Origin of the sequence: Peribacillus sp. YIM B13482 (assembly GCF_042787975.1) — a bacterium.
In the GTDB taxonomy this organism is placed as follows: Bacteria; Bacillota; Bacilli; order Bacillales; family DSM-1321; genus Peribacillus; species Peribacillus simplex_A.
This window is the reverse complement of record NZ_JBHZPF010000044.1, coordinates 1-45,877: the sequence shown is the minus strand read 5'-3', so window position 1 is coordinate 45,877 and position 45,877 is coordinate 1. Positions and strand designations below refer to the sequence as shown.

The following is a 45,877-nucleotide window of genomic DNA, read 5'->3' as shown; positions in this document are numbered from 1 at the left end:
ACTTTATTTTTGGGTAAAGAGCAGGTTTTCGTGCTAGATGGTGGCGGCGAGAATCGCCGCCATAGAAGTTTCTTATGTATCAGGGATCACTATTTTCCAACTGAATTTTAACATTCAATTATAGGCAGTTCCACAGAAATTTAAGAATTTTCCAAACAATGAAAAAGCCTGCCGGTGTTAAAATAGTTGACCGCTTATAAATATCAATGATATAAAAAGGGAAATGAAGAAGTAGGGCCCTTATTCCTTTTTAACTTGTTCAATGCTATTACCCAAACTAGAGAGTGTTCTCTAAAGGTAGTTATATTACATGCGGTTGACGAAGGTGGATAAAGGATGAAAATGTTTAGGTTAATCGAAGATGATCCTTCTACGTATAAAAAGGGGACAAAATTTTTTTTAATATCACATTCAGAATTCATAGGTGTGAAAAGTTATGTATTACTAGCTGAAGATTTGAAAGGAAAGATCGAAGTAACGGAAGAAGAATTGAAGAGTAAATTCGTTTCCATACATTGATCTTTCGTTTAACTGAAAAAACGAGGGAATTTCATTTCTGAAATCCCCTCGTTTTTCTTATTTTAAATCTTCAATCGAATCAATATCGACGTAATCCGGTACAACCAGTCCATTCTTTGTTCCTTTTAAGTTTGGTCCAAGGTCAACCATATCATCTTTATACTTATTATAGTATTCAAGATGTGTACCAGGAAGCCATGCAGCCACCATTGCGTCCGCACTTCCGTTTGCAACGCCGGCAAACATTGGTCCCACTTCAACTTGACTTAATGTTACATCATAACCATTCTGTTCCAGAACCTTGCCAATTACATTTGTACTGGCAATTTCAGTGTCCCATGCAACATAAACCAGTTTGATTTTTTCACCATTTCCTGATTTAGCACCTTTAGTCCACTTGGACACTTTGTCCGGATTTTCGCTTATCCATTTTTCTGCCGCTTCTGAAGGAGACATCCCTTCAGTGACTTTGACCATTACATCTTCCATATCATCAGTTTTCCAGAAGAATTGATCAATAATTTTATAAGCGCCGGGCGCATCCTGTTCGAGGCCTTTTCTGGCAATCGAATTAATATTTTCAGCCCCGCCAAAGGATTTTTTCGGATCTTTGAGATATTTCAAGTCATATTTCGAGAACATCCAATGCGGTGACCATCCAGTAACGATGATCGGTTCTTTTTTATCAATTGCTTTTTTCAATTCAGCAACCATTGCCGCCGAAGATCCTTCAACCAACTTCCAATCATCCAACTTATAATCACCTATAGCCGTTTTAGTCAACTTCATCAATCCTGCTCCAGGTTCAATTCCGATGATTTCATAATTGGTTTTGGCAGCAAAACTGTTTTTATCCCCGTTCACAGCTTTTTCTTTTGTAAAAGTACCGAACAGTGCAGTCCCTACAACAAGTAAAGCTAATATTGTAAAAATGATTTTCCTGCTAACGATATGCTCGTAAGCTGGCTTACGAAGGTTTTGCGTGATACGATCTAGAATGATTGCAATGATTACGATGGATAATCCTGCTTCAAATCCTTGTCCTACATTAATTTGGCTGACAGCCCGGTAGACATCTGCCCCAAGCCCGGGTGCTCCAACCAATGAAGCTGTAACAACCATGGATAATGCAAGCATGATGCTTTGGTTAACTCCTGCCATAATCGTTGGAGTAGCCAATGGTATTTGTACCTTGAATAACTTTTGGCTGCTTGTTGAACCAAAAGCATCCGATGCTTCAATTAAATCATTAGGCACTTCCTGAATCCCAAGATTGGTCATACGGATTGTCGGTGCGATTGCGAAAATGAATGACGCAATGATCCCCGGCACTACCCCTATTCCAAAGAATAATATTGAAGGAATCAAATAAACGAACGCAGGCATCGTTTGCATGAAATCCAAAATTGGGGTTACGATCTTACGCACCGTTTTATTTTGGGCACACCATATTCCGATCGGTATCCCGATCAGTATGGTTAGGAATCCTGACAATATAACGATAGCAAGTGTTTGGATGCTTGATTCCCAATAACCAAGATTATCAATCAAAAGTAAGCTAATGAAAGTAAATATTCCCAATGGCCATCTGCTTGTATAGGTAACCAGAAGGGTAAGGACTATAATTAACACGATGGAAGGTCCAGCACTCATTACATCGACCAGGATATTCAGTAGACCCTCAATCACATTCGTAATAAGTGTAAATAATCCAGCAAATACAATAGTTATCCAATCCACTAAAGAATCGACCCAAGCTCCTAGTGGTATTTTTGTCATATTCATTGAATTATTCACTCTCCATTTCATTCAAGGAATCTTTATTTCCTGCTAAAGCACCAATCACGGCACCGCGAAGCAGAATTCCTTTAATTCTTTTCTGTTCATCAATCACTGAGATTGGCAAGCTTGAAGTTGCCATCACATCCATGAGGCTACCAAGTAATTCATCCTCTTTTACAGTTGGGATATCGGTTGACATCACTTCAGAAATCGATTGGTTATTGCTCATTGCCTGACGAGCCTGTTCTGCAGTCACTGCCCCCAATAATTTCTGCTTTCTATCCACAACAAAAATGCTGGAATACCCTTGTTTACGCATGATTTCCAATGCAACCCTCGGACCTCTGTCAACTGCGATCTTCTCTGGGCGTATCATTACATGAGAAGCTGTCAGTACTTTTGATAGATCAACATCTTCAACAAACTTCTCGACAAATTCATTAGCTGGATTCATCATGATTTGTTCAGGAGTTCCCAATTGAATCACACTTCCATCTTTCATAAGAGCAATTCTATCCCCTATTCTTAATGCTTCATCAAGATCATGGGTAATGAAAATGATCGTTTTTTTGTACTGATCTTGAATTTCAATCAACTCATCCTGCATATCCTTACGTATTAATGGATCAAGAGCACTGAAGGCTTCATCCATCAATAATATGTCCGTATCACTAGCAAGTGCCCGAGCTAACCCAACCCTTTGCTGCATACCACCGCTAAGCTGTGACGGCAGCTGATTTTCGTAGCCTTTCAATCCAACGGCCTCAAGTGCCTTCATCGCTTTTTCATGACGTTTTGTTGGATCCACTTTTTGAATTTCGAGCCCAAATTCAGCATTTTCCAATATCGTTTTATGCGGAAATAAAGCAAAGTTCTGAAAGACCATGCTTATTTTCTTTTGCCTGACTTCCCTTAGGCGTGCCGCGTTCATCTTCACGATATCTTCTCCCCCAATTAAGATTTCTCCCAATGTAGGATCGATCAAACGATTGAACATGCGGATTAAAGTGGATTTCCCACTTCCGGATAGACCCATGATGACAAAAATTTCGCCAGGATAAATCTCGAAATTCACATTATTAACTCCGACCGTTTGTCCCGTTTCTTTCAAGATTTCTTTTTTTGTTTTGCCTTGCATCAATAAATCTGTTGCTGCTTTTGGAGATTTGCCAAAAATTTTCGAAACATTTCTGACTTCTACATACGGCTTCATCAAGTCACCTCATTCTAATAGTTGCCCATATGATTCAGTTTTGCTGAATTTCCCCGTTTTATGCGAGTGATGATTATTAATACACAAGTACCTTGAAATAATCGAAATTTTAAAAAACGATTCTACCCACACACTTTTTTCTTCTGTTCTATACCATATTGAGGTAAAAAAAGCGGAATTGACACATATGTGAGTGGCACCTTCTTGCACAGGACCTAATGAACAAAGAAATTACTATTTTTATTGTTCCCAAGAAGCCATTCTTTACTTGGATTTTATATGTGTGATTAATTGAGCATTTCAAGTAGGAAAAGGAGGTGCAATCACAATTGAGGAAACAAGCAGGCACAGCATATACCAACTTTAATATAAAAGATTTCCACTTAGAGTTTTCTGTCCAGTCGTTGGACTAAAGATTACCCCTCTTAAGTACTTCATTTTCCTTAACCAGGTGGAATGATACTTGCAGTATGACACCATACGCATTGAAAATGATTATGGGATTCCCAATGTGTCTAATTTGAGCATTTCAAGTAGGGAAAAGAGGTGCAATACAACTGAGGAAACTAACAGGCACAGCATATATCAACTGAAATATATTGGTTTTTATTTTAGAGTTTTTTGGTCAGTTCCATCACACGGAATAAACCGTTCTCCCTAAAGTACTTCATTACCTTAACAAACAATGAATATAAATTCAAATGATGTGCGGCGGAATTGTTGAGTATATATGTTAAGAGCGTGCATCATATGAAAGTAGCACCATTCTTCTATAAACGTTGATTTATCAACGTTCATAGCAAAAACTCGGACGTCGAAAACAAATTTTCGGACACACGATTTATCATTTTTTTCAAATGTGAAAATATCTCATAATCGAATACTCTTCACTGACAAAACCAGTACAAAAAATATGGCTACTTTAGTTAGTGGATTGCCTTCTTTCAATTAACTCATTCATAGCTTCATCGGCTGTACAAGTTTTCCATTGCTGCAAAGGATATAAAATAATAAAAAATACAGACCGTGCATTTATAACTACACCCAGCGTGAACAATCGCTACACTTCTATTGCCTTGCTGTTCATTATCAAGATTTTATATTCAATCGTTTTTTTGTTATTTTAAAATACTTTTTATGACGTTGTGGCAGATAACAACCATATACCCCAAAATCAATATCCCTAACATCACTATATTTCTTGTTAAATAAAATTCTCATCTTCACTTATCAATTCATAATTTCTATATACTGTATAGATTTCTTTCTATAATTTTTTTTCCCATGCAGATATGTAAAAAAACCAATTGATTTACCAATCGGTTTTTTTGTTGAGAATTTAATAACTTATTTCAGCTACCCTCAGCGATTTGACTTTAGAAAATATAAATACTCTATTCCAGCCGCAGTTATCTTTGTGCCGGCCCGTCCTCTGCCTTTGATCACAAATCCTTCGCCCGCTAAAATATCCAAGCGGCGGCGGATCTGCTGCGTGGACAAGACAATGTCCGAATCTATGCTTTGACTTGATATAAGCTCTCTGCTCGCCGCTTTTCCTTTATCGTTACATTGCTTGATTACTTCCAAAATAAAAGTGCGCTCTTGCATTTCCAGCATACTTTCACACGCGGAGTATTTCGAAATCACACTTTCTCCCGCTTGTCCGTGCATGAACGGAAGGTCCCTTTTCATCAATACATTTCCCTCACAGACCGTCAGCATGTAATCAATAGTACTTTTCAGCTCTCTTATATTGCCGGGCCACTCATATTGCATGAAATATTCCAGTACGTCTTGCTCTACCTTTACCCACTTCCCACTCTTTGTGATGAGATGCTTAATCAAAAGTGGAATATCCGCTCTTCTCTCATTGAGTGGCGGAATGCGGAGATTAAGTACATTCAGCCGGTAAAATAAGTCTGTTCTGAACGAACCGTCCCGCATCTTTCCTTGAAGATCCTTATTCGTTGCTGTAATCAACCGAACATTAATGGGTATGATTCTTCTGCCGCCAATCCTTCGAATTTCTCCCTCCTGCAGAACTCGCAGCAGATGTGATTGAACTGTGAGACTTATGTCGCCAATTTCATCCAAGAAGATAGTCCCGTTATCCGCCAATTCAAACAAACCTTTCCTGCCTCCCCTTTGCGCTCCTGTAAATGTCCCTTCTTCATAGCCGAACAATTCACTTTCAAGCAAAGTTTCTGTTAATGCGCTGCAGTTCACAGCGAGAAACGGCCCGTTTTTTCGCATTGAATGCTCATGAATAGCATGCGCAAACAGTTCCTTTCCTGTTCCTGTATCACCCTGAATCAAAATCGGATGCCCCGACAAGGCAAGCTTCTTGGCGATCTGCTTACGTTCTTTCATTACTTCATGCTCGCCGATAATATCATGAAAGCTGTATTTCGTATAAAACCCCTTATTTCGCATTTCCCTTTGTGCCGTCTTTTCAATTTCAACGGCTTGATGTACACTCTTGAAGGTTGCGACAATTGTATTTTCTTTCTCCATTTGTAATCGAAAAATGACGACATCCATGCCATCTATATCGAAGAACTTGCTTGCATCCTTACCGTTCATGATGAAATCGGTAATATCCCGGCTATGCATTACTTCCTTCATATACTTTTTAACTACATCTTGTGGATCAACATGAAACAATGCCGCAAGCCTATTATTGAATACTGTAATCTGCCCTTCCTCGTTTACGACCAATATTCCATCATCGACAGTTCCCAGCACATTTTGGATGTGCTCGCTCATCCGCTTGGCATCCCGCTCTGCATATAACAGCCTACGTTGTAATTCAATGATATTCCTAATGTACCTTTCTGAAATCCTCGAGGATATATCCTTGTTCAAACCGCAGCGTTCTACAACTTCTAAAATTGTTGTCATGTCAAAAAGTCGCACACCTATATCGATTACTTCTTTTATGTATGAGGGACAAAGATTTGTTTCTCCTGGTGTAACTGCAATATGAACATCCTCATAAAACAAACTCCCCTTCCGAAAAGGGATGAATTGAACATGATCGACACCAAGCTGATATAAGGATTCAATAAGACTTATTGTTGCCTCATCAACATCATTCACCACCAAAACTGTTGAGCCTTCAGGTATTCTTAATAGTTTATCAATGTATTCATGATGAACCGTTCTCTTTCCCACAATTATTTTCTCGGCATTTATGCTAAAAATGTCGTTTGTTTTATCATAAGCAGCATCTGATGAATACAAGATTATTGTATCTTCCAGAGACTCCGGTAATCCCTCATCGGCAGAATGGCTTTTAATATGAACATAGTCTCCAAGCAATTGTTCCAGCTGTTCCTGCAAGGCTTGCTTTGTTTTTGCACTTCCCGCTATAAGCGTAAGTGAGGATTTTGACATAAAAGCACCTACCTGTCTTTAAATTGGTTCTATTATATCACCAAAAAGAACCAATAATGACCTTAAACTCTAATCTAATTCTAAAGTTTTCATAATAATCAATCTAGAAATATTGGCACAGATTTTGCATATATAAAGCATTGATGTGCCTATGGATTTGAAAAGGAGGGAAACAGCAGAATACGAGAAAAACAGATGATAGTCTATGAGGCCGGCATAATTTTGTAAGCGGTTTAGTTCCATGCTTTTATTTTAAATACAAAGGAGAGACATTTATGAGCCAAATTGAAGAGAAGGTTGTTTCGCTTGGAACACCAGGGAAAAAAGAGAGAAAAATCAATGTTTTTGTACTGCTGCTCTGCATTCTCGCAATAGCAACGCTATTCACTTACATTTTGCCGGCCGGGGAATTTGCACGAATTGAAGCGGATGGACGGACAACTGTAGACGCCAATTCTTTTAAATGGATAGAATCTGCACCAGTCGGATTGTTCGATATGATAAAAGCTATTCACACAGGAATGGTAGAAGCCGGAAATATTATCTTTTTCTTATTGATTATCGGAGGGTTTTTCGGTGTTTTAAGAGCAACAGGTACGGTTGATGTACTTATCGGGACAATGGCTCGGAAGTTGGCGAAGCGTGAAAAGCTATTGATTCCTGTCGTGATGCTGTTTTTCGCAGTAGGCGGCTCCTTAATGGGGATGGCAGAAGAAACACTGGCATATCTTCCTCTTATCATTCCCCTGGCGTTGGCTCTGGGATTCGATACAATTACAGGAACCGCCATTGTTATAGTAGGGGTAATGTCAGGGTTTACGACAGCCGTCATGAATCCATTCACAGTAGGACTCGCCCAAGGAATCGCAGAATTGCCGATGTTCTCAGGAATGGGATTCCGCCTTATTTTATTTGTTATTGTCTATCTGGTTTCCGTTCTTTATATCTATCGTTACGCAATGAAGGTAAAGAAAAATCCTTATATAGGAATCTACGGAAAATATACAAAAGAAGAATCGGAAAACTTGCTGCAATCAGGTGCGAAATTAACAGCGAGACACAAGTTCATCTTAGTAGCTTTTTTAATTAACTATATCGTCTTGGCGTTTGGAGTCATCAAGTTCCAATGGTACATGACAGAAATTGCTGCCTTATTCATTGTATTGACAATCGTAATTGGAATCACCGGAAAACTGTCTGCAGATCACATTGTCAACTCCTTTACTAATGGATCTGCAGCCTTGCTCGGCGGCGCTTTGATAATCGGCGTATCACGCGCCATTCTTGTTGTATTGAATGAGGGCCATATCGTCGACCCTATGCTACATCAAGTAGCTGAATCTATCCAGCATATCCCTGCCTTGTTAAGCGTTGCTGGCATGTACAGCTTCCAAACTCTTATCCATTTTATTCTAGCGTCCGGCACCGGTCATGCGATGCTGACAATGCCAATTATGGTGCCGCTCGCAGACTTATTGGATATTACACGCCAAACCGCAGTGTTGTCTTTCTCTTTCGCGGACGGAATCGGGAATATGATTTTCCCGACCGCTACCACCTTAATGGCAGGCTTAGCAATCGCAGGCATTTCTTGGACAAAGTGGGCGAAGTGGATTTTGCCGCTGGTGCTCATTCAATATCTCATCGGATTAGTAGCTGTTATCATAGCCCACTTCGTCGGGTATGGTCCATTCTGATAGCAGTATTTACAGGAGGAGAAACGAATTGCTTACTTTAATTAAAAATGGCGAGATATACTCACCCAATTACTTAGGACGGAAGGACATATTGATTACAAATGATAAAATCGCATTTATAGATGACAGAATCGAGATTCCTGACAACTTTGCCCCTATTCAAATCATTGATGCGGCTAATCTTTTCGTTGTTCCGGGTTTTATAGATTCACATGTTCATATTATTGGTGGAGGCGGCGAGGGAGGATTCAAAACCCGCACCCCCGAGCTGATGCTCACTGATATTACAACTTCAGGTATTACAACGCTGGTCGGCTTACTTGGTACGGACGGAACTACACGTAGAATGGAAAGCCTTCTTGCCAAGGCGCGGGCGCTTGAAGAAGAGGGTATTTCCTGCTTCATTCATACTGGCTCCTATCAAGTGCCAGTAAAAACATTGACGGGAAAAATCGAGGACGATATTATTTTAATCGATAAAATTATCGGTGTTGGAGAGATTGCAATCTCCGACCATAGATCATCAGAACCCACATTTGAGGAATTGACTAAAGTCGCCTCAGCGGCACGCAATGGCGGTATCCTGTCAGGAAAAGCTGGGATATTAGAAGTTCATGTAGGGGACGGAGATGGAAAGCTTTCATTGCTGCATGAAATTGTAGATAAAACCAACATACCAATTAGGCAGCTCCATCCGACACATATCAATCGAAATGGGGAATTATTCAGGGCGGGAATTGATTACGCGAAGAGAGGCGGATACGTAGACTTTACCACAAGTACCATTCCTTTGTTTTTGGAAGAAGGGGAAGTGAAGTGCAGCATAGGCTTGCGCCTGATGCTTGAAGAAGGGGTTCCAGTCGGGCACATAACCTTCTCTTCAGACGGACAAGCAAGCCTTCCCTTCTTTAACAGCCATGGGGAGTATGCAGGCCTACAAGTTGGAAAAGTATCCTCGCTATATCACGAAGTCCGTGATTCTGTTTTAAAGGAAGGCATCCCGTTGGAAACGGCACTGAAGGTCATCACCACCAATCCCGCACAAGTACTAAAGCTTTCGAGCAAGGGCAGCATCCAAACCGGGAAGGATGCTGATATTGTATTGTTGCAAAAGGATACATTGACAATTGATACTGTAATTGCAAGAGGACAAGTGATGGTAGAAAGGATGGCTCCGCTTATAAAAGGAACGTTTGAATGAGGGAGTGACTTTAATGCCAGGGAAAAGTCACCACTGTCACGGCGGAAGTTATCAACAAAGTGGACTTTTTAGGTAATCGGTAATGACATACAACTTGAGTTGTATGTCATGGAGCCTGTTCTTGCCTTCATCCCGCTTCAATCTACCAGCATTATGTACAGCTCTATCTATATTGAGTAAATACTATATTGAAGCTATTGCTGCAAATGAAGAGATCCGTGGAAAACTGCGTTGGTATCATCACGGCAATCAGTCTTCATATCGGCTATGAGACAGCTTTCCGTAGTCTCGCGAAGCTACCTTCGGCAAAAGAAAAGTCCGTGAGCTGTATGAAGCTAGGGTTCTCGAAAAAGAGGAACAGGATGTCATTATGAATTCTTATGAAATGACGCATCCCGAGATTTGCAGGTGCGCATCCATTGTCCAGAACATAAGATACAGCAAGTATTTGAAAGTACTTTAGGGTTTGTTAAGAAATATAAAATAGAGATTTCCTGTTAACTTGGAGATTATGCAGCTAATCAAACAATTATGAGTACATTCTTTTTTTTGCAACTTCACCCCTGGTGAAGTTGCTGTCTTTATACCCTAGCACTTAGTTTAATGATGACTATTAATATCCTCCTTCGTAAACTTAGAAAACATGAAAATCATAATTCAAACTAAATTTATATATTATTGTCAACTTCAATTTTCTTGACTAATTTGGTCTACTATTTGAATGATGTCCTGATCCTCGCTTATTACTCCTTTATCAAAAAACAACCTCGTGTTAAATCGGTAGGATATGTGCTCTGATGACAAGGCAGCGGAAATCGGCAACTGGAATGAAAATGGAATAAGGATTTCCTGCTCCTCCTCTATAAATTTTGTTGTCAGTATGGTTGTGGTATCAAAAATCCGTTGCACATTATTCACCTTGTCTAATTGCACTAAGTCACACTCCAACCGTTTTATTTTTTGCTCACAGATTCCTCCTATTATGGAGAATTCACCTGTTATCCGTTCTCCCAACCCATACTTTACCTTAGGCAATTTAAGATCGATTACAGCTTTTCCTATTCCTAATTGTGACAGATATCTTCTCAACAACAAGTTGTTTTCCCTCCTGGAATTTTACTACAACAATTAAAAATGATTAATGTTTGGTATCTAAGTTACTCATCCCCATCACCGAAAAAGCCACCAAAATCTTCAAACTGTTCTTCCACATCAAACATATCTTCTTCTATTCCAAGGGCATCAGTAGCCCCTTCTAGCACCCCATCCATATCTAAACCATCTATCATTTCGCTAAGCAGCATGCCACCCAATACTCCTGCGGCTAATCCTCCAACCATTCCCCCAACACCACTGAATTTATTTCCTGTAGGTGAATATTGATCATGATAAGAAAATGGACGCGTGAACAATTGAGGCTGTTCCACGACCTCTGCAATTTGTTGCTGTAAAAAATGGGTAAGCTCTTGATGTTCCTCTAACAGTCTATGATCAATAACAAATTCCCGTTTGGCTTCAATTTCTCGATTCCCATTTTGACAATCGATTTCCATAAACACCTGCTCTACAGCTTCATTTGAAGAAATCCGTATCTCCAATTCATTGATCTGGCCGGCAAATTGCGCTGTTGGAAAGAATGAAAATTCCTGTCCATAGGCATCCACTTTTCCTGAAGTAGGTTGTTCTCGAAAACCGAGCTTACTTAGTGAGTTGAAAATGGCTTCTAGTTCCTTTGGAGCCTTAAGGACCAATGCATCTACATCAATGTGATCCAATCCACCTTGAATATCTAGGTGAGTATCGAAAAAGTAAGAAATCGAACCTCTTGTTAAAGGAAGATCTTGCGGGATATTGTAAGTGAAGTCAAAATGTTTCTCTTCCTTTTCCTTAATTGTAAACGGACCGCTTAAAGGTACAGATGACACTTTTTTCGTGACAGTTTCCCCACGTTTTGTCCTCACTTTAATCATGAAGCCAACTGCTAACTGGTTAATTTGTTGTTGCACTTCTCCGCCATGTAAAATTACTTCCCCTTTTAGTGTCTCACCAGCATAATAAGAACGGTTTTCGTAGCGTAAATCAACAGTTGCTGCACCTTTCCCTAACTTAGCCATAAACTTCTTAAACATTCGGTTCATTTCTCCTTTAATTTCCATTAGTCTGTTATGATCATTTCACTTTCGCTTGAAACCCTATCAATTTATACGAATATATAGCTCTTAAAGTTTCATTTACATTCTAAGATTGCCCTCTTGAATATTATGTGTGCCTAATCTGCCCCTTTAAATTAAGAAAAAAACTATTAATCTTTATCTTTTTAACAATCTGATAACCAATAAAATATTATCCATGGAAGAATGACCCATTCAATTATATTAGTAATTGCATATTATGAGCTTACACCAATTAATGGGGATAAATGACGCTTTGCTATTTGGTAAATCGTTCTTTCTAAGAACTGGATCAATATTCACTATATAGAAGATAATAAGTAGTTTTTAATGTTTGTATACTCGGTTTGTATACAAGCCTATGTATTTCCCGTCGATAAAATCGTAAGTTTTTGATTTTCCAAGTAAACATGCATTCATACAGGAATAGATAATTTTTTATAATGAAGTCCCACTCTAGGGTGATTGCTGATTGTATAAAACTTTTTAATGAAAAGCTAAAAAACAAAACGGTGAGCGTAACTTGTAATAAAGCTGTCTTACCAAAGGAGGATTGATGGAGATTTACCCATTAAAGAGAGAAAAAATAGAATCAAATGAAATAGACAAAAGCCTTACTCCAATCCCTTTTACTTGTAAATCATGCGGGGAAACTTATGATGAATCTCTTATGAAGATAGAATTGAATGTGTGTCCGAAATGCCAATATCACCACCCGGTTACCGCTTATGACCGCATTTCAATGCTTACAGATAGTGGTTCTTTTTCGGAATTCAATAAATCTTTAATTTCCGTTGACCCGCTGAACTTCCCTGAATATAAAGATAAATTAATTTCTGATAAAAATAAGACTGCATTAAATGATGCGGTTATTACCGGGGAAGCTTCCATAGGTGGTTATCCGGTTGTGATTGGTGTCATGGATTCTCGTTTCCGTATGGGAAGTATGGGCTCAGCAGTCGGTGAAAAAATTACAAGAGCCATTGAGGAATCATTAAAAACACGAAAACCATTTATATTGTTTTCGGCAAGCGGCGGAGCTCGAATGCAAGAAGGAATTCTTAGTCTCATGCAGATGGCAAAAACGAGTGTTGCTTTAGAACAACTAAACTACGAAAAAATCCTTTTCGTATCCGTTTTAACGAATCCTACAACGGGTGGAGTTTCTGCTAGCTTCGCTTCATTAGGTGATATCAATATTGCCGAACCACAGGCTTTAATTGGCTTTGCAGGAAGACGCATAATTGAACAGACGATAAGAGAAGAACTTCCAGAAAATTTTCAAACCTCTGAATTTTTATTAGAACATGGGCAACTGGATATGGTTGTAAATAGAAGTGAATTAAAACAATCATTAACAACCATTTTAAAAATCCATCATCTCGATTTCAGGGAGTGTTTTAAACGATGAATTTGCAAGTATTAAAACAACTGGAAAATCAAATTGCTGAATTGAAAGAGGTGTCTACAAAGCATAATCTTGACCTTAACGAAGTAATAAATAATCTTGAGCAAAGAGTCAATGAAATCAAAATCCATCTTAACGAGAATATGGAAGTTTGGGATAAAATTCAACTATCAAGAATTCAACAACGCCCTACTACTTTAGATTTTATCCACCATATTTTTGAAGACTTTATTGAACTTCATGGTGACAGACTTTATGGGGAAGATCCTGCATTGGTTTCAGGAATAGCTACCTTCGAAGGAATGCCTATAACTGTTTTAGGAAATCAAAAAGGTAAAAATACTAAAGACAATATCTATCGTCGTTTTGGCATGTCGCAACCTGAAGGCTACAGGAAAGCCCTAAGAATTATGCAACAAGCCAATAAGTTCAATCGCCCCATCGTAACATTTATCAACACGGCAGGGGCCTTCCCAGGTCGTGAAGCCGAAGAACGCGGACAATCACAAGCTATCGCCCTCAATCTTCGTGAAATGGCAAGTTTTGGAGTGCCTATCATCTGTTTTGTAGTTGGTGAAGGCGGGAGTGGTGGTGCATTGGCTCTAGGTATAGGCAATCGAATCTACATGCTAGAAAACACATTTTATTCGGTTATTTCACCTGAAGGAGCAGCAGCATTGTTATGGAAGGATGCCTCACAAGCAAAACGAGCAGCTGAGGCATTGAAAATTACGGCTAAGGACTTGATGGAACTAGGGGTGATTGATGAGATCATCAAAGAACCTATAGGAGGAGCACATATTGACATCCCACTTCAATCGCACTTTATCAAAGAAACCTTACGAAAAGCATTACAAGAACTTGGTCAATTAGATAAAGGCAATCTACGCCAACAACGTTTTGATAAGTTCCGAAAAATCGGTGAGTTTATGGAAGAAAGGACATTTAAATAAGAAGATGAACAATTATTTCCCAACATGTTCATAGACCATTTGATATAGATTGTTAGACTCAACATTTTGTAATGTAAATTATAGTGCCCATGTCTTTCCTCCCCAATTACACCTGAATTATTTCTTATCTTTTTGTTACATTATTCATGGCCATGCCAAATAACCCTCCAAACCCTTTTGGCAGGGCTTATCTCTGTTTTACAAAACCGTTAATTAGGCTATATGGAAATCTCTTGCCTACTTAATAAAGCCTAAACTCAATGAACCTCCCCCAAATTTAATCGAACCACTTCACGTTTAAAATGTTTGTCCCTTTCCGCCAAAAAAAAAATCCCCTACAGGTAGATTATTAAATGTCCTTAATAATCTACCTGTAGGGGGATAAAAAAGGGATATCCCTTAAATGAAATTGATATTGTCCGTATTGATTCAATCATCTCCAACAGTTACCTCGGCTCAATCAACTGGCATCATTCAAATTTTGTTTATTTGGCGGTAAGGAACCTTGTCATTTCAAGGCTGCTAAATTTCTTAACAAAGAAAGTTGAAATTATTAAAGAAGTCTTATGTTTATTTTGCATTCCTGTGTTCATCAAAATCAATCTGGCACTCTTCTAGCGGAATTACTTTTGTTTTCTTAATTAACTTATACCCAAGCCACATTACCAGAAAAAATGGGATGCCAATATAGGTAGCAACCACACTTGCCCAATTAATGGTATCTCCAAGAAAGGCTTGATAGTTTTGCGCCATTAAAACGAATAAACAAAGGGCAAAGGAAAATATCGGTCCGAAAGGAAACCATTTTGATAGATAGGGAAGATCGTCCAGTGAATACCCTTGAGCAATGTATGCTTTTCTAAACCGGTAATGGCTCGCCGCTATACCTAGCCAGAATATAAATCCAGTGACCCCAACTGCATTCATCAGCCAAATATAGATAACTCCATCACCGAAAATGGAAGCAAAAAATGCAAGCATCCCAACAAGTGAGGTCACAATCAGTCCCCAAATGGGAACGCCGCGCTTGTTGAGCTTCCCAAAAATCCGCGGTGCCAGCCCTTCATTTGCCATTGAGTACAACATTCGGCTTGTCACGTAAAGACTTGAATTACCAGCAGATAATACAGCCGTTAAGATGATGGCATTCATCACCGAAGCAGCAAATGCCAGTCCCACTTTTTCAAACACCATCGTAAACGGGCTAACCATGATCGTGTGTCCCTGCAGGCTGCCATTCGTATAAGGAACGATCAGTCCAATAACAAGTATCGCTAGGATGTAAAAAAGGAAGATCCTCCAAAAGATGCTACGAACTGCACGAGGTACATTTTTTGCCGGGTCTTCACTTTCACCGGCTGCCACACCGACTATTTCTGTCCCTTGAAAAGAGAAACCAGCAGCAATGAAAATACCCAATGTTGCCAAAAAGCCACCGGCAAACGGAGCGTCACCAACTGTGAAGTTTTTAAAACCAATCGCCTCTCCGTTCATGATCCCGAATATCATCAATATTCCGACAACGATAAAAATGATGATGGTCGCCACTTTAATGAGCGAAAACCAATATTCCCCTTCTCCATATCCTTTAACTGATACGTAATTCAATAAGAATATCAAAACTAAAAACAAAGAACTCCATAAGAATGACGGGCTGTGAGGAAACCAAAACTTCATAACCATCGTTGCGGCAGATAGTTCCGCCGCAAGCGTCATCGCCCAGGTGAACCAATAGTTCCAACCAAGTGCAAACCCTAGTGCCGGATCGATGAAACGCGTAGCATAGGTACTGAAGGCTCCGCTGATTGGCATAAATGATGCAAGTTCTCCGAGACTTGTCATAATAAAATAAACCATGATACCGATAACGGTATAAGCTACCAAAGCCCCGCCAGGTCCTGCAGAGTGAATCGCCGGCCCGCTGCCGAGAAAAAGCCCTGTTCCAATAGCACCACCCAACGAAATCATCGTAAGGTGGCGCGCTTTTAGCTTTCTTTGTAAAGTATTTGACGGCTGGTTTTGCTCATTTTTATCAAACGGCTGCAATTGCCTATTTTCCAAATTGGGTTCCCCTCCAAAAATGCATATTTAATCTAGCAGTTACTTTTTGCAATTTTTACTTTTTCAAGGTCATTTTTTCTTATGCTAAGACCTTTTTTTGGAATTCAGGGATCTAAGTAGCATTTCCGCAACTATGTTAGGCTTAAAAACTCAAGTCAAAGGGCTTATATGCCTAACGTTTTTTAAAAGAATCACCGAATTTTTAAAGATTCGGTGATTTAGCATCATCATATTATGTTGTAGGTAAACTCCTATTAATAAATGAATTCCAATCGATTTGAAGTAACCAGCTTGCCGTTGCTTCAATATCTTTTGAAAAGATACGGTCTTGCGTAATGCTTGGAATGAGCTTTCTTGCTTCCGTATAAAACTCTTTTGTAAACGGAGCCATCTTTTCTATTCCACGGTATTCCACCGCTTGCAAGGCACAAATGAGCTCAATCGCCAAAACGCGGCGAACGTTTTGAATGATTTGATGTGCGTGTCGGGATCCAATCGTTCCCATGCTTACATGATCTTCCTGGTTCGCTGAAGATGGAATGGAATCCACACTTGCAGGATGTGCGAGTGTTTTATTCTCAGAGACGAGTGAAGCTGCACAATATTGCATGATCATCGCTCCAGACTGCAAGCCAGGTGACGGACTTAAGAATGGCGGTAAGTCATTCAGCTGAGGATTGACGAGTCGCTCAATGCGGCGCTCTGAAATATTCGCAAGCTCGGCAACAGCGATTTTCATGAAGTCCATCGCAAATGCTATCGGCTGGCCATGGAAGTTCCCCCCTGAAATAACCTTTTCCCCATCGTCAAAAATAAGCGGATTATCCGTCGCAGCATTCATTTCGATCTCCAATTTTTCTTTTACATAATCAAGAGTTTGCCATGAAGCACCATGCACTTGCGGAATGCAGCGAAGCGAATAAGCATCCTGTACCCGCAGTTCTCCTTGCTTGGTGATGAGCTGGCTGCCGTTGATCATGCGGCTAATCCTTTCCGCGACCTCTGTTTGCTGGCGGTAACCGCGTGCTAGATGAACATCCCGATCAAAGGCATCTTCAATACCGCGTAATCCTTCTAAAGTCAGTGAAGCAATCGCTTCAGTTTGATGGGCAAGCTGTTCGGCTTCAATGTAATTGACGAGCCCCATCCCCGTCATGGCCTGTGTTCCGTTAATTAATGCAAGACCTTCTTTTGCTTTAAGTGTCACCGGAAGAATGCCTTCTTTCGATAAAGCTACGATGGCCTCCATTCGCTCTCCTTTATAAAACACTTCCCCTTCTCCCATCAATACTAGCGCCAAATGGGAAAGGGGTGCCAAGTCCCCACTTGCCCCAAGAGAACCTTGCTGAGGGATGACCGGATGGATATGGGCATTCAAAAGATCGATCAGACGTTCAATGACAACAGGACGGACGCCTGAGAACCCTTTTAATAGTGCATTGGCACGGAGAAGGACCATAGCTCTCGAAACCACCTCAGGAAACGGTTCCCCGACTCCGCATGCATGGGAATGAATCAAATTCCACTGCAGCTGCTCTGCGTCCTCTGCATCAATCAATACATCGCTGAACTTCCCGAATCCTGTTGTAATACCGTAGACGACTTTCTTTTGTTTTACGATATTCTCAACCGCTTCCCGGCTTTTTTCCACTTTCTTAACACTCTCGGCTGAAGCAGAGACAAATGCTTCCCCATATAATACTTTTTTCGCTTCTTCAATCGTTAAAGTTTGGCCCGTTAACATAATCATTTCCTGCACCCCTATTCTTTTTTTAAACAAACAAAAGGAGGCCATATTGACAGACTTATCCAGTCTACAATACAGCCCCCTATTTCACTAAATAACTATAGGCTTTTAATTATTTAAATGTGGTTAATTCCCAAACCAACGGCTTCATGTTCAAATCCCCGAACCGGTGCTCCAATCGTTCCATACACGGCGACAGCAATCCATTCACCTTCGTCCCCGCTTTTAAACGGCCTGCCCCGAACGATTGCAAACCGAAGGCCCGCAGTCCTCAAAAGACCGCCAAGCTCGACTTGGCCCCGTGTCACGCCTTGGAGTGCTTCGATGATCGCATGATACAGCGCATGCATTTCCCGATACATATCGGGATTGACTAATCCAAGTCTTTTAGCTGATGTCTCAATGGCCGCAACTATTTTCTGCAGCTCCATTGAACCGACTTTACCTTTTCCATAAAGCCAATCCATCCGCTTTAGATCATTCGTCAATATGACTTCTTCCTCTTCGTCCGCAAACGCGTACATGATTGCATGGCGCCCGATTCTTTTGTCGAATTCCTTTGTCATGCAGGTACCTCTTTTTATAATTTTCTAAATAGACTAATAACTAAATATTATTGTAAGCGGATACAGTCTGTTCAGTCAACATATTTTTTCATTTGTTTTAACATTTCTTTTTGGGGCTAATGTTCATCATCCCTAATTACCTGCTCATCATATCGAAAATGCTAGCTTTGATAAGCGCTTCAGGCGGTGGTAGTACAGCATCAAACAGTTGGTTCCCCACTTGCCTTTAGAGGACACCAAGAGGATCTTGATGAAGTGAGTACTCCTTATCCTCCCTTCGGTCCGGTACCGTTGACAGGCGCCAATGTGTCGCACTTGGCCACATTTATAAAAACTAAAAATGTGAACGGTGTAAAACATAAGTCTTGTTACTAACGCACCCGTAGTTGAAGATGACACTTTATTTTTCTAAACATAGAACCATATGTTCTTCGTCATAATAGACACCATTTACTTTTAAAGCTTTTTCCTCAAAGCCAAAAACATTGAAACCTAAGTTTGCGTAAAGGTTTTTGGCTTTTTGATTACTTGTTACTACAGTCAAATTTATTTTCTCGACATCTTCTATTTCTTTCGCTTTATTTATAGCTTCTGTTAATAAGGTTTTTCCAACACCCAATCCACTTTTCTTCGAAGTTACATACATAGCAAAAATATTTGCCCTATGTTGCAATTTTTTGTGCTGTTCTTGAATTAAGGTAACTACCCCAATGAGTTCCTCGTATTCATCAAATGCCCCAAAGGTAAAATTCCCTTTGGTTTTTAAATTATTAGCAACCTGCTCTATTGGATTCTCCTTATTTATAGATTCCTCGTAGCTTGTTGCGAATGCTTCTGGATAGTTTTTTAATCCTTCTATTCTTAATGCCCAATAACTTTCAGCATCAGATGGAGTTAGTAGCCTGACTTTCATTATGTCCCCCCAAAATATTATTTAAGATTTAAGACTGTGTACCACATACAAAGTCAACTTGATGACCCTGATATCCCGACTGGCAAATTGACTTCCCTACGAAACATATTGCCTCTTATTCCTTCGTTTCCAATGCATCATAAATCGCAGTTACAACACTTCCATAGCTTCCTGTTTTGAAGAGGTCACCGAAAAACTGATTGGAATTGGCTACAGGGTTAACGAGCGGAGAATGCTTTTTATTTGTAAGTAGAACAATCCCTAAATCTAATTCAGGATCTATGATCGTGACCGTCCCAGTCCATCCAGTATGTCCGTAAGCACTGTCACTCGCATAAGAGCTGAACATCCACTCCATGCTAGCATCGCCATTTCGCCTCCACCCAAGTCCGTAAGTAGGATTCATTTCGGAAGGTGCGACGAATTCATCGATTGTTTCTTGATCAAACAACTTATGTTTACCGTAGCCCCCGCCATTCAGCATCACTTGCAGGAGGACAGCGAGATCGCTTGTGGTCGAGAACAGACCTGCATGACCCGAAACGCCTCCCATCGAATAAAAGGCTTTTTCATCATGAACTTCACCTTGAAGTGTGTATGTGCGAACGTTAGGAAAATCAATCACGCCATCCCGCGTGTTCCCAAGCAATTCAGTTGCAGCAACATCCTTTGGCTTAAAGCCTTTTTGAAGGGGGTTGAACTTTGTATTTTTCAAATTAAGCGGCTTGTACAATTCATTTTCAACATAGGTGTCAAGCTGCTGACCCGTGATTTTTTCAACAATGGCACCGAGCAGCATATAGTCGACATCACTGTATACATTCTGTGTTCCAGGTACATATGTCAGCGGTGTTTTAGATATGAACTCAATGGTCTTATCCCGTTCCTGTGAAAAAAGGTCTTTCGAAACCTTTGGATTATGGTATTGCGGATCTGGTCTAAAACCCGCTGTATGATGAAGCACATCAATAATCTTCAGGGTATCCTTTCCTTTGATCACATCCGCTTCCATGTCTTTGAATTCAGGAATGTATTGCTGAACTCTTGCATGGATATTCAACTTGCCTTCACTGACTAATTTCTGAATAGCAAAATTAGTTGCATACATTTTCGTGTTTGAAGCAAGGTCAAATAAAGTGTCCTTGTCCATTTTCTGAAACTTCTTAAGTGGCGTATATCCATTAAATTTCTGTTTGTACCCATAGCTTTCATTTTTAACGATCTTACCGTCCTTTATGACAATCAGGGCAGCACCAGGGAAACCGGCAGCCACTTCCATTTCAATCAGCCGATCCACCTTTTCCAGCTTTTCAGAAGAAAAGCCCGCTTCTTCTGGTTTTTTTGCTTTCGTTAACACAGGATACTGGCTGGCAGTTTCCTTACTCACAGGAACTTCCTGATTTGCATTTTCTTTAGCAAATGACACGGAAGGTGCAAGTAATGAGAGTGCCAGAATTGAACTTAGTGTGCAGCTTGTCCATATATTCATCCTTTTCCCCCTTTGTAATCGTACTTAGAAAACAAGAAACGAACAACTTTACCCTTTGACTAATGTCGAAAGAAATAAACTGGATTTAATAAGTTTAAGGAATACTTCGATTTAATGAGGGAGAATTCTTTACTTCCGTTCTATTACCAGGATTCACATTCCCACAAAACGGTAATTACTTTTCCTTTCCGTTCCGGTACAAGGGTTGCGATTGGATTATTTTATTCTTGAACGTCTTTATTTTGCAATTTTTTTATCACGTAGTCGTTAATGGTTAAGGATACTACTTACTAACAATTCCTAATTTTCAGTATATATTATTTCAAACATCATTTCAATTTGGTATCTGAATCTTTAAAATTATATTTCAATCATGAGCATAAGCCCAATGTAGGAGGTAAAGCAATTATTGACCAAAATTATCCACGTCATTTCTACATTCGGGTCTTTCCATCGATACACGGGCAAATGTCAGAGTTAAATACCTCAAGGTAGTACCAAAAATAAAGGGGATAGAAATAGGCTTTGCTTTTAACTTTCTTGCATAAGAAACGTGTAAGAACATCATACTATTTGAGAAATAAAGGGATTTCAAAGAATTCAGCTGCTGATATGAGGCAAGTATAGGGTGATGATAATGTGGAAAACGATTGTTTCCAACCTGCCAGAGTGGCAGGTTTTTATACAAGCTTTTATAGTTTTTTTTATTCCGTATTTATTCTCCAAATTGTTTAATCGGCTTCGCAACTCAAAGGATGAGTGATGATATGAAAGAGTGGATATCAAAGATCAGTAAAAAAGGAAAAGTTACTAATAATGACAAACAAAAAGAATGTACCTCCCAAGATTCAACTGATCATTTTACAGATAATTTTGTATCAAATCTAGAATTAGTTAAGCAAGAAATTGGCCATAATTGGGATGTGCATTTTCGAGAATTTAATATAGGGCGTACCGGTATTCGGTCAATTATCATTTTTGTTGATGGACTTTCAGATAAAGAACTCATTGATAAAAATATCATGCCATCATTAATGGTTGACTTTTCAGCAGAATACAAACAGGGCCTTCCTTACATCAAAGGAAGCATTTCAAAAGAATTTATAAAAAATGAAGTGGTAACTATCAGTGAAGTAGAAGTGGTCGGTTCCATTAAAGAGTTAGCATCAAAAGTATTAACAGGTTCTACCGCTCTTTTAATTGATGGATTGCCGGAACCGCTAATCCTCGGAACAACAAAACTTAAAACAAGGGCGATTGAAGAGCCGGTATCAGAGGCATTAGTCAGGGGTCCACGGGTCGGTTTCACTGAATCTTTGAGTGATAATACATCTTTTTTAAGGGGAAGTGGTGAAAACGAAAATTTATCGTTAGTAAAATTCCAAGTAGGAAAGCGTTCAAAAAAAGACTTGGTTGTCGCTTACATAAAAGATATTGTTGATCCCGAATTAGTTCAAGAAGTAGAAAATCGAATTAAGAGAATTAATATTGACAATGTGCCAGAATCAGGTTATGTAGAGCAACTCATCGAAGATAATTACCTAAGTCCTTTTCCGCAGATACAGAATACAGAACGTCCTGATCGCGTAATCGCTGCTTTGTTGGAAGGCCGGGTGGCCATCTTATTGGATGGGACGCCATTTGCTTTGATTGCTCCGGTTACCTTAAGCATGATGTTACAATCACCGGAAGACTATTATGAAAGATGGATTCCTGGCACATTCATACGTATGCTTCGTTATCTCGCAGCCTTTCTAGCCCTGTTTACACCGTCTATGTATATAGCTTTCATCTCATTTCATTCAGGATTAATTCCGACCAAACTGGCCATATCCATTATAGGAACGAGAGCAACCGTTCCTTTTCCGGCACTTATCGAAGCATTATTTATGGAAATATCCATCGAGATTTTGAGGGAAGCAGGCCTGCGCTTACCTAAGCCAATTGGTCCTGCAATGGGGATTGTCGGCGGATTAATCATTGGGGAAGCTGCTGTGCAGGCAGGGATCGTTAGCCCTGTTTTGGTGATTGTAGTCGCGTTAACTGCCATTTCATCATTTGCTATTCCGCAATATAGTACTGGGTTTACATTTCGGGTACTTCGTTTTCCAGCTATGTTGTGTGCTGCCACATTGGGATTATACGGAGTCATTCTCTTTTTTCTTTTCATGGCCAGCCATTTAGTGAAATTAAAAAGCTTTGGCGTGCCTTATTTGAGTCCAGCCGTTCCTTATCGCTTAAGTGAGTGGAAAGACTTGATGGTTCGCATGCCAATTATGATGATGAAACGCCGGCCAAAGATGATGCATACGAAAAATCCTATACGTAAAAGATAACATACGGTGGAAGGGTGATTAAAGAATGAATCTCAGTCCGAAAGACCAAATTACAACTCCTCAAGTAGCGGTCATAGTCATCAACTTTATACTTGGTACAGGATTACTCACCCTGCCCAGAGCAGCCACGGAGAAGGTACAGACACCAGATGCATGGATAAGCGTTATTTTAGGCGGGGTTATTGCCATAATCGCGGGGGTGATCATCGTCAAATTAAGCCAACAGTTTCCCGAAAAAACCTTTTATCAATACAGCAATGAAATTGTGGGAAAATGGTTAGGCAAATTACTCAGTTTAGCTTTAATATGTTATTTCCTTATTACTTGCGGGTTTCAGCTCCGTTCTATGGCGGAAGTAATAAAGTATTTGCTTCTTGAAGGCACCCCTACATGGGCAATTTCGATGATTTTCATGTGGGTAAGTCTCTATCTGATCATCGGCGGCCTTAACCCGATTGCCCGTCTTTTTGAAATTATATTACCTTTGACGGTTATCCTTTTTTTGGTCGTTGCCTTCATGAGCATTAAAATATTTGAGATTGATAATCTGCGTCCGGTATTAGGGGAAGGAGTCATCCCTGTACTAAAAGGAGTAAAAACGACGGCACTAGCTTTTACAGGACCTGAAATCATGTTACTGCTTATTCCGTTTATGAATCAGCCCAAAAAAGCAGTAAAAGCCATTCTTGTTGGAATTTTCATTCCATTGATTTTTTACGTGTTAACGGTCGTAATGGTTATCGGAGCATTATCTATTGAAGGAGTGGTCACAAGAACATGGCCGACACTTGATCTTATACGCAGTTTTGAGGTCTCAGGTTTGATCTTTGAACGGTTTGAATCTTTATTGCTCGTGGTATGGATCATGCAAATATTTGCCACATTCACCATTACATACTATGCAGCTTCTTTAGGGCTAGCTCAACTTTCAAAAAAGAACATTCACCCTTTTATGTTTGCCTTGCTTCCGGTTTTATACATCATTTCCATGATTCCAAAAAATATGAATGACATCTTTAAACTTGGAGATTTCGTCGGCAATTACGCATTGTATTTATTTGGTTTACTCCCGCTTCTCCTGCTTATTATTCAAAAAGTAAAGGGAGGAAAATATGAAACAACCACATAGCAAAATACGGCCCCTCTTCATTTCCCTCTCCGTTCTATTGTTCGTATCCCTTACAGGATGTTGGAGCAGTCATGAAATTGAAGAGCAAAGTTTAGGCATAGGTTTGGCATTTGATAAAGGCATGAAGTCCAAAATTGAGAAAGAGTTAAGCAAAAAAGGGGAGGGTTATACAAAAAAAGACCTGATTACCTCAACCTTTCAAATCATCACTCCACAAGTAGCAAGTTCCACCACAAAACAATCAGGACCCTCACAAAAATCTTATATTAATATTTCTCAAACTGGGGATTCCGTCCTTCAAATGATTCGTGAATTTTCATTAGAAAGGGAACAGGCATTAACCAGTCACCACATGAAAGTGATTGTTATCAGTGAAAGTCTTGCAAAATCGTATGATTTGGAACAATTACTCGATGAAAATCTTCGTGATAACGATTTTAGACCAAGCTGTGTTGTGCTCATTAGTAAAGGAAGAGCAAAGAGCACACTGGAAACAAAGACAGCAGGAGAAATTCCAGCGTTTCGGCTGGTTGGCATTTTAGATAATACCTTTCGAACATCGAGGATTTTGCCTCCTATGCCGCTTTTTAAATTAGAGAGCAAGCTTCATTCAGAATCCAGTTTTTTGCTGCAAAATGTAGACTCAGTTAATGGGGAAGTCAAATTTGCGGGAGCTTCCGTGATCGATGGAAAAACACATAAAATGAAGGGCTTTTTGAATGAGGAAGAACTAGAAGGCGTAACATGGATTACAGGAAAGGGTAAAGGCGGTGTTGTAAAGAGCTTTGATAAGAAGACTGGTCAGCTGATGGTGTATGAAGTAGAGACAATGAAAAGTACTATTAAACCTCGAGTTAAAGGAAACAACATATCTTTTGATGTAAACATTGAATCAGAGGGAAGGCTAGCCGAAAATTGGGTGGTTTCGGGAGACCCCTTTAAAAATGAATTTCTAAAAAAAGCGGAAATATCAGCGGAAAAAGAAGTGAAACGCTTGGTAAGGAATTCAATAGAAAAAATGCAAAAAGAATATCGAGTGGACGTCGCTGGCTTCGGAAATCGCTTGAGAATCGAGAACCCCAAATTATGGATGAAGGTCAAAAAGGATTGGGACCAAACATTTAGTGAAATCCCGATCAACTACAATGTAAAATTAACAATTAAAGATTATGGAACATCAGGAGGAACAAAAAAGTGAGCCCTCGGATAAACACATTGAATCTTATAGCCCTCATTAAATGAGAAAAATAAACAATTTAAAAACAAGAGGACAAATGCTTGCAAATCATCAGTATTTGTCCTTTTATTTTTTCCTATTTCGGATTCCTGATATCATTAAATTTACACCGTAAATTTAGATTATGGGGATCATTCCCCCCCTTTCTCAAACAAAAAAACCAGAACTTGACCGATTTTGGTCAAATTCTGGTTTTCACTAACTTGGTGGTGTTGGAAATAGGTGTTGTGTTAACAAGTTTTGCATCCAAATGTTCATATGATGCCTAAGCATCCGACCCCCATAGCAAAATGGCACTTTGAATTTCCTTCGGCTCAAAAATCCTAAACTTACTTTCAATCTATAAAAGTATAGTGAAAGTTATAATAGATATTAAAGTAACCGTTACTAATAAGAACAATAACATAATAGACATTGACCTCTTAAGCATACTTTAGAGAATAAAATATGCTTAATATAATCATCATTATTAAAAAAATTTGTTGTGTATATTTCATAAATAATCCTTATCTTGATACTACAGTAAAGACTTATACCCAAGTAACTAAAAAGTGTTCCACCTTTACCTTCATTATGTGCATCCATTCTCTAACCGAGTCCCCCCATAGGCCCACTTACAACACCTGTAAATACACCCGGTCCAAATCCAAGCATTCCCAATGCAGTTATTGCTCCACCTGCAGCTATATTACGCTGTGCTAAACACTGGCTGCAGTATGAGAATTGTTATACCGGTTTTTATCTCCCCACCAGTATCTTTGAATTTTTCATTTTTTTTTGTTTTTAACTGATCCTCATTAATAACAATTTGATTATGTCTTACTTGTTAATTGTACTTGTAATTTTTTAATATTGTATTCTTCCATATATTTTGAGGAATATCTTCATTGATACCTATTGTACCTTAAGAATTGGGTTTGTCTTCATCTCTATAGCTTAACTCCGCACCCAATTTACTTACATACCATTCCGAAGTAATTTCTACATCAGAAACTTGTATAAGTAATACATTCATCAAATTAGCCTCTTTTTATTTGATAAATAAAATATTCTCCATTTATATATATCTCTGCCCTTTGAAACTCTGTTATTCACTCAACTACTGCCCCGATAGGAATAAAGAAAAAACTGCCTTAAAGACAGGCTCCGATCTTAACCTGTTAGTTTAAGTGCAATCCCTGGAATTTAATACAACAAAAAGGTTCTAGTAAATCCACCTTCTAAAATGAATAATCTGACATGTAATTCAATCTGTTTCATCGCTCACTAGAAATTTTATAGTTTTTGCACCATCTCTCGGTTTTCCTAAATCCTTTGACTAAACCAACAAGGATAGCAAATGGCAACTTTGTAAAACCTATGTGAATATTTGTAAAAAATTGTCTAATTATAATATTTAATTACATAGTGAAAGTATAATGAAACTGTAAAAGTGGATGCATCCAATAACTATGTCGGGGGGGGCGGGGTAAAAATATTAAAACAACCTTTAATTGATTAAAAATTGAAAGGAGTTTTAACAATAATGAAGCTAAAAAAATTATTTTTATTAGGGTTACTAGCGTCTGTCTTAGTACCGGTACAGCAAGCAGGAGCAACCGCTTCTAGTCCGATTGCTGTCCAAGAAGGCAAGTCCTTTGAACAGATTCACGCAGAATTGCTCGACCATAGTGAAGATGCACCACTCATGATCCTGGCTCACCGGGGCCAATGGCGTGAATATCCCGAAAACTCGCTTGCAGCAATCAATGAGGCTATTGAAGATGGCGCCGAAATTGTAGAAATAGATGTCCAGCTAACGGCTGATGGTGTACCTGTATTAATGCACGATACGACCGTTGATCGTACTACCAATGGCAAGGGAAAGGTTTCTGACCTCACACTGGCTCAAATTAAGAATCTTCGCCTTAAGGAAGGTCTCGGAGGTAAGACGGCAGCGCTCACCAAGCACAAAATTCCAACGCTTAAAGAGGTCATGCTTGCAGTAAAGGACCGTGCAATCGTAAACCTGGATAAGGGCTGGGAGATCCGGGATAAAATGTACGAGGTTCTCGTTAAAACCGACACAGTAGATCACGGTCTGTTTAAAGGCAGCCCAAATGTTGAAGAAGCAGCCGAATTCATGGCAAAAGATCCAGAAATCCTATATATGCACATTATCCTTGATGACAGCGCCAACACTGTAGGAACGTTCCCGGGCCGTCAGCCGGTCGGTTATGAAATTGTCTTTGATGATCTTGCAGATCCGCAGATTCAGCCAGAGAAGGTGAAACAAATCAAGAAAAATAGCAGGGTCTTAGTGAATGTAATGTGGTATGGCCTTGCTGCAAAATACACAGATGAGGCTTCACTAAGAGATGTAAATCTTGGATGGAAGGCAGTAACAAAGCTTGGATTTAATATGATGCAGACTGACAATATTGGAGCTATTGATTACTGGCGTAATGGAGGCAACATGCGAAACTGGAAGTACGATACCGGAAACCGTACAGTTCGGGTTCAAGCTGAGGACCCTCTTGGCGGTGGACAAGGTACCGGATATTTTGATCAGGACGCCAACCGCTGTAATACAGCCGATCAAGATTCAATTGATGTTTGCGAAATCGATGGAGCTATTGCAGTAAGCCATAACATGGATGGCGAGTGGGCGAAATACAAAGTGAATATTAAGAAGTCAGGAACATATAAAATCTCCGGCAGAGTTTCTGCAGCATCTACCCCGGCTGGCACCATCAACTTGGATTGGGCTGGCGAAACAAGCGGGGAGATCGAGCTGAAAAATACAACTCACAAACGTGCATTCAAACTTCAGAATTTGGAGTACCGCTACCTAAAAAAAGGTACTCACGTATTTACAGTAAAGGTCACAAGGCCAGGTTCCTACAACCTTGATTATATTCAGTTTGATTTGCAGGATTAATTGTAGCCTGTAACACCATTAAGTCCAAGCTTTTTGATAATTTTTAAATACTAGAAGGCAAAATTCGTTCGGTTTTTGGAGTTAGGTGTAGCTTTAATAGAAGGGCATGTTTTGAAAAAGGATTGATCAAAACATGCCCTTCTACTATTTAATTGGATTAGTCATCTAAAAAAGGATTAGTCATTTTTGTGTTCTTTAATCAACTAACGCTCCTGATATCTATAAGACTTATTGTTGAGTTGACAAGTGAAGGAGGGAGTATAGGATGGAGAAGATCATTAGAAAAGATAGAAAAACGCCCCAAAAAAGGCGTTCAGTTTAATCATTTTTATTTATTTTACCGTCGTTCCCCTTGTCAATACCAGTAGCGTTATTAACTATTTGTGGAAACAAGTTTAACCCTTGATCCAAGGCATTCATTGAATCGGCTTTTTGGCCAAGATTTTTTGATTTTTCTTGTTTTTTCATTTTTGTCGCCTCCTAAAATTAGGATTCGTAGTAAATCAAAAAATATTCCAAAGTAATTTTCAAATGATTATGTTGCACAGTTCGAATAAACTATGGAACTTGAACTATTCTGCCCCCATAGTTTGAATAAAGAAAATGCTGCCTTAAAGATAGCTCCGTTCCTAAGCTAACGTAATAGGATAGCTTTTTTTTATAAATAAGCTTGCTAGTTTACATTAGTATGGAGTTAAGAAATGTTTAATTTATTTGCTGCTTATCTTTACTATAGACAATGATTTTATATTCATCATCTTTAATGGTTTTTTTAACCTCTTCCGATTCTAAAAAGTGGAGTTAGTATGTTTCATGGACACAATAAGCCTTGATATAGATGGGAAGGCAGTCGATCCATTCCTGAAGTTGACTTTTGATTAATTTTCGTATTTTTTTGTTTGTCTTTTTTATGGTATCTTGGTTATGATAACAGAGTAATAACAGGAGGGCTGTGGACATGCTGAAAGAAAAGAAGAAAATCGAGGTTATCCAAAAAGTATTAGACAATTGGAGGGGTTTCTTTTTACCTTACCAAATGGCATTACATGAATTAGAAAGTGATTTCAAGGTTATTGACTTAGAGTGGAAAACACAACATGGCTATTCTCCTATTGAACATATGAAAGCACGCATGAAAAAATTAAGCTCTTTGGTGGAGAAAATACAAAGAAAAGAAATTCCTTTAACACAAGAAGCGGTGAGGAATGAAATAAGAGATATTTTGGGTGTTAGAATTGTCACAAGTTTTATTGATGACGTATATTTGTTGAAGGAGCATATCGAGCAACGTGAAGACATTCGAATGATACGCGTAAAGGATTATATTCGGGACCCGAAAATGAGCGGATATAAAAGTTTGCACCTGATTGTAGAAACCCAAGTCATCCTATCCAACGAAATAATATGGGTTCCTGTAGAAATACAAATTCGTACTTCCGCTATGGATTTTTGGGCATCCACCGAGCATAAACTAAACTATAAATATCAAGGCGAGACTATACCTGAGGATGCTCAAAAGCAGCTAATTGAGCTTGCCAAAGCTTCTTCTTTAATGGATAAAGAAATGTCAAAACTAAGAACAAAATTACTAGCCAATTAAGCAAACAATCGTGACACCTTTCTCATTTACAACCTTAAGTCAATCTGACAAATAAAAACACTTAGTCTTAGAATCTAAGGGTTTCATCCTTGTTCCGCAAAACGATCCAGTGAATGAATGTAAAGAACATCCCCTTTCCGGATCATTCGTTTTAACAATTGATATTATTTCCCCACTTGTATCCATACTTTAACGGACGTTAAAAGTAGGTGATTTTATAAAAAAATGTCCCGTTCGGAAAAGTGTACTTAATACTTGCTTTTGTTTGCCAATCCACCATGACCATCGGGCTCTATTTTTTCACCGTTTGATGTACTGCGAAGGCTTTTTCTATCACGCGCCCTCATCCATCAACAAAACAAGCGTAATGAACACGCTTGGCAATATCCATACCAACAACGAGTGTATTTTCAGTTACTTTATTAATTTTTGTCAATGGTCGTTGACACTCATGCATCATACAAGAGGGCTCTTTTTCTTTCAAGACCCCGAACATCCTTCTAACAGGAATGCTGCCCCGATAGTTGCATAAAGAAAAAACCGCCTTAAAGACAGCTCTGATCTTCAGCTAACGCACCCGTTCCCATCCATGAAGCGGCAAAAATCAGCGCTTCACCACAGAGAATGAAAATTGGTCTCTATGTCGATAATGTTTTAATGGCTGGCGAAGAAGGTCGTTGAACTATGGTGCCTTTGAGCCCATCCGTTAGTCTGACTCCGACAACCACGGTGTACCACCGACTGTCGCGCCCTTTATGGGTAGCACTCATGGGAGATTAATCCTTTTTTGGTCGTCGCGCTAGCCTCTACTTAATTTGCTATAATTGGAGGTTTTTGTTTAACGATTTACCAAACTCAATCAGATCACTCATAAGGCTCAGCCTTTTTTTAGAAAGCGTTTTTACTGGGTCTATTTTGTTGTAGTTTTTTCTGGATTCTGAGCTTTTTTAATTTTCATGGGAGTTCATTAAAAAAATCAGTTAATTATTAGACAATAAATTTAGTAAACCACGCAATATAATCTGCCCCTGGAATAAATAATGCTTGAGCTAGTATCGTTCCTAATAAACGAGAAGTAACCATCATAAGAGATACACTCTTGAGATTAAGGTAACTTCCCTTTTGATTTATTACGTCATCCGCAAGAATAGATATTTTAGGGTCAATAAAAATTATAAGTAAAATTGTAGCTATTCCATTTATAAGACCCGATGCCATAATAGCTGTTGTTGCTCTTTCTGGAGCTATTAAAGCAGCATATAACGCTGATAACACTCCAATCGTATAGATTGCAGTTATTACCATATTAATTAAGAACAATCTTATAGGAATATCCCCCAATCTAATATCCTTTAAGTATGAAAACCTTGGTAAATGAATGTGTTTTATCCCACGCTTAATGTATTCGAAAGTTAACCCCTTTTTTATCAAAGATGGAATAGAACCTCTTTCTTCAGCTAAAGAAACAATAGCCCTTGAAAAGATTGCAATAAAAGTAGGAAGTAAAAGAATACCTATAATTGTTCCTAATGTTGATGAACCAATAATGACTCTATATTGGTTTTCAACAAACGCTAGTGTATTTACTTTTGGAGCATTATCAACCAGGCTCCCTGTAAATGGTTGCTGCATCATATTCGCTAATCGAGAAATCATAACCATCACATTAAATAAGGATAGAGCTGAAGCTAACAATCTTACTCTTGCACCAGATAATCTGACTGCATATGCAAGTGTTTCGATAGAATGGATAATAAATATAAATAGAGATATAAGAATTAATTTTTCTGTAAAGAGTTCCAAAATAAATTACCTACTTTAATATATTTCTCCCCATATTACCACATATATTTCCAATTTGTGTTATGGAACTATCCTACCCCGATAGTTTAAGTAGAAACCTTCACAATCTCAATAGAGTAAAGCCTATTTTTACATAAGTGAGATTTCGGTTTTTCCTTTTGCACTAACCGAGTTGCATTCAAATGAATAGAGAAAAACCATCCTAAATGGATGGTTAGTTAATGTTTCTAAGCTACAATAAAATTCACATCTCTAGCGTATATACTGTCAGCAAATAATGAAAAATAAGGAAGGGAGTATAAAAAAATTAGGATGTGTCTCTTGGAAAAATTAGTTTATGTATTAACAGCAGTAAGTGCCATTATGGCTCTAGTGTTTATGGCAGGTTTTCTGGTTGTTAATACAAAGAAAATTAAAAAACTTTGTATAATCACTTCAATTGTTTTCTTTATGATGTTTATAGGTGGTATCCTCATGGAATATTATAAAATTATTTAAAATAGTGAGAATCGAAAGGAGTGCTTCTACTGGCTTATTAGTTTAATTATTTGTTGTATCCAACAACCGGGGATATAGTCGCTCAGGTAAATCCGAATCCCTGGACGTACAGTATTGAATAGCATCCAGAAAATTCAAAAGCTGTTTTTGATGCTGCTGAGCTCAACAGTCCAGTGTTTTTATATTTACATTTAATTTATATAGGATTCCCTTTGGTACCCCAAGTGAATAGGTGATGATATGGCAGTTTATACAAATTATTTTTCACGGAATTTGAAAAATTAGGAGTAGACTTTATATCCATCCAAGATAATATAGATACTTCAACAGCCATGGGCCGTTTCATCTTTTAAAAGATGGCTAGTATGGCAGAACTTGAAAGAGATATCATATCGGAAAGAACACAGGCAGGATTAAAAGCAGCCAGAACCAGAGGAAAGCTTGGTGGACGTCCAAAAACAGATCAGGCAAAACTTGAATATGCTTATGACTTATACCAACAAAAGAAATTGACGGTAAAAGAGATATGCGATAAAACTGATGTTGCTCGAACATTCTTATATAGATTTATAGATAACAAAAACAAATCACAAACTAAGGGTTATTTTTAATGGGACCAGAAATACTTTTATACTAGGCAAGAGATCTTATGTATTTTAAATCAAATAGGTAATTGTAAGCCAAAATGAATTTAATTTCGCTGTAGAGCGTTTCTCAGCATCACATTGCTTAAAAAAGTAGTGTTTTTATATGGTAAAGGGTATGTTTTCACTTTCAGTTAGGTTTGCGATTAGCTTTTATTTATAACCTGACGCTACCCCGAAGAGAAGAAAGTCGCTATACTACCTGCCGATAGTATAGCGACTTTTGGAAATTGAAAGATATTGAATTGTTTATACTGCGAATTAACGAAGAAGTTAGCAGGGTAAAACAATTTATCATTTCAGTTTATTAATTTCGGATTAGGTAATCAAATGCGCCAAGAGATGCGTTTGCTCCTGATCCCATTGAAATAATGATTTGTTTGTATGGGTTATTTGTACAGTCGCCTGCAGCAAATACGCCAGGTACGTTTGTAGAACCGTGCTTATCTGTAACGATCTCACCAAATGGAGTGCGTTCAACGGTGTCGCCTAGCCAATCTGTATTTGGTACAAGACCGATTTGAACGAATACACCTTGTAATTCGATGTGATGAACTTCTCCAGTTTCACGATCGATGTAAGAAATACCTTCTACTTGGTCAGTTCCAGTAATTTCTTTTGTTTGAACGTTCCTTAATACAGTTACGTTAGGTAAACTGTAAAGACGTTTTTGTAATACATCATCAGCTTTTAGTTCTGGCATGAACTCAAGAACAGTTACGTGTTTTACGATACCTGCTAAGTCAATTGCTGCTTCAATACCAGAGTTACCACCGCCGATAACTGCTACGTCTTTTCCTTCGAATAAAGGACCATCACAGTGTGGGCAGTATGCTACACCTTTATTTTTGAATTTAGCTTCACCTGGTACACCAACATTACGCCAACGAGCACCTGTTGCAACGATTACACTCTTACTCTTTAGAACCGCACCGTTTTCAAGCTCTACTTCGATTAAGTCTTTCTTTTCTAAACGCTTCGCACGTTGTAAGTTCATTACGTCGATGTCGTAATCTTTTGCGTGTTCTTCAAGGCTTGCTACAAGCTTAGGACCTTCAGTGTGTTTTACACTGATAAAGTTCTCGATACCCATTGTATCCATTACTTGGCCACCAAAGCGCTCAGCAACAATACCTGTGCGAATACCCTTACGTGCTGCGTAAATTGCCGCACTTGCACCAGCTGGACCGCCACCAACAACAAGAACATCGTATGGATCTTTATCCATGAATTCTGATGCATCTGGACTGCTACCCAGTTTCGCAAGGATTTCTTCAAGTGTAATACGACCACTTCCGAATGATTCACCATTTAAGTAAACAGTTGGTACTGCCATGATGCCTTTGTTTTCTACTTCTTCTTTGAATGAAGCGCCATCAATCATCGTATGTGTAATATCAAGGTTAAGAACGCTCATTAAATTCAGTGCTTGCACAACATCTGGACAGTTATGACAGCTTAGGCTGATATAAGATTCAAAGCGATATTCACCTTGAATGCTTTTAATTTGATCAATTACTTTTTCCTCAACTTTTGGAGCTCTGCCACTAACTTGTAGTAAAGCTAATACTAGTGAATTAAATTCGTGTCCTAGGGGGATACCGGCAAATGTTACTCCAGTATCTTCACCGACACGATTTACACTAAAGCTTGGAGTTCTTTCTAATTCTGTTTTTTCTACTTTGATTTTTGATGACATAGTTGCTAATTCATCTACTAGACCTAGCATTTCTTTAGATGTGTCATCAGATCCTGCACTAACTTTAAGTAGTATATCGCCTTCAATCAGTTGAAGATATTGGGCTAATTGTGCTTTGATATCTGCATCTAGTACCATTTTCATTTTACTCCTTAAATTTTACTTCTTAGATTTTACCTACAAGGTCAAGGCTTGGCTTAAGTGTTGCAGCACCTTCTTGCCATTTAGCTGGGCAAACCTCGCCTGGGTTGTTGCGAACATATTGTGATGCCTTAATTTTGTTAACAAGGATGCTTGCATCGCGACCGATATCGTCTGCATTAATTTCAACAGATTGGATAACACCGTCTGGATCGATAATAAATGTACCACGAGCAGCAAGACCTTCTGATTCAATTAACACGTTGAAGTTACTAGAGATTGTACGTGTAGGATCACCGATCATAATGTATTCAATTTTACCGATAGTTTCTGAGCTATCATGCCATGCTTTATGTGTAAAATGAGTATCTGTTGAAACAGAATATACTTCAACTCCTAAATCTTTTAGAGTTGCGTATTGATTTTGTAAATCTTCAAGCTCAGTTGGGCATACGAATGTGAAGTCTGCTGGATAAAAGCAAACGACACTCCACTTACCTTTTAGGTTTTCTTCTGTAACCTCGATAAAATCACCATTATGGTAAGCTGTTGCATTGAACGGTTTTACTTCTGTTCCAATTAGTAACATAATTAAATTCCTCCTAAGTTTGAATTTTTCGAATTATTAATGGCTTACTTAGTACATATAGTAAATTCTTAATTAACTACAATATTTATAGTTAGATATTAATTTTTATATAATAGTTTTGTTTCATATAGGTAAATACACAACTTTATCAAAAGAAGACTAAAATCTTTGCAGTTTATTATAGCCATAAGCTCTCTTAAACACTTTTAAGAGAAATCACATTTCTTAAGATCGACAATTTTAGTTTTATATTTTATTTTATAACCAAACCAAATACATACAAATAAAATGACACTAATATATGTCGTGAATAAGTCAGCCCATGAAATCTCCATTTTCATAATGCTCTCATATTCTTGCCCCACTATAATAATTATGCATAATATAATTGAAACAATAGGAGCGAAGGGAAACCACTTAGCTTTATAAGGGAGATTACTAATATGTCCTCCTTGTACTATATAAGCTTTGCGAAATCGATAATGACTTAATGCAATACCTATCCAGGCTAGAAAGCCGGAAAGACCAGAAGAGTTTAATAACCACATAAATACTTTTCCTTCACCAAAAAAGGAAGAAAGAAAAGCAAGCATACCTACTAAGGAGGTAACAAGTAAAGCATTGATTGGTACACCATTTTTATTTAATTTCATGAGTGATTTTGGAGCTTTTCCCTCTTTAGCTAAAGACCATAACATTCGAGTAGATGCATACATCCCAGAATTGGCAGCTGATAGAATAGATGTTAATATCACAGCATTCATTACTGACGCAGCAAATACAAGACCAGATTTCTCAAAGACTATTGTAAAAGGACTCATTGAGACATTTTCAATATTGACATTCATTAAATAAGGGTGTGTATATGGAATGAGCAACCCAATTACAAAAATAGAACAAATATAGAAAAGTAAAATTCTCCAAAAGACTTGCTTGATGGCTTTAGGTATATTTTTTTTAGGATCCTTACTCTCTCCAGCTGCAACTCCAATTAACTCTGTTCCTTGAAAAGAAAATCCTGCAATCATAAAAACCGATAGGATACTAAAACCATTAGATGGAAAGGGAGCTTCATCTATGGTGAAATTTTTAAAACCAATAAATTCTCCACCTATAATTCCAATTATGGTAAGTAGTCCTATTAATAAAAAAACTATAATTATTATTACTTTAATTAGCGAGAACCAGAACTCAGCTTCTCCAAATGACTGTGTAGAAAAGTAATTAAGTAATAATATTATGGTTAAGAAAATAGCACTCCATACAATTCCCGGAACAGATGGGAACCAAAATTTCATTATAATAGCAGAAGCAGACAACTCGACTGCTATTGTAATAGCCCACGTAAACCAATAATTCCATCCAAGAGCGAATCCAAGAGCTGGATCTACGAATCTAGAAGCATATGTACTAAATGATCCTGAATCGGGTAAGAATGTGGCCATCTCACCCAAGCTCATCATAAGTAAATAAACCATTATTCCAATTAAAGTAAAGGAAATTAAGGCTCCACCGGGTCCTGCCATTTGAATAGACGTACCACTAGAAATAAACAAACCTGTTCCGATTGATCCACCAATAGCAATCATAGTAAGATGTCTTGTTTCTAATGTTTTTTTTAATGTGTTTGTGGGATGTTCATTGGTTTTATGGATTGCATTGTCTGCACTCGAAGTTACAGTTGCTCTTTCAGAACTCATAATTTCCCCCGTATAGAGATAACATAAACCTTTAGAGATTAGATAAAAATAATATGAATCTCTTTAAAAAATTTATTAAAACAGTCTAAATCAATACAGAACAAATCTGTATATATTGGAACACTCTGAATTTTACAGAGGCTACTAGAAGGCCGGAGGGAATAAAATTCTGCTCTCCGGCTCTAAAGATGTCCAGCTTATTTAAAACTTAAACTCCAACTAAATCCTTGCTGTTTTCATAAATTTCTCCCATAGTTTCATGAGAAATATTTTTAGCTAGATCTTCTTGGGAGGCGTAACTGAAAACTACAACCGTACGACGGGAATCATTCTTTAATGGTGTAACCCTATGCAATGTAGTACCAGCTTTCATAAAGTAACAGTGGTCTTGAGGGACATAGAGACTTTTAATTTCACGATTTTCTAAAACTTCCTTCAGTCCAGATTCTGGGTTTTCTTTATCCCAAACAGTGTCAGGTACATACTCAACTAAAGCACCTTCACCTTCATTAGGAGCTTCAATAACCCAAATTAAAGCGAATGTATAATCATCCCAATGCCATCCGTGTGTATCACCTGTTTTTTGCTGATTATTAATGATAAATTCTTCTGGCTTATATGGGATACGGTGAACCGGTTCATTGTTGTTCAAAAATGTTAAGAAATTTAAAATCACTTCAGATTTAAAGAACGATGGGATCAATTTACCATTTTCAGCAATACTATCCTGATTTACTACATTGAAGTTACGAGGCGTATTACCTGTGGCTTTAATAGTAATATCACGACGTTTTGCATTTTCTGAAAGAAGATATTTTGCTTCAGCAGACATAGCTGCAATTAAAGGTTGAGGCAACATATCATTCATCATTGCTAATCCTTCATTTTTAAACTTCTCTTGAAGTACTAATAAGTAATCTTTTGTAAGTGAGTTGATGTGATTTTCTACAATTGTGTCAAATTGTTTTTGAAATGTCATAATAAATCTCTCCTATTTTTCGAAAAAATATAGTTTATTTATCATCAATTACTTTAATAGCATGTAAACCATTGCTACTTTGTACAGAAAGTCCTAAGTCAATGCAGTAATTTAAGTAATCTGTAATATCTTTAGTAATAACTTCTCCTGGTAAAAGAACAGGTATACCTGGTGGTGTGACAAGTACTGACTCAGCAGCTACTCTCCCAATGGTTTCATTTAAGTCTACATATTTGACTTTTGAAAAGTATGCTTCCCTAGGAGTCATGGCTAATATAGGTAGTGTCAATGCTCTTATAGCACCTTTGCTCTTTGCAATTCGTTCAAGATCAACTAGTATCGATCCGTCCTTAAATCGACTGGCTAATGAACTTAATGCTTGTATCAATTGTTCAATATCAAATTCATCATGACCAATTGTAATAATAAAAAGTATATTATTTACATCTGAAAGCTCAACTTCAATTCTATAGTCGTTTCTCAGAAAATTTTCAACTTCTCTTCCTGTTACGCCCCATTTAGTAACATTTATGCACAGTTTGGTTTCATCTAAAGCAAAACTTGAGCTTGTTCCACTTAAATCTTCTGGTTTTAAGCAAGATAAGCCGTATATTTGATTGATAGCATTTCTTGCAGTACGAGAAAGTGTTATGGCACGATCTAATAGTTGTTCGCCATTTATTGCTAGTTGTTTACGAGCAGCGTCTATGGAAGCCATCAATATATAAGATGCACTTGTAGTGGTAATTAAAGAAAAGTTCTCTTTTACTCTATCTAAATTTATTAATCCCTCACGAACATTAATAATACTGGTTTGAGTAAAAGAACCGCCCATTTTATGCATACTTGAAGAAGCTATATCTGCTCCAGCTTCCATAGCCGATATAGGTAATTCTTTATGAAAATGTACATGTGATCCTTGAGCTTCATCTACAATTACAGGAATTCCTTTTGAATGTACATATTTTATGATTGCTTGCAAATCTGTTACAACCCCATAATAAGTTGGATTGATTATACAAACTCCTTTAGTATCTGGATGCTCTTCCAAAGTTTTTTTAATGTTTTCTAGACTAATTCCATGACAAATTCCATATATAGAATCAATTTCAGGAGAGATAAAAATGGGTATTGCTCCAGATAGGATGAGTCCACTGACAATAGATGCATGAACATTTCTAGGTACAATAATTTTATCCCCAGGATTACAAATACTCATAATCATGACCACATTAGCACTACTAGTACCTTGAACACTGAAAAGAGTATAATCTGCTCCAAAAGCTTCTGCAGCCAACTTCTGTGCTTCATGAATAATACCAGTTGGGTGACGCAAATAATCTAGAGGGGGGATTCCTACTAAATCGAAATCTAATGTGTTTTGTCCTAAAAATGTTTTAAATTCATCATCCAGGCCTTTTCCTTTTATATGACCAGGGGTATGCATCTGTAGATAATTACCATCTATATAGTTTCTCACCCCTGTAATTAATGGAGTGTCATATTGTTTACTCGTATTTGGTAGTAAAGCTTGTTGTGAAATTTGCAAATTCTCACCTCGCCAAATCATTATGGTATGTTTCAAAAGTTAATTAAACCGTTAGTTAACAGATTCCATATGTATAGATGGAAAATTAGTTATTTTGACAATTCTTCTAATCTTTTTATGTGGTGTTTTACATATTTTTTTGCGCTTTCTTCTATTTCCTCATCTGTTACATTATGCTCGGCACCATATAGAGCAAATGTAGGTAAGAATTTCATACCAGTATAAAGACAGGATGCTTGAAAAGGTTTTGTTAACTCACTCATTGTATACTCATTAGCCTCACCAGCTTGATATTCATGTTCTAATACACCTGCAGAGATGGCTAAACTAAATTCTTTTCCATGAAGTTTATCTCCCTTTGATCCGTAGGCAAATCCATATGTTAAAACATCATCAAACCATTTTTTTAATAATGGTGGTGAACTATACCAATAGAAGGGAAATTGGAAAATATAACGGTCATGATTTACTAACAACTTTTGTTCGTGTTCAATGTCAAAATCCCAATCAGGATATTGTTTATACAGTTCATGTATTGTGAAATTTTCAGGGTACTTTTTTAGTTCTTCTATCCAACGTTTGTTGATACGTGATTCTTCGATATTTGGGTGCGCAACAATTACCAGGTTCTTCATAAAAAAACTCCCTTTTCCTAAAAATCAATTTTTTTCCACATGTGTTAGTATGTATGATATAAAATTAAAATAAAAGTAGGTACTTTAAAGTGTTTTAGGCACTTTTAAGTACCTATAAGGAGGATGTTTATGAAAAAGTATAATTTCCCCATTGAAGCAACTCTTGAAATAGTAGGTGGGAAATGGAAGGTAGTCTTACTATGTATTTTAATGAATGGAAAGAAAAGAACCAGTGAACTTAAACGTGCAATGCCTGATATTACGCAAAAAATGCTAACACAACAATTAAGGGAATTGGAGGCTGATGGAATTATTAATCGCACTGTTTATAATCAAATTCCCCCAAAGGTGGAATATTCATTAAGTGACTATGGGAAATCATTGAATAATGTACTAGATTGTATGTGTGAATGGGGCCAAAATCATATTAAAAGAAGCTAAATAAGTAGGGAGATTTATATTGAAAGTCCCTTTGAATTATCAATAAAAGTTCATCACATAATTAAGATAGTTAATAACCCTAACTAGATTATAAAAATTAAAAGGCTTTTAAAATACATAGTTGACATTAATAGTAAAAATATCATATATTTTCTAATGTAGCTTTTTCAGCACTTAAATGTATTTCTTGAGAATAAAAGAAAATAAGGATTGCTAGGCTAAAAATTAATACAAACTTATTCTAATTTGAAGGGGTGTTTGTTTGTGAATGTAAAAGAAAAAATGCAATTAGGAAAAACTTATTGTGGTTTCGATGATGAATTAGTGAGGTCAAGAGAGCATGCTAAAAGGCTGACACGGCTATATAATTTAACTACAGATGCTGATCGGAATAAGCGCAATGTCGTATTAGATGAATTGTTAGGAAAACGAGGGTTAAATACGGTTATTGAGCCTAATTTTCGTTGTGAGTTTGGTTATAATATTGAGGTTGGAGACAACTTTTTTGCAAACTTCGATTGTATTATTTTAGATTGTGGTAAAATAGCGATTGGAAACAATGTTTGGCTTGGACCGAGAGTTCAAATTTACGCTGTAAATCATGCAACTGATCCACAAGCTAGAAAAGAAGGTTACGAGATAGCTGCACCTGTAAATATTGCTAACAACGTTTGGGTTGGAGGAAATACAGTTATCAATATGGGGGTTTCTATTGGTGAAAATAGTATTATTGGTTCAGGGAGTGTTGTGACAAAAGATATTCCAGCTAATGTTATTGCGGTGGGCAATCCTTGTAGAGTAATTAAAATTATAGAATAATTTTTTTGTATAGCCATAGAATGAATATACCTTTAATATATTAGACCTGCAAAAAAGAATCCTCTATATCCTTCAGGATTCTTTTTCTTGTAAGAGTCAACTACTTTTAAATGAACTTTCTATATCATTTAATGTGAAAACTAATTTTTTAGAGGTTGTTTTACTAAAGCTTATGCACAAAAGTAATACAGATCAGCTATTCTTTCATTTAAAGATTATTTGTATAACTATTTCTGATAAAAACGTATACAAAAGTGATTTTTTGTCATCTCTTTATTTTTTATTAAAGTTACGACAATTATCCATTTGTTCAATGTACTGTCTCCCTAATTTCTCTAATAAGTCTTTCTGCCATTCGTTTTCGCCTCTCTTTTTTTTACCTTAAGATTAAGGTTAATCTTAAGCACTCTTTTCACTTTTAAATTTTTCCATTACCTACCTCAGAGAATATGGAGTTTTTAATGCTACAATTATCTTGAGGTGGTAACTTTGTTTATTTCTCCAATGCTATTGCACAAAGCAGAGCAACCCTACGAGGGCGAAGATTTTATAACGGAACTTAAGTTATCAAGACCTTAATTATAAAAAAACCTAATGAATAAAGGAGAGCACAATTAACCATGTATAATATGTACTCTCCTTTTATCTTTTAATGAACTAACGCACCCGTTAGTTCATTAAGGATGCAGTATATAACCTTATTTTAGATTAATCTACTCGATTTTCTCCCAATCACTTCTTAATAGGCTAAATGTAATTAAGTCTTCATAATGGTCATATAACCATTGTCCATCCCGTTTAATTCCTTCTTGAACAAATCCCAATCTTCGTGGAATAGATATACTTTTTAGGTTATTAACTGCAACCTGAATTTCAATTCTATTTAAATCCAACTCTTTAAATAGGTAGTTCACTAATGAACTTACACTCTTAGTTATTATTCCATTCCCTTGTGCTTCTTCTGACAAAAAATAGCCGATACTTGTAGATTTGTTCTTCCAATCAATAAAATGAAGTCCAATCATTCCAACTAATGCTCCATTATATCTAATGCCAGCATCAAAACCATTATTATTGGCATAATTGGTTATCCATATGGGTATGATAGGCTCAAAATCCTGTGCAGATTTTCTTTTATCAACCCAAAGTAGCCATTTTCGTAAATGTTCTCTGTTATTATCTACTAATTTGAATAATTCCTCTTTGTGCTGCTGTTGAAGTAACTCAATTTCTATTTGATTATCTACTTTGAATGAGAACATCTTCACACCACCCAATTTTCACCTATTTTAACACAGGTTTTTATTATATAAAAAGTTCTGTAACTATCCTGCCCCTTTAGTTCATTAAGCAAAAAGGCCACCAAATGGCAGCCACGGATCTCAACTAACGCACCTAGTCAGTTTAAGAATTAAAGTTTAACGCATAAGACCAAAAGGCCCTAAGGATCTTTTTATTTCGGTACATTTATGGTAAACGGAACGGTAAATACTTTTCCGTTTTGTTGGAATTGTCCCCAAATTTTATAGAGACCACTCTTAGGGAAACTCGTCATAAATTTAGCATTTGGACCAGTTGCCTTTTCGTCCATTGGATGAACATGTAAATAAGTTTCAGTATCGCCACTAATTGCTACAACGTGCCCTACTGCCCCTAAATAAGGTTGTAAATTTGTGATAGGCTGTTTCGTTTTAGCATCATTAATCGTGAATGTCATCGTCAAATCCATTCCAGTCATCAAATGGTCAAACTTTAAAGTAACCTCTTTACCATCAACTACTTTTGTTAATTCCTTTTCTTCTGTTAACGGTGTAGTCTTCGCTTTGTTTCCTGCTACTGTCACGACATTCGATTTTACCGTTTTGGAACCTTCCTTAGGCGTAAAATCGGCATAAATTTTATACTCTCCACCAGAAGGGAAATTTGGAGTTACAGTAAATAAACCGTTCCCTTTATATTCAGGATGAATATGGTCAAAATAGGATAAATCTTTGCTAACCACTATTAAATGCATGAGTTTTTCGTGTTCAACCTCAAAATCCTTAATTGGTTTACCATCCTTATTATTTACCTTAATGTCTAATGGTATTTGTTTGCCACTTTCAGGATTTTCTTTAAAGGAAAATTCTACGTTTGTATTGTCTTTTTGGGAAGAGGGTGTCATATCCTCATGATTCATCCTATCATGGTTTGTATCTGTTTGTTTTTCATTTGAGTTTTGGTCCATATTTCCATGATCCATTGAACCATCTTTAGAACAAGCTGCTAAGAATAATGAAATGATTAGTGAAAAAACAGCCATTGTAAGAAATTTTCGTTCCATGGTATTCCTCCTAAAAATTAGTCTATCCGATATCCTATCACAAAAAATTGCAGAAATTATGCATTTTATTTGTTCCTTCACCCTAATTTGTTATTATTACTTCAATTTAGATTACTGTTGGGGTAACTGTTTCTCTTTGGAACTATCCTGCCCCGTTAGTTGCATAAAAAAGGCTGCCTTAAAGGCAGCTCAGATCTTCAGCTAAAGCACCCGTTAGTTCAACTAGAAGAAAAAATCCACTTACATCACTATACAGCTAATTTCGTAAACAAAAAGAGCATTAACCCTTTTGGTCAACACTCTAAAATCGATTTAACATACATTACTAACTAATACATGAAACTATTCGACTATGCCAAGCCTAAATTTTAACATCAATCTTCATTATCTTCTTCTTCATATAAATCGTGTTCACCAATATAAATAGGGCCGTTTGCATAATCAATTCTGATTGGCCATTCATACGGAACGGATAAACGGCTTGCTACACCTCTCCAAAATTTACTCGAATCGGTTTCAAAATCTTGAAACTCTTTTAATAGTTCTTTATATGACGAACCGTCGAATTGTATATTCATTTCCTGCAACCTCATGAAAGCCATATGTCTAATTTCAAGCTCTGCTGCCTTTTCCATTTCTTCTTCAGTTGCCTCTTCGATAATGGTTCCTGGCGGAGGTAAAATAGCGTAGATATTATCTACTTCTTCTACCGTTTCTTGTGCGGGGATCGATTTATTTCGAATCCGATTAAGCATAAAGTCAACTCCTAATGGTTTTCATCTATTATATATAAGTCTATCGAGTTGCGTAAACTAAATACTATTCATGTTGAACTAACGCACCCGTTAGTTCTATAAGACTTATTGTAATGTTGACACAAACTGTTCATCAATTCGGGTTTATCAAATAAAAATAAATAGCTAGGAGATAAATGATAATGTAACCTACAGCGCAAATTTTATATAAAAACATTAAGCAACCCTTTTCACTTCGTAAGAAAATAAGTACTCCAAGAGCAATTATTACAGTGATTATATATAAAGGGCTATATGTTAGTTAAGCTAATAAAGTAGTCGTTGATTGTGCTAAATCGGTCATGTTGCCTCCAAATAAGAGATATAAGGCGCCTCCAGCAACTCCTATTATTGAACTAAAGCACTCATTAGTTCATTGTCTCCCTATGCATTTTAGGTAAATGATTTAATCTTTTAAAATTTTTCTTTAGTAATAAAGTTCCAAATAAATGCAAAAATATAAAACACTGTGAAACAGACAATTAATTTAATTAATTGGTTAAGTATCCACATATTCGATATTTCTACATCTTTCATAGAGTCCAAAACAACATAGATAATAAATATTGTTATAAACGATCTTTTATCCATAAATTCACTTCTTTCCGCCTATAATCACATTTTTTTCAGCATAAGCGAAAAAATATCTATTTCAAACATGAAAATATTCCCATCCCATTGAACTCCCTCAGTTTGAAGCAAATATCTCTCGAATGCTCACTTATTCGCAGGATTTCATAACCCTTGTAATTAGATTTCCGGGTAATTGAATGAGATTAGATCATTTTGGCTTCGTGAAGGCATAGTTAAATAAAGGAGTCAGCTACAACTCCATATTTTACCATATAATGCACATCTCCACGCCGTCCCTGGAGGCTTTCCCTCCCATGTCTCAACGGGTCAATTGCCCTCTCATTCCTTCGTC

Annotated in this window: 36 protein-coding genes and 1 pseudogene; 14 read left to right on the top strand and 23 right to left on the bottom strand. The window is 37.5% G+C overall.

Annotated features, from left to right (window positions below; genetic code table 11):
- Nucleotides 1–336 precede the first annotated feature (336 nt).
- Nucleotides 337–519 (top strand): hypothetical protein, encoded by a 183-nt coding sequence (locus tag ACFX4L_RS18690; RefSeq protein WP_089364188.1) that lies wholly within the window; start codon nt 337–339, stop codon nt 517–519.
- Nucleotides 520–576: 57 nt separating this feature from the next.
- Here ACFX4L_RS18690 and ACFX4L_RS18685 read toward each other — a convergent pair whose 3' ends face one another.
- The 3 genes from ACFX4L_RS18685 to ACFX4L_RS18675 all read right to left on the bottom strand — a co-directional run bounded on the left by ACFX4L_RS18685 (nt 577) and on the right by ACFX4L_RS18675 (nt 6,910).
- The gene (locus ACFX4L_RS18685; protein ID WP_377384947.1) at nt 577–2,304 is read right to left on the bottom strand and encodes a glycine betaine ABC transporter substrate-binding protein; all 1,728 of its coding nucleotides are present in this window, start codon (nt 2,302–2,304) and stop codon (nt 577–579) included.
- A gap of 4 nt (nt 2,305–2,308) precedes the next feature.
- Complete coding sequence (locus ACFX4L_RS18680; RefSeq protein ID WP_377405876.1) at nt 2,309–3,514, bottom strand: quaternary amine ABC transporter ATP-binding protein; 1,206 nt, start codon at nt 3,512–3,514, stop codon at nt 2,309–2,311.
- A 1,362-nt stretch (nt 3,515–4,876) separates the two neighbouring features.
- Nucleotides 4,877–6,910 carry a sigma-54 interaction domain-containing protein gene (locus tag ACFX4L_RS18675; protein ID WP_377405874.1) on the bottom strand — a complete coding sequence of 678 codons (2,034 nt, stop codon included), beginning with the start codon at nt 6,908–6,910 and terminating at the stop codon, nt 4,877–4,879.
- 275 nt (nt 6,911–7,185) lie between these two features.
- Between ACFX4L_RS18675 and ACFX4L_RS18670 the strand changes: the two genes are divergently transcribed.
- Together ACFX4L_RS18670 and iadA are read left to right on the top strand one after the other, a co-directional pair.
- Entirely contained in the window at nt 7,186–8,607 is a 1,422-nt protein-coding gene (locus ACFX4L_RS18670) for a YfcC family protein (protein WP_377384951.1), read from the top strand.
- 28 nt (nt 8,608–8,635) lie between these two features.
- Nucleotides 8,636–9,808, top strand: coding sequence for a beta-aspartyl-peptidase (gene iadA, locus ACFX4L_RS18665; RefSeq protein WP_377405872.1), 1,173 nt, complete (start codon nt 8,636–8,638; stop codon nt 9,806–9,808).
- A 687-nt stretch (nt 9,809–10,495) separates the two neighbouring features.
- On the opposite strand, the gene ACFX4L_RS18660 is transcribed toward iadA, so the two are convergent.
- Both ACFX4L_RS18660 and ACFX4L_RS18655 read right to left on the bottom strand, forming a co-directional pair.
- Nucleotides 10,496–10,903 carry a sporulation protein gene (locus ACFX4L_RS18660; RefSeq protein WP_061461243.1) on the bottom strand — a complete coding sequence of 136 codons (408 nt, stop codon included), beginning with the start codon at nt 10,901–10,903 and terminating at the stop codon, nt 10,496–10,498.
- 62 nt (nt 10,904–10,965) lie between these two features.
- Nucleotides 10,966–11,937 (bottom strand): sporulation protein, encoded by a 972-nt coding sequence (locus ACFX4L_RS18655; protein WP_377405870.1) that lies wholly within the window; start codon nt 11,935–11,937, stop codon nt 10,966–10,968.
- Between the two features lie 598 nt (nt 11,938–12,535).
- Between ACFX4L_RS18655 and accD the strand changes: the two genes are divergently transcribed.
- Both accD and ACFX4L_RS18645 read left to right on the top strand, forming a co-directional pair.
- Nucleotides 12,536–13,390 (top strand): acetyl-CoA carboxylase, carboxyltransferase subunit beta, encoded by an 855-nt coding sequence (accD, locus tag ACFX4L_RS18650; RefSeq protein ID WP_377405868.1) that lies wholly within the window; start codon nt 12,536–12,538, stop codon nt 13,388–13,390.
- On the top strand, nt 13,387–14,340 hold the full coding sequence (locus tag ACFX4L_RS18645) for an acetyl-CoA carboxylase carboxyltransferase subunit alpha (protein WP_377405866.1): 954 nt from the start codon (nt 13,387–13,389) through the stop codon (nt 14,338–14,340). Before accD ends, ACFX4L_RS18645 begins: the two co-directional genes overlap by 4 nt.
- Before the next feature lie 570 nt (nt 14,341–14,910).
- On the opposite strand, the gene ACFX4L_RS18640 is transcribed toward ACFX4L_RS18645, so the two are convergent.
- From ACFX4L_RS18640 to pbp4b, 5 genes are all read right to left on the bottom strand, one after another.
- A complete protein-coding gene (locus ACFX4L_RS18640; protein WP_377384997.1) occupies nt 14,911–16,308 on the bottom strand; it encodes an amino acid permease in 1,398 nt (465 codons plus the stop codon).
- A gap of 325 nt (nt 16,309–16,633) precedes the next feature.
- The gene (gene hutH, locus ACFX4L_RS18635) at nt 16,634–18,151 is read right to left on the bottom strand and encodes a histidine ammonia-lyase (RefSeq protein ID WP_125162862.1); all 1,518 of its coding nucleotides are present in this window, start codon (nt 18,149–18,151) and stop codon (nt 16,634–16,636) included.
- Between the two features lie 113 nt (nt 18,152–18,264).
- Nucleotides 18,265–18,714: a histidine utilization transcription antiterminator HutP gene (hutP, locus tag ACFX4L_RS18630; RefSeq protein WP_061461237.1), complete on the bottom strand. Its 450-nt coding sequence runs from the start codon at nt 18,712–18,714 to the stop codon at nt 18,265–18,267.
- A gap of 400 nt (nt 18,715–19,114) precedes the next feature.
- Complete coding sequence (locus ACFX4L_RS18625) at nt 19,115–19,627, bottom strand: GNAT family N-acetyltransferase (protein WP_377405864.1); 513 nt, start codon at nt 19,625–19,627, stop codon at nt 19,115–19,117.
- A 115-nt stretch (nt 19,628–19,742) separates the two neighbouring features.
- Complete coding sequence (gene pbp4b, locus ACFX4L_RS18620; protein ID WP_284468970.1) at nt 19,743–21,116, bottom strand: penicillin binding protein PBP4B; 1,374 nt, start codon at nt 21,114–21,116, stop codon at nt 19,743–19,745.
- Between the two features lie 767 nt (nt 21,117–21,883).
- Between pbp4b and ACFX4L_RS18615 the strand changes: the two genes are divergently transcribed.
- The 4 genes from ACFX4L_RS18615 to ACFX4L_RS18600 all read left to right on the top strand — a co-directional run bounded on the left by ACFX4L_RS18615 (nt 21,884) and on the right by ACFX4L_RS18600 (nt 28,738).
- On the top strand, nt 21,884–23,452 hold the full coding sequence (locus ACFX4L_RS18615) for a spore germination protein (RefSeq protein ID WP_377384969.1): 1,569 nt from the start codon (nt 21,884–21,886) through the stop codon (nt 23,450–23,452).
- A 25-nt stretch (nt 23,453–23,477) separates the two neighbouring features.
- Nucleotides 23,478–24,581 carry a spore germination protein gene (locus ACFX4L_RS18610; RefSeq protein ID WP_377405862.1) on the top strand — a complete coding sequence of 368 codons (1,104 nt, stop codon included), beginning with the start codon at nt 23,478–23,480 and terminating at the stop codon, nt 24,579–24,581.
- Complete coding sequence (locus tag ACFX4L_RS18605) at nt 24,565–25,779, top strand: Ger(x)C family spore germination protein (RefSeq protein WP_377384973.1); 1,215 nt, start codon at nt 24,565–24,567, stop codon at nt 25,777–25,779. The genes ACFX4L_RS18610 and ACFX4L_RS18605 overlap by 17 nt, the downstream gene beginning before the upstream one ends.
- A gap of 1,726 nt (nt 25,780–27,505) precedes the next feature.
- The gene (locus ACFX4L_RS18600) at nt 27,506–28,738 is read left to right on the top strand and encodes a glycerophosphodiester phosphodiesterase family protein (protein WP_377405860.1); all 1,233 of its coding nucleotides are present in this window, start codon (nt 27,506–27,508) and stop codon (nt 28,736–28,738) included.
- Nucleotides 28,739–29,056: 318 nt separating this feature from the next.
- On the opposite strand, the gene ACFX4L_RS18595 is transcribed toward ACFX4L_RS18600, so the two are convergent.
- Entirely contained in the window at nt 29,057–29,206 is a 150-nt protein-coding gene (locus ACFX4L_RS18595; protein WP_167555960.1) for a hypothetical protein, read from the bottom strand.
- Between the two features lie 490 nt (nt 29,207–29,696).
- Between ACFX4L_RS18595 and ACFX4L_RS18590 the strand changes: the two genes are divergently transcribed.
- Nucleotides 29,697–30,338, top strand: coding sequence for a GTP pyrophosphokinase (locus tag ACFX4L_RS18590; protein WP_377384977.1), 642 nt, complete (start codon nt 29,697–29,699; stop codon nt 30,336–30,338).
- 73 nt (nt 30,339–30,411) lie between these two features.
- Here ACFX4L_RS18590 and ACFX4L_RS18585 read toward each other — a convergent pair.
- The 3 genes and pseudogenes from ACFX4L_RS18585 to ACFX4L_RS18575 form a co-directional block, all read right to left on the bottom strand.
- A pseudogene (locus ACFX4L_RS18585) lies at nt 30,412–30,502 on the bottom strand (recombinase family protein); the annotation flags it as partial.
- Between the two features lie 179 nt (nt 30,503–30,681).
- Entirely contained in the window at nt 30,682–30,822 is a 141-nt protein-coding gene (locus tag ACFX4L_RS18580; RefSeq protein ID WP_377384999.1) for a hypothetical protein, read from the bottom strand.
- A 503-nt stretch (nt 30,823–31,325) separates the two neighbouring features.
- A complete protein-coding gene (locus tag ACFX4L_RS18575) occupies nt 31,326–32,141 on the bottom strand; it encodes a lipid II flippase Amj family protein (RefSeq protein ID WP_377405858.1) in 816 nt (271 codons plus the stop codon).
- Nucleotides 32,142–32,462: 321 nt separating this feature from the next.
- Between ACFX4L_RS18575 and ACFX4L_RS18570 the strand changes: the two genes are divergently transcribed.
- Complete coding sequence (locus ACFX4L_RS18570) at nt 32,463–32,639, top strand: hypothetical protein (RefSeq protein WP_377384981.1); 177 nt, start codon at nt 32,463–32,465, stop codon at nt 32,637–32,639.
- 365 nt (nt 32,640–33,004) lie between these two features.
- Nucleotides 33,005–33,250, top strand: coding sequence for a helix-turn-helix domain-containing protein (locus ACFX4L_RS25415; protein ID WP_483878236.1), 246 nt, complete (start codon nt 33,005–33,007; stop codon nt 33,248–33,250).
- 340 nt (nt 33,251–33,590) lie between these two features.
- On the opposite strand, the gene ahpF is transcribed toward ACFX4L_RS25415, so the two are convergent.
- The 6 genes from ahpF to ACFX4L_RS18535 all read right to left on the bottom strand — a co-directional run bounded on the left by ahpF (nt 33,591) and on the right by ACFX4L_RS18535 (nt 40,575).
- A complete protein-coding gene (gene ahpF, locus ACFX4L_RS18560) occupies nt 33,591–35,120 on the bottom strand; it encodes an alkyl hydroperoxide reductase subunit F (RefSeq protein ID WP_377384983.1) in 1,530 nt (509 codons plus the stop codon).
- Nucleotides 35,121–35,148: 28 nt separating this feature from the next.
- On the bottom strand, nt 35,149–35,712 hold the full coding sequence (ahpC, locus tag ACFX4L_RS18555) for an alkyl hydroperoxide reductase subunit C (RefSeq protein ID WP_377384985.1): 564 nt from the start codon (nt 35,710–35,712) through the stop codon (nt 35,149–35,151).
- A gap of 206 nt (nt 35,713–35,918) precedes the next feature.
- On the bottom strand, nt 35,919–37,412 hold the full coding sequence (locus tag ACFX4L_RS18550) for an amino acid permease (protein WP_081109050.1): 1,494 nt from the start codon (nt 37,410–37,412) through the stop codon (nt 35,919–35,921).
- Between the two features lie 208 nt (nt 37,413–37,620).
- Nucleotides 37,621–38,391: a HalD/BesD family halogenase gene (locus ACFX4L_RS18545; protein ID WP_377384987.1), complete on the bottom strand. Its 771-nt coding sequence runs from the start codon at nt 38,389–38,391 to the stop codon at nt 37,621–37,623.
- Nucleotides 38,392–38,425: 34 nt separating this feature from the next.
- Entirely contained in the window at nt 38,426–39,940 is a 1,515-nt protein-coding gene (locus tag ACFX4L_RS18540; protein WP_377384989.1) for an aminotransferase class I/II-fold pyridoxal phosphate-dependent enzyme, read from the bottom strand.
- An 89-nt stretch (nt 39,941–40,029) separates the two neighbouring features.
- Nucleotides 40,030–40,575: an NAD(P)H-dependent oxidoreductase gene (locus tag ACFX4L_RS18535; protein ID WP_377384991.1), complete on the bottom strand. Its 546-nt coding sequence runs from the start codon at nt 40,573–40,575 to the stop codon at nt 40,030–40,032.
- A gap of 123 nt (nt 40,576–40,698) precedes the next feature.
- Here ACFX4L_RS18535 and ACFX4L_RS18530 point away from each other — a divergent pair, with 123 nt between their 5' ends.
- Both ACFX4L_RS18530 and ACFX4L_RS18525 read left to right on the top strand, forming a co-directional pair.
- Nucleotides 40,699–41,016 carry a winged helix-turn-helix transcriptional regulator gene (locus ACFX4L_RS18530; protein WP_377384993.1) on the top strand — a complete coding sequence of 106 codons (318 nt, stop codon included), beginning with the start codon at nt 40,699–40,701 and terminating at the stop codon, nt 41,014–41,016.
- 264 nt (nt 41,017–41,280) lie between these two features.
- On the top strand, nt 41,281–41,835 hold the full coding sequence (locus tag ACFX4L_RS18525) for a sugar O-acetyltransferase (RefSeq protein ID WP_377384995.1): 555 nt from the start codon (nt 41,281–41,283) through the stop codon (nt 41,833–41,835).
- Nucleotides 41,836–42,548: 713 nt separating this feature from the next.
- Here ACFX4L_RS18525 and ACFX4L_RS18520 read toward each other — a convergent pair.
- The 3 genes from ACFX4L_RS18520 to ACFX4L_RS18510 all read right to left on the bottom strand — a co-directional run bounded on the left by ACFX4L_RS18520 (nt 42,549) and on the right by ACFX4L_RS18510 (nt 44,913).
- Nucleotides 42,549–43,097 carry a GNAT family N-acetyltransferase gene (locus ACFX4L_RS18520; protein WP_377405855.1) on the bottom strand — a complete coding sequence of 183 codons (549 nt, stop codon included), beginning with the start codon at nt 43,095–43,097 and terminating at the stop codon, nt 42,549–42,551.
- A 191-nt stretch (nt 43,098–43,288) separates the two neighbouring features.
- The gene (locus ACFX4L_RS18515; RefSeq protein ID WP_318688511.1) at nt 43,289–44,158 is read right to left on the bottom strand and encodes a hypothetical protein; all 870 of its coding nucleotides are present in this window, start codon (nt 44,156–44,158) and stop codon (nt 43,289–43,291) included.
- A gap of 374 nt (nt 44,159–44,532) precedes the next feature.
- Complete coding sequence (locus tag ACFX4L_RS18510) at nt 44,533–44,913, bottom strand: hypothetical protein (protein ID WP_063574997.1); 381 nt, start codon at nt 44,911–44,913, stop codon at nt 44,533–44,535.
- Between the last annotated feature and the right edge of the window lie 964 nt (nt 44,914–45,877).

What these genes read in the sequence shown, in the direction of transcription:
- ACFX4L_RS18690 (WP_089364188.1), top strand. Translation starts at nt 337, where the DNA reads ATGAAAATGTTTAGGTTAATCGAAGATGATCCTTCTACGTATAAAAAG.
- ACFX4L_RS18685 (WP_377384947.1), bottom strand. Translation starts at nt 2,304, where the DNA reads ATGAATATGACAAAAATACCACTAGGAGCTTGGGTCGATTCTTTAGTG.
- ACFX4L_RS18680 (WP_377405876.1), bottom strand. Translation starts at nt 3,514, where the DNA reads ATGAAGCCGTATGTAGAAGTCAGAAATGTTTCGAAAATTTTTGGCAAA.
- ACFX4L_RS18675 (WP_377405874.1), bottom strand. Translation starts at nt 6,910, where the DNA reads ATGTCAAAATCCTCACTTACGCTTATAGCGGGAAGTGCAAAAACAAAG.
- ACFX4L_RS18670 (WP_377384951.1), top strand. Translation starts at nt 7,186, where the DNA reads ATGAGCCAAATTGAAGAGAAGGTTGTTTCGCTTGGAACACCAGGGAAA.
- ACFX4L_RS18655 (WP_377405870.1), bottom strand. Translation starts at nt 11,937, where the DNA reads ATGTTTAAGAAGTTTATGGCTAAGTTAGGGAAAGGTGCAGCAACTGTT.
- accD (WP_377405868.1), top strand. Translation starts at nt 12,536, where the DNA reads ATGGAGATTTACCCATTAAAGAGAGAAAAAATAGAATCAAATGAAATA.
- ACFX4L_RS18645 (WP_377405866.1), top strand. Translation starts at nt 13,387, where the DNA reads ATGAATTTGCAAGTATTAAAACAACTGGAAAATCAAATTGCTGAATTG.
- ACFX4L_RS18640 (WP_377384997.1), bottom strand. Translation starts at nt 16,308, where the DNA reads ATGATTTCGTTGGGTGGTGCTATTGGAACAGGGCTTTTTCTCGGCAGC.
- hutH (WP_125162862.1), bottom strand. Translation starts at nt 18,151, where the DNA reads ATGATTATGTTAACGGGCCAAACTTTAACGATTGAAGAAGCGAAAAAA.
- hutP (WP_061461237.1), bottom strand. Translation starts at nt 18,714, where the DNA reads ATGACAAAGGAATTCGACAAAAGAATCGGGCGCCATGCAATCATGTAC.
- ACFX4L_RS18625 (WP_377405864.1), bottom strand. Translation starts at nt 19,627, where the DNA reads ATGAAAGTCAGGCTACTAACTCCATCTGATGCTGAAAGTTATTGGGCA.
- pbp4b (WP_284468970.1), bottom strand. Translation starts at nt 21,116, where the DNA reads ATGAATATATGGACAAGCTGCACACTAAGTTCAATTCTGGCACTCTCA.
- ACFX4L_RS18615 (WP_377384969.1), top strand. Translation starts at nt 21,884, where the DNA reads ATGAAAGAGTGGATATCAAAGATCAGTAAAAAAGGAAAAGTTACTAAT.
- ACFX4L_RS18610 (WP_377405862.1), top strand. Translation starts at nt 23,478, where the DNA reads ATGAATCTCAGTCCGAAAGACCAAATTACAACTCCTCAAGTAGCGGTC.
- ACFX4L_RS18605 (WP_377384973.1), top strand. Translation starts at nt 24,565, where the DNA reads ATGAAACAACCACATAGCAAAATACGGCCCCTCTTCATTTCCCTCTCC.
- ACFX4L_RS18600 (WP_377405860.1), top strand. Translation starts at nt 27,506, where the DNA reads ATGATCCTGGCTCACCGGGGCCAATGGCGTGAATATCCCGAAAACTCG.
- ACFX4L_RS18595 (WP_167555960.1), bottom strand. Translation starts at nt 29,206, where the DNA reads ATGAAAAAACAAGAAAAATCAAAAAATCTTGGCCAAAAAGCCGATTCA.
- ACFX4L_RS18590 (WP_377384977.1), top strand. Translation starts at nt 29,697, where the DNA reads ATGCTGAAAGAAAAGAAGAAAATCGAGGTTATCCAAAAAGTATTAGAC.
- ACFX4L_RS25415 (WP_483878236.1), top strand. Translation starts at nt 33,005, where the DNA reads ATGGCAGAACTTGAAAGAGATATCATATCGGAAAGAACACAGGCAGGA.
- ahpF (WP_377384983.1), bottom strand. Translation starts at nt 35,120, where the DNA reads ATGGTACTAGATGCAGATATCAAAGCACAATTAGCCCAATATCTTCAA.
- ahpC (WP_377384985.1), bottom strand. Translation starts at nt 35,712, where the DNA reads ATGTTACTAATTGGAACAGAAGTAAAACCGTTCAATGCAACAGCTTAC.
- ACFX4L_RS18550 (WP_081109050.1), bottom strand. Translation starts at nt 37,412, where the DNA reads ATGAGTTCTGAAAGAGCAACTGTAACTTCGAGTGCAGACAATGCAATC.
- ACFX4L_RS18545 (WP_377384987.1), bottom strand. Translation starts at nt 38,391, where the DNA reads ATGACATTTCAAAAACAATTTGACACAATTGTAGAAAATCACATCAAC.
- ACFX4L_RS18535 (WP_377384991.1), bottom strand. Translation starts at nt 40,575, where the DNA reads ATGAAGAACCTGGTAATTGTTGCGCACCCAAATATCGAAGAATCACGT.
- ACFX4L_RS18530 (WP_377384993.1), top strand. Translation starts at nt 40,699, where the DNA reads ATGTTTATGAAAAAGTATAATTTCCCCATTGAAGCAACTCTTGAAATA.
- ACFX4L_RS18520 (WP_377405855.1), bottom strand. Translation starts at nt 43,097, where the DNA reads ATGTTCTCATTCAAAGTAGATAATCAAATAGAAATTGAGTTACTTCAA.
- ACFX4L_RS18515 (WP_318688511.1), bottom strand. Translation starts at nt 44,158, where the DNA reads ATGGAACGAAAATTTCTTACAATGGCTGTTTTTTCACTAATCATTTCA.
- ACFX4L_RS18510 (WP_063574997.1), bottom strand. Translation starts at nt 44,913, where the DNA reads ATGCTTAATCGGATTCGAAATAAATCGATCCCCGCACAAGAAACGGTA.